General features: G+C 54.0%; 46 protein-coding genes (1 of these 46 only partly in view). 11 read left to right on the top strand and 35 right to left on the bottom strand.

Annotated elements, in window-relative coordinates; all coding sequences use genetic code 11:
• The 4 genes from accC to dsbD form a co-directional block, all read right to left on the bottom strand.
• A protein-coding gene (accC, locus tag LX59_RS11470) for an acetyl-CoA carboxylase biotin carboxylase subunit (protein WP_144572009.1) crosses the window boundary here: on the bottom strand, nucleotides 1–645 show its start. The gene continues 702 nt to the left of window position 1, outside the view; only the first 645 of its 1347 coding nucleotides appear in the window; it begins with the start codon at nucleotides 643–645; the stop codon falls past the left edge of the window.
• Between the two features lie 18 nt (nucleotides 646–663).
• On the bottom strand, nucleotides 664–1119 hold the full coding sequence (accB, locus tag LX59_RS11465) for an acetyl-CoA carboxylase biotin carboxyl carrier protein (protein ID WP_144572008.1): 456 nt from the start codon (nucleotides 1117–1119) through the stop codon (nucleotides 664–666).
• 83 nt (nucleotides 1120–1202) lie between these two features.
• Nucleotides 1203–1646, bottom strand: a complete 444-nt coding sequence (gene aroQ / locus LX59_RS11460) for a type II 3-dehydroquinate dehydratase (protein ID WP_144572007.1) — start codon at nucleotides 1644–1646, stop codon at nucleotides 1203–1205.
• Between the two features lie 75 nt (nucleotides 1647–1721).
• Complete coding sequence (gene dsbD / locus LX59_RS11455) at nucleotides 1722–3539, bottom strand: protein-disulfide reductase DsbD (protein WP_144572006.1); 1818 nt, start codon at nucleotides 3537–3539, stop codon at nucleotides 1722–1724.
• 90 nt (nucleotides 3540–3629) lie between these two features.
• On the opposite strand from dsbD, the gene LX59_RS11450 reads away from it, so the two are divergent.
• Nucleotides 3630–4565, top strand: coding sequence for a ChaN family lipoprotein (locus tag LX59_RS11450; RefSeq protein WP_144572005.1), 936 nt, complete (start codon nucleotides 3630–3632; stop codon nucleotides 4563–4565).
• Between the two features lie 185 nt (nucleotides 4566–4750).
• Here LX59_RS11450 and LX59_RS11445 read toward each other — a convergent pair whose 3' ends face one another.
• Nucleotides 4751–6292 (bottom strand): bifunctional aminoglycoside phosphotransferase/ATP-binding protein, encoded by a 1542-nt coding sequence (locus tag LX59_RS11445; RefSeq protein ID WP_144572004.1) that lies wholly within the window; start codon nucleotides 6290–6292, stop codon nucleotides 4751–4753.
• Nucleotides 6293–6579: 287 nt separating this feature from the next.
• On the opposite strand from LX59_RS11445, the gene mrcB reads away from it, so the two are divergent.
• From mrcB to LX59_RS11430, 3 genes are all read left to right on the top strand, one after another.
• Entirely contained in the window at nucleotides 6580–8913 is a 2334-nt protein-coding gene (mrcB, locus tag LX59_RS11440) for a penicillin-binding protein 1B (protein WP_144572003.1), read from the top strand.
• An 87-nt stretch (nucleotides 8914–9000) separates the two neighbouring features.
• Nucleotides 9001–9732, top strand: coding sequence for a tetratricopeptide repeat protein (locus tag LX59_RS11435; protein WP_144572039.1), 732 nt, complete (start codon nucleotides 9001–9003; stop codon nucleotides 9730–9732).
• Nucleotides 9732–10064, top strand: coding sequence for a YqcC family protein (locus LX59_RS11430; protein WP_144572002.1), 333 nt, complete (start codon nucleotides 9732–9734; stop codon nucleotides 10062–10064). The genes LX59_RS11435 and LX59_RS11430 overlap by 1 nt, the downstream gene beginning before the upstream one ends.
• On the opposite strand, the gene LX59_RS11425 is transcribed toward LX59_RS11430, so the two are convergent.
• Genes LX59_RS11425 through glnL form a run of 3 tightly spaced genes read right to left on the bottom strand, consistent with a single transcriptional unit; the run spans nucleotide 10061 to nucleotide 13419 of the window.
• Entirely contained in the window at nucleotides 10061–10912 is an 852-nt protein-coding gene (locus tag LX59_RS11425) for a universal stress protein (protein WP_144572001.1), read from the bottom strand. The genes LX59_RS11430 and LX59_RS11425 overlap by 4 nt on opposite strands.
• Complete coding sequence (gene ntrC / locus LX59_RS11420) at nucleotides 10884–12329, bottom strand: nitrogen regulation protein NR(I) (RefSeq protein WP_144572000.1); 1446 nt, start codon at nucleotides 12327–12329, stop codon at nucleotides 10884–10886. Before ntrC ends, LX59_RS11425 begins: the two co-directional genes overlap by 29 nt.
• A gap of 13 nt (nucleotides 12330–12342) precedes the next feature.
• Complete coding sequence (gene glnL / locus LX59_RS11415) at nucleotides 12343–13419, bottom strand: nitrogen regulation protein NR(II) (RefSeq protein WP_144571999.1); 1077 nt, start codon at nucleotides 13417–13419, stop codon at nucleotides 12343–12345.
• Between the two features lie 295 nt (nucleotides 13420–13714).
• On the opposite strand from glnL, the gene LX59_RS11410 reads away from it, so the two are divergent.
• A complete protein-coding gene (locus LX59_RS11410; RefSeq protein WP_144571998.1) occupies nucleotides 13715–14626 on the top strand; it encodes a LysR family transcriptional regulator in 912 nt (303 codons plus the stop codon).
• 67 nt (nucleotides 14627–14693) lie between these two features.
• On the opposite strand, the gene LX59_RS11405 is transcribed toward LX59_RS11410, so the two are convergent.
• From LX59_RS11405 to LX59_RS11375, 7 genes are all read right to left on the bottom strand, one after another.
• The gene (locus LX59_RS11405) at nucleotides 14694–16013 is read right to left on the bottom strand and encodes an MFS transporter (RefSeq protein WP_144571997.1); all 1320 of its coding nucleotides are present in this window, start codon (nucleotides 16011–16013) and stop codon (nucleotides 14694–14696) included.
• A 209-nt stretch (nucleotides 16014–16222) separates the two neighbouring features.
• Entirely contained in the window at nucleotides 16223–17557 is a 1335-nt protein-coding gene (locus LX59_RS11400) for a sigma-54-dependent transcriptional regulator (RefSeq protein ID WP_144571996.1), read from the bottom strand.
• 11 nt (nucleotides 17558–17568) lie between these two features.
• Nucleotides 17569–19326 carry an ATP-binding protein gene (locus tag LX59_RS11395; protein WP_246118744.1) on the bottom strand — a complete coding sequence of 586 codons (1758 nt, stop codon included), beginning with the start codon at nucleotides 19324–19326 and terminating at the stop codon, nucleotides 17569–17571.
• A 24-nt stretch (nucleotides 19327–19350) separates the two neighbouring features.
• The gene (locus LX59_RS11390; protein ID WP_144571995.1) at nucleotides 19351–19944 is read right to left on the bottom strand and encodes an ABC-type transport auxiliary lipoprotein family protein; all 594 of its coding nucleotides are present in this window, start codon (nucleotides 19942–19944) and stop codon (nucleotides 19351–19353) included.
• Nucleotides 19941–20876, bottom strand: coding sequence for an MlaD family protein (locus LX59_RS11385; RefSeq protein ID WP_144571994.1), 936 nt, complete (start codon nucleotides 20874–20876; stop codon nucleotides 19941–19943). The genes LX59_RS11390 and LX59_RS11385 overlap by 4 nt, the downstream gene beginning before the upstream one ends.
• Nucleotides 20877–20878: 2 nt before the next feature.
• Nucleotides 20879–21655 carry an ABC transporter ATP-binding protein gene (locus LX59_RS11380; protein WP_144571993.1) on the bottom strand — a complete coding sequence of 259 codons (777 nt, stop codon included), beginning with the start codon at nucleotides 21653–21655 and terminating at the stop codon, nucleotides 20879–20881.
• Entirely contained in the window at nucleotides 21649–22770 is a 1122-nt protein-coding gene (locus tag LX59_RS11375; RefSeq protein ID WP_144571992.1) for an MlaE family ABC transporter permease, read from the bottom strand. Before LX59_RS11375 ends, LX59_RS11380 begins: the two co-directional genes overlap by 7 nt.
• Nucleotides 22771–22963: 193 nt before the next feature.
• Between LX59_RS11375 and LX59_RS11370 the strand changes: the two genes are divergently transcribed.
• The gene (locus LX59_RS11370) at nucleotides 22964–23620 is read left to right on the top strand and encodes a histidinol-phosphatase (protein ID WP_144571991.1); all 657 of its coding nucleotides are present in this window, start codon (nucleotides 22964–22966) and stop codon (nucleotides 23618–23620) included.
• A 10-nt stretch (nucleotides 23621–23630) separates the two neighbouring features.
• Nucleotides 23631–24932 carry an NAD(P)/FAD-dependent oxidoreductase gene (locus LX59_RS11365; protein ID WP_144571990.1) on the top strand — a complete coding sequence of 434 codons (1302 nt, stop codon included), beginning with the start codon at nucleotides 23631–23633 and terminating at the stop codon, nucleotides 24930–24932.
• A gap of 3 nt (nucleotides 24933–24935) precedes the next feature.
• Here the strand turns inward: LX59_RS11365 and pip are convergent, their stop codons facing one another.
• The 4 genes from pip to recB form a co-directional block, all read right to left on the bottom strand.
• Nucleotides 24936–25910, bottom strand: coding sequence for a prolyl aminopeptidase (gene pip / locus LX59_RS11360; protein ID WP_144571989.1), 975 nt, complete (start codon nucleotides 25908–25910; stop codon nucleotides 24936–24938).
• A 75-nt stretch (nucleotides 25911–25985) separates the two neighbouring features.
• On the bottom strand, nucleotides 25986–26318 hold the full coding sequence (gene cyaY, locus LX59_RS11355; protein ID WP_144571988.1) for an iron donor protein CyaY: 333 nt from the start codon (nucleotides 26316–26318) through the stop codon (nucleotides 25986–25988).
• An 81-nt stretch (nucleotides 26319–26399) separates the two neighbouring features.
• Complete coding sequence (recD, locus tag LX59_RS11350) at nucleotides 26400–28199, bottom strand: exodeoxyribonuclease V subunit alpha (protein ID WP_144571987.1); 1800 nt, start codon at nucleotides 28197–28199, stop codon at nucleotides 26400–26402.
• On the bottom strand, nucleotides 28196–31759 hold the full coding sequence (gene recB / locus LX59_RS11345; protein ID WP_144571986.1) for an exodeoxyribonuclease V subunit beta: 3564 nt from the start codon (nucleotides 31757–31759) through the stop codon (nucleotides 28196–28198). Before recB ends, recD begins: the two co-directional genes overlap by 4 nt.
• Before the next feature lie 100 nt (nucleotides 31760–31859).
• Between recB and LX59_RS11340 the strand changes: the two genes are divergently transcribed.
• Nucleotides 31860–32591, top strand: coding sequence for a superoxide dismutase (locus tag LX59_RS11340; protein WP_144571985.1), 732 nt, complete (start codon nucleotides 31860–31862; stop codon nucleotides 32589–32591).
• Between the two features lie 52 nt (nucleotides 32592–32643).
• Here the strand turns inward: LX59_RS11340 and LX59_RS11335 are convergent, their stop codons facing one another.
• From LX59_RS11335 to kdpA, 5 genes are read right to left on the bottom strand one after another with little or no spacing between them, the layout of a single operon-like run.
• Complete coding sequence (locus LX59_RS11335) at nucleotides 32644–33345, bottom strand: response regulator (RefSeq protein WP_144571984.1); 702 nt, start codon at nucleotides 33343–33345, stop codon at nucleotides 32644–32646.
• Between the two features lie 15 nt (nucleotides 33346–33360).
• Nucleotides 33361–36024 carry a sensor histidine kinase gene (locus LX59_RS11330; RefSeq protein ID WP_144571983.1) on the bottom strand — a complete coding sequence of 888 codons (2664 nt, stop codon included), beginning with the start codon at nucleotides 36022–36024 and terminating at the stop codon, nucleotides 33361–33363.
• Nucleotides 36017–36577 carry a potassium-transporting ATPase subunit KdpC gene (kdpC, locus tag LX59_RS11325; protein ID WP_144571982.1) on the bottom strand — a complete coding sequence of 187 codons (561 nt, stop codon included), beginning with the start codon at nucleotides 36575–36577 and terminating at the stop codon, nucleotides 36017–36019. Before kdpC ends, LX59_RS11330 begins: the two co-directional genes overlap by 8 nt.
• 29 nt (nucleotides 36578–36606) lie before the next feature.
• The gene (gene kdpB, locus LX59_RS11320) at nucleotides 36607–38631 is read right to left on the bottom strand and encodes a potassium-transporting ATPase subunit KdpB (protein WP_144571981.1); all 2025 of its coding nucleotides are present in this window, start codon (nucleotides 38629–38631) and stop codon (nucleotides 36607–36609) included.
• A gap of 10 nt (nucleotides 38632–38641) precedes the next feature.
• Nucleotides 38642–40339 (bottom strand): potassium-transporting ATPase subunit KdpA, encoded by a 1698-nt coding sequence (gene kdpA / locus LX59_RS11315; RefSeq protein ID WP_144571980.1) that lies wholly within the window; start codon nucleotides 40337–40339, stop codon nucleotides 38642–38644.
• Nucleotides 40340–40630: 291 nt separating this feature from the next.
• Between kdpA and LX59_RS11310 the strand changes: the two genes are divergently transcribed.
• Both LX59_RS11310 and LX59_RS11305 read left to right on the top strand, forming a co-directional pair.
• Nucleotides 40631–41323 (top strand): TorF family putative porin, encoded by a 693-nt coding sequence (locus tag LX59_RS11310; protein ID WP_144571979.1) that lies wholly within the window; start codon nucleotides 40631–40633, stop codon nucleotides 41321–41323.
• 54 nt (nucleotides 41324–41377) lie between these two features.
• Nucleotides 41378–42238 carry a GNAT family N-acetyltransferase gene (locus tag LX59_RS11305; RefSeq protein WP_144571978.1) on the top strand — a complete coding sequence of 287 codons (861 nt, stop codon included), beginning with the start codon at nucleotides 41378–41380 and terminating at the stop codon, nucleotides 42236–42238.
• A 53-nt stretch (nucleotides 42239–42291) separates the two neighbouring features.
• Here the strand turns inward: LX59_RS11305 and potA are convergent, their stop codons facing one another.
• The 4 genes from potA to LX59_RS11285 all read right to left on the bottom strand — a co-directional run bounded on the left by potA (nucleotide 42292) and on the right by LX59_RS11285 (nucleotide 46888).
• Entirely contained in the window at nucleotides 42292–43443 is a 1152-nt protein-coding gene (potA, locus tag LX59_RS11300) for a polyamine ABC transporter ATP-binding protein (protein WP_144571977.1), read from the bottom strand.
• A 107-nt stretch (nucleotides 43444–43550) separates the two neighbouring features.
• Nucleotides 43551–44648, bottom strand: a complete 1098-nt coding sequence (locus LX59_RS11295) for a polyamine ABC transporter substrate-binding protein (RefSeq protein ID WP_144571976.1) — start codon at nucleotides 44646–44648, stop codon at nucleotides 43551–43553.
• Nucleotides 44649–44768: 120 nt separating this feature from the next.
• Nucleotides 44769–46124: a glutamine synthetase family protein gene (locus LX59_RS11290; RefSeq protein WP_144571975.1), complete on the bottom strand. Its 1356-nt coding sequence runs from the start codon at nucleotides 46122–46124 to the stop codon at nucleotides 44769–44771.
• Complete coding sequence (locus tag LX59_RS11285; protein ID WP_144571974.1) at nucleotides 46121–46888, bottom strand: gamma-glutamyl-gamma-aminobutyrate hydrolase family protein; 768 nt, start codon at nucleotides 46886–46888, stop codon at nucleotides 46121–46123. Before LX59_RS11285 ends, LX59_RS11290 begins: the two co-directional genes overlap by 4 nt.
• A gap of 242 nt (nucleotides 46889–47130) precedes the next feature.
• On the opposite strand from LX59_RS11285, the gene LX59_RS11280 reads away from it, so the two are divergent.
• Nucleotides 47131–48507, top strand: a complete 1377-nt coding sequence (locus LX59_RS11280) for a glutamine synthetase family protein (protein ID WP_144571973.1) — start codon at nucleotides 47131–47133, stop codon at nucleotides 48505–48507.
• Between the two features lie 34 nt (nucleotides 48508–48541).
• Here the strand turns inward: LX59_RS11280 and LX59_RS11275 are convergent, their stop codons facing one another.
• The 7 genes from LX59_RS11275 to LX59_RS11245 all read right to left on the bottom strand — a co-directional run bounded on the left by LX59_RS11275 (nucleotide 48542) and on the right by LX59_RS11245 (nucleotide 57556).
• Nucleotides 48542–48985, bottom strand: coding sequence for an NUDIX domain-containing protein (locus tag LX59_RS11275; protein WP_144571972.1), 444 nt, complete (start codon nucleotides 48983–48985; stop codon nucleotides 48542–48544).
• A 47-nt stretch (nucleotides 48986–49032) separates the two neighbouring features.
• Nucleotides 49033–49371 carry a YggL 50S ribosome-binding family protein gene (locus tag LX59_RS11270; RefSeq protein ID WP_144571971.1) on the bottom strand — a complete coding sequence of 113 codons (339 nt, stop codon included), beginning with the start codon at nucleotides 49369–49371 and terminating at the stop codon, nucleotides 49033–49035.
• Between the two features lie 72 nt (nucleotides 49372–49443).
• Complete coding sequence (locus LX59_RS11265; RefSeq protein ID WP_144571970.1) at nucleotides 49444–50526, bottom strand: endonuclease NucS domain-containing protein; 1083 nt, start codon at nucleotides 50524–50526, stop codon at nucleotides 49444–49446.
• A gap of 14 nt (nucleotides 50527–50540) precedes the next feature.
• Entirely contained in the window at nucleotides 50541–52235 is a 1695-nt protein-coding gene (locus LX59_RS11260; RefSeq protein ID WP_144571969.1) for a restriction endonuclease subunit S, read from the bottom strand.
• Nucleotides 52232–53701, bottom strand: a complete 1470-nt coding sequence (locus LX59_RS11255) for a type I restriction-modification system subunit M (protein WP_144571968.1) — start codon at nucleotides 53699–53701, stop codon at nucleotides 52232–52234. Before LX59_RS11255 ends, LX59_RS11260 begins: the two co-directional genes overlap by 4 nt.
• A gap of 66 nt (nucleotides 53702–53767) precedes the next feature.
• On the bottom strand, nucleotides 53768–56161 hold the full coding sequence (gene hsdR / locus LX59_RS11250; protein WP_144571967.1) for an EcoAI/FtnUII family type I restriction enzme subunit R: 2394 nt from the start codon (nucleotides 56159–56161) through the stop codon (nucleotides 53768–53770).
• A gap of 66 nt (nucleotides 56162–56227) precedes the next feature.
• A complete protein-coding gene (locus LX59_RS11245; protein ID WP_144571966.1) occupies nucleotides 56228–57556 on the bottom strand; it encodes a leucine-rich repeat-containing protein kinase family protein in 1329 nt (442 codons plus the stop codon).
• Between the last annotated feature and the right edge of the window lie 115 nt (nucleotides 57557–57671).

Genomic DNA, 57671 nt, shown 5'->3' with positions numbered 1-57671 from the left:
GAGTACCTGTACTTCCACATGGCGCGGGTTGCCGAGGAATTTCTCCAAATACACCATGGAGTTACCAAAGGCCGCTCCAGCTTCAGTACGGGTTAGCTTGGCGGATTTGATCAGGTCGCGCTCTTCATGCACCACGCGCATCCCACGACCACCGCCGCCGCCCGCCGCTTTGATGATAACGGGATATCCAACTTCACGCGCAATGGCCAAAGCCTTTTGCTCATCTTCCGGCAAGGGGCCATCCGAACCTGGAACGGTAGGGACTCCAGCTTTCTTCATCGCATCCTTAGCCGATACCTTATCCCCCATCAGACGGATGACATCCGCGGTTGGGCCGATAAAGGTAAAGCCGGATTTTTCCACTTGCTCGGCGAAATCTGCGTTTTCTGCCAAAAAGCCATAGCCGGGGTGAATAGCCGTTGCGCCAGTAACTTCCGCCGCCGCAATAATGGACGGAATATGCAGGTAAGAGTTGGTTGCTGGGGCTGGGCCAATGCACACCGACTCATCAGCCAAAGCCAAATGCATCAGGTCGCGGTCAGCGGTAGAGTGCACCGCTACCGTTTTAATCCCCAATTCCTTGCAGGCTCGCAGAACCCGCAGGGCGATCTCGCCCCGGTTTGCGATCAGTACTTTTTCCAACATCGCTGGTTCCTCCAGGAATCAGACGATGGTGAACAGCGGCTGGTCGAATTCGACCGGCTGACCATTCTCCACGAGGATAGAGCCGATGATGCCACTACTTTCTGCTTCAATGTGGTTCATCATTTTCATAGCTTCAACAATGCACAGGATGTCGCCTTTCTTCACGCTCTTACCCACTTCAACAAAGGCGGGAGTGCTAGGAGAGGCCGCGCGGTAGAAGGTTCCTACCATAGGCGAGCGCACGACAGTACCCGTCAGTTGTGGCTGAGCGGCTTCCGCAACGGGAGCAGCGGCCACAGGAGCAGCGGCTACCGGGGCCGGAGCGGGTGCTGCGGCGTAAATAGGCTGCTGGGCAACCACCTGCTTACTGTGACGGCTGATGCGTACCGATTCTTCACCTTCGTGAATCTCCAGCTCATCAATGCCGGACTCTTCCAGTAGTTCGATCAGTTTTTTGACTTTGCGAATATCCATGAAGCGGTGGCTCTCAAAAGTTGAGGTATGTAGTAAAGGCTGCCGGTCGAGATTTATCCAAGCACAAAGGCCGGACAGATACCTCAGGAGGCAGCAAGTTGTTCCAGTGCAGCCTCAAGCGCCAGACGGTAACCACTGGCCCCAAGACCACAGATCACGCCTACAGCAACATCGGAAAAGTAGGAGTGATGACGGAAAGGCTCCCGTTTGTGTACGTTCGATAAATGCACTTCAATAAATGGGATGCTCACAGCCAGCAATGCGTCACGTATTGCAACGCTGGTATGCGTAAATGCCGCAGGATTGATCAAAATAAACTCAACGCCCTCAGTACGGGCCGCATGAATGCGGTCAATCAGGGCGTATTCAGCATTGGATTGGAAGGTATCGAGCTGATGCCCAGCCTTCTGAGCATATTGAACCAATCCTTCATTAATTTGGGCTAAGGTAATCGCCCCATAAATACCGGGCTCACGCAGACCGAGCATATTCAGATTGGGGCCGTGAAGAACAAGCAACTTGGCCATGGCATTCCTTATAATTAAACGAGCATATGCTAATTCGCTGGGCGCACTATGCCGTAGTGCCTTGAACCTGTCCAGTCATAGCGTTATCGCGGTAGATCCCCTCTCGTTAGCTGGAGATATCTGCTGCTCAAAGCGCTCTAGGATGCTAAGGAAGGCCGCTCGATCCACCTCACCCAGCACACGAGCGTCCACAACTTCTTCTCCTTGTTGATTAAAGAACAGAATGGCGGGAGGGCCAAATATTTTGAACTGACTCAAAAGAGCTCTTTGTTCCGGCGTATTGCGGGTAATGTCCAAACGCAGCAGTCGGTAGGCCGCTAGCCGAGGTACAACCGCTTCATGCTGTAACACTTGGCGCTCAATGACCTTACAACTGATGCACCAATCAGCGTACCAATCCAACACAACAGGCTGTTTACGGGAACGAGCGGCGTTCAGCTCTTGAGTCAGTGCCTCGGGCGTATCCAGATGTATCCAATTTTGAGACAGAACCGCTCCATCAGAAGTACGCTCATAGGTTGCTTGAGCCAGCGGACGTAAGGGATCAGATTGGCCTTGCAAAGCCCCCACCCAACAGCTCAGCCCATACACCAACAAACTGAGCCCGATCAATTGCCTCAGCAGTAGCTTAGGAGTTTTAGGCGCAAAGTCTAAAATCCCTAAATACAGCGCTGAACCTACCGCCAAGCTACCCCACAGCCACAGGCTTAAGGAACCCGGCAGGATGCGCTCCAGCATCCACAGAGCAACCGCCAACAACAGGACACCAAACAAATGGCGAACCCCCAACATCCAAGGCCCAGTGCGAGGTAACAGTGTACTGCCACCCAAAGCCAACAGGATGAGCGGAGTTCCCATACCCAAACCCAGCAACCACAACTGAAGCCCTCCGCCCCAAGCATCACCGGAGTGACTGATGTACAACAAAGCCCCCGCCAAGGGCGCTGAGACACAGGGCGACAACAACAGACTGGACAGCACCCCCAAGGCCGCAGCCCCTAACCAAGAACCGCCCTGAATACGCCCTGCTAATTGATCAATGGGGCCGCGTATCCACTGGGGCCACTGCAACTCAAACAAGCCAAATAAAGACAGGGCCAGCAGCACAAAAAAACCCGCGAAAGGCACCAGCAACCAAGGCGATTGCAAACGCGCTTGCAGGTTGAGCTCAGCCCCAAACAAGCCCATGAGCACCCCCAAGGCCGCAAAACACAGGGACATCGACAAGACATAAGCTAAAGCCAGCCCCAAAGATTGCTTTTTGCTCGGTTGTCCCTGCAACAACACCCCAGACAGGATGGGCAACATCGGTAATACGCACGGCGTAAAAGCCAAACCCAAGCCCGCCAGATAGAACAGCAGCAGCCCTGTTAGCGATAAAGACTGAACCTTAGGGGCTAAAACGTCCGGCTTAGAAGCTGAGGGTGAGGCTTTTTGCAGCAGTGGGAATACTTCCTGCTCCGGGGGATAACACAGCCCTTTATCTGCGCATCCCTGATAGTCCACCTTTAATGAAAAAGGTCGTTGTTCGGGATTATCGACCTGAAGCTGTACCTGCAAAATCTGCCGAAAGACTTCAACAGAGCCAAAGTATTCATCCACCTTGGGCTCACCTGCGGGCAAATCCACAACCCGTACCTGAACGCTCGGATCGGTACTGGAAAACTGTAAGCGATGACGGTATAGGTAATAGCCTTCAGCAATCACAAAGCGCACAACTAGCCCTTCGGGTTGTAGCTCCCCAACACTGAGCTGAAAGGCCTGACGTACCGGCAAAAAGTCTGCGCTATTGTTTAACGGAGCCCCCAACACAGGGTTGGGTTTGTTCTCAAATAACCCTGCCTGAGCAAAACTCCCTGCCAGCAGCAAGAATAGAATCAACAAAAGACGCATGGATGACTCCAGCCAAAAACTCTCGGCATCATACCCAAGCCCAGACCTCAGTGGGTCAATAGGGTGTAAACCTTCAATCAGGATTTTTGAATGTTTGTTACTTCATCGCCCATAGTTCAAACCTTTGTAAGACTGTTGCTACTGGGGTTTTTCAGCAGTCTATTAGCCGCTTGCCAAGAGTCCTTACCCCCTATACCCAAATGGCAAAGCCCAGAACAACGCCAACACCCTGATCTAGGGCGTATTGTTGATCTCAAAAATCAGCAAGACCTACAACCCCAACAACTGATTACAAAACTTCAGAGCGCACGCTGGGTATTGGTAGGAGAACGCCACGACAACCCAGACCACCACAGCCTCGAAATCTGGCTGTTGAAAGCTCTAGCCCAGCAGCGACCACAAAACAGTCTATTACTGGAAATGCTCACTCCAGACCAACAAACTCCAATACGTGAAGTACAGCTTGGCTTAGCTAAGGGACGTACCTTTGAGGATTTACCCAAAGCCCTAAATTGGCAACAAGGCTGGGACTGGGCTCAGTACGGGCCACTCATGCAGTATGCCCTACAACAAGCCTACGCCATTCTGCCGGCTAATCTGACTAAGCAAGAGATACGTCAGATCTACCAAAATCCGCCACAGCTCCAAGGCAAATACGCTAATACACCCGCCGTGCAGGAGGCGCTCATCCAGCACATCCGTGATAGCCACTGCCAATTACTGCCAGAGTCTCAGCTCCCAGCAATGCGCGCCGTTCAGCAACAACGGGATCGACGTATGGCCGAGCGATTAGTAAGTGCCCCTCAGCCGGCACTATTAATCGCCGGTGCCTATCATATACGCCGCGACTTGGGCGTGCCCCTGCATTTAGCCGACTTGGGACATACAAAGGACGTTCAGGTATTAATGCTGGCCGAAGCCGGGACTCAGGTTACTGCAGAGCAGGCCGATTGGGTTTGGTTTACCCCTGCACAGCCAGAACAAGATCACTGCGCCGCACTGCGAACCCTCAACAAAACGGATTGATATAGAAAAAACCAGACAAAAAAAACCCAGCCGAAGCTGGGTTTAAAACCGTGATTAGCCTTGATGAGGAGATAACCTGAAACCTTGTGACCTGGGGTCCCAGCTTACCGGCTGATCTCTCGACCAGATGATTAAATAATAATAATTATCATTTGATAAGTCAAGCGCCGGATTTGTTGACTGGATCACAGCCCTGGAAATCGGCGGCGCAGGCTGACAATCAGCTCATCAAAGTGATTACTGTGCTGTGTATCAATCGACAGGCTATAGGGCAACTCCGCAGCCGTTATAGGCTCTCGGTTGGCTTGCTGCGCCTTGATAACATCCAAGGTTGCATCAGAAGGATCAACTCCTTGTGCTTGACGCTCCGCCAACCACTGGGCCACCAAGGCTTCAGGGGCGTGACAGTCCAAAATAACAAAGGGCACACCCGTTCCTTCAGCCACCTCAGCAGCAGCCTGACGTTGGGCCAGTTTCAGATAGGTAGCGTCCAGCACCACAGAAAACCCAGCAGTTAATATCTGTGTGGCCAACTGATGCAAATGTTGATACGTCTGCTCTGTGGTTTGAGCACTGTAGAGTTGTTCTGCGGTTAAAGCGCCAAATACACGCTTGCGCTCTACATCGGAACGCAGGCGAATAGCCCCTAAATCCTCCACGAGCTGCAAAGCCACTGAGCTTTTACCCACAGCGGATATACCACAAGTAATCGCCAAGAAGGGGTATGGAATGCGGCTATAGGACTCGGCTAACTGGGCGTAAGCACGATATTGATTCAAAACCGCCAGCCGCTGTGCCTCGTCCTGCTCTTGGTAGAGGCAAAACAGACTGACTTTGGCGCGCACTAAAGCCCGATAAGCTTTATACAGATTGAGCACCGGCAAGGCAGCATAGTCACCCGTTTGCTCCAACCAAGCGTTGATAAAGCGGTTAGCTTGGACGGTTAAACCACGATCCTCCAAATCCATGACTAAAAAAGCGGCATCGGAAGCGATATCAATAATGCGGAAAGGTTCATTGAATTCGATGCAGTCAAACAAGACCACTCGATCATCCAATAGCACCGCATTACCTAGGTGCAAATCACCATGACAGGCTCGCACCATACCCTGCTGGCAGCGCTGTTCTAGTACCGGCCACAGACGCTGGATGCTGCTTTCAGTCCATTGAGACAGCGCCTCTAACTGCTGTAAATCCTGTGCCTCCTGTAATAGGGGTCGAATTTGCTCAAAGTTTTGGTACATAGGAGCCACAATAGCCTGTGGCCTATTTAGTTCATGCTCTGCGGCCACAGGCGCGAGCGAGTTATGAAAGTGGCTAATTTGCTGCGCCAAAGCGTCAATATGGGCTGCCGTCAAAGCGCCACGCGCCTGTACCTGAGCCAACAATTGCTGTTGAGGAAACTCGCGCATCTTCACCAGATATTCAATGGGCGCTCCCACTCCATCTAAGACGGGATTTTGCTCAGTGCCCGTAACAGGTAACACCGCCAAATAAAGCTCAGGAGCCATACGCTGATTGAGCTGTAACTCCTGTTCACAAAAATAGCGCCGCGCCTCCAAGGTGGTGAAATCCAAAAAGCCGAAATTGACCGGCTTTTTCATCTTATAAGCATAAGGGCCGGTTAGGATGACCCAAGAAATATGAGTTTCGATGATCTGAATGGAGCTGACCGGATGGGGGTAAAAGTCGGGGCGACGCAGAGCATCGAGCAGCACTTGAGTCATGGATCAATCCTAATTAATGGGCAAAGGAGTGCGCGTCTTACGATCGGCAATCGGTAAATTGTTTCATTATGGCGCGCGGTAAAACACCTGCAAATGGATTCACTACGCCTATCAAAACAGCAAAGGGCGTATAATAAAGCCACAAAACGCTTAAACAGATCAGCGCTAAGGATTTGAATCCTGTCATAGCCGCACGGTCATAGTCGGATTAACACTTTGCACTCTGAAAGCCTGCCCCCATCTGAAGGGTTCTAGGTTCTGAAGTAACACGACTTGAGGAGAATGAGGTGACTCATCCTAAACGCCGGACGGGCGGTATTCGCTGGTGGTTAAGCGGGCTTTTTAAACTATTTCTAGTCGCCTTGGTGGCCCTAGGGGCACTGGCAGTCTATCTGGATGAACAGATACAAGAACGCTTCTCTGGGCGACGTTGGGCTATTCCAGCCAAAGTATATGCACGCCCCTTGGAGCTGTTTGCCGGTCAAAAACTGTCTCAACAGGATTTTTTAACCGAGCTGGACGCCCTAGGTTATCGCCGGGAAAAGACCCTTAATGGCCCTGGTGAAGTCGTAATCAACGGCAATCAGGTCGAGCTGCACACCCGTGGATTCCAATTTTTTGAAGGTACAGAGCCCTCTCTACGCCTTAAACTGCGCTTCTCCGGCAATTATCTGAGCCATCTGACCGACCATCAGGGTAAGGATTTGGCTGTAGCGCGTTTAGACCCACTGACCATCGGCGGCATTTATCCGGCCCACAACGAAGACCGCATTTTAATCAATATCGACCAGACCCCCGCCTATCTGATTGAGACACTGGTAGCCGTTGAAGACCGCGATTTCTTCGAGCATTTTGGGGTGTCTCCAAAAGGCATCGTCCGGGCCCTGTGGGTCAATACCTCTTCTGGAAAGCTGGTACAGGGCGGCAGTACCCTGACCCAACAGTTGGTCAAAAACTTCTACCTCAGCAACGAACGTACCCTCAGCCGCAAGCTCACCGAAGCCATGATGGCAGTGCTGTTGGAGGTTCACTACAGCAAGCGCGAAATATTAGAAGGCTACTTCAACGAAGTATTCATGGGGCAAGACGGCAACCGAGCCATTCACGGCTTTGGATTGGCCAGCCACTACTTCTTCAATATTCCATTGGCTGAACTCAAACTGCATCAAATTGCACTGCTGGTGGGGATGGTGAAAGGCCCGACCTACTACAACCCACGGCGTAATCCTGAACGTGCCTTGCAGCGTCGGAATCTGGTGCTGGATCTTCTGGCCGAACAAAAAATCGTTACCCTTGAGCAAGCAGAACAGGCCAAACAACAACCCTTAGGCGTTACCCGCAGCGGTAGTTTAGCCAATACCTCTTTTCCGGCTTTTTTAGACTTGGTCAAACGCCAACTGCGCCAAGACTATCGTGAAGAAGACTTAACCGAAGAGGGTTTACGGGTTTTCACCAGCTTTGATCCTCTGCTGCAAATTAAAGCCGAGCAGTCCGTCACCGAAGTATTAGGACGCTTTAAATGGAAGGGCCATGAGGAGTTGGAAGGCGCTATGGCCGTTACCAACCCAGAAACCGGCGAGGTTTTAGCCCTAGTCGGTGGCCGAGAGGCAGGGTTTGCCGGTTTTAACCGTGCCTTAGATGCAGTGCGTCCCATAGGCTCTTTGGTAAAACCGGCAATCTTCCTAACTGCTTTAGAGCAACCTAACCGCTACAGCCTAACCACCGCGTTGCCAGATCAAGCCTTCTCCATCAAAGACGGCACCGGACAACTCTGGCAACCGCAAAACTATGACCGACGGGAGCACGGCTCAGTTTACCTCTATAAAGCCTTGGCTAACTCCTACAACCTGTCTACCGCCAAAATGGGCTTGGATTTAGGCGTACCCAATGTACTGAAAACCATCAAACGTCTGGGGGTGGATCGCGATTGGCCTGCCTATCCTTCGGTGTTACTGGGGGCTGGAGCCTTAACCCCGATGGAAGTCACCAGTATGTATCAAACCTTGGCCAACGGTGGCTTTAATACCCAACCGCGCGGAATTCGCAGCGTATTAACCGCCCGCAGTGAACCTCTGAAGCGCTACCCCTTCCAAGTAGAACAGCGTTTTGATGCTGGAGCTGTGTATTTAACCCAATACGCAATGCAGCGGGTAATGACGGAGGGAACGGCCCGTGCCGCCTACAACCGCTTACCGCGTAACCTAACCCTTGCTGGAAAAACCGGCACCACCAACGACTCTCGGGATAGCTGGTTTGCAGGCTTTAGTCAGGACTTACTGGCCGTTGTCTGGCTAGGACGGGACGATAACGGCAAAACTCCGCTCACCGGTGGTACGGGCGCACTGCCGGTATGGGTTGAGTTTATGCGCAAGGCCAACCCCCTCCCCCTAAGCACTCCGATGCCCGATAACATTGTAGAAGCTTGGATTGATCCTCAAACAGGACTCAGTACCACAGCGGATTGCCCCAATGCCCAAAAAATCCCTTACATCCGGGGCAGTGAGCCCATGTTTGGAGGCTGTGGGCCGGTCTATGACACGGCACCCTCCACAGCACCCTCAGCCCCCGGAGATGACCCCATTCAAGATTGGCTTAAAGAATGGACGCAACAACAACAGTAAAATCGAATGGCTTAGATAGGAATGAACACGCAAGCTTTAGTGGAACAACAACCAATAGGATGCTGTGGAGGCATTTGGCCCGTGGGTATAAATAAGCAATGGGTACTCTTGGTAGCGGGACTGGCCCTACTACAAGGCTGTGCGAGCACCAACAGGGATGCTATTCCCGTCACAGAAGCCGGTCGCCCTGTTGAAGCCTCAGGACGCATCCCGACTCAGACGACCTCAAACACTACGGCCCAGCCTAAATACACCCAGCCAAGCGCACCCGTACAGGACTCTGGCGTAGTGGTAATGGTGCCGCAAGGCAACAATCCTCCGTTGCAAGTTGGTAGTGCAGCAGCCAACGCAGGCATCAGTGTTAATCCTCCACCGGTTTGGAATACGCCCAGCGCAATCACCACCACACCTACAATCCCTCCCAGTGCCCCCACAATGCCTACAGCACCCGCTCGGCCACTGGATACCGCCAGTGTGTTGGCCGCCGATGAGCAGCTAGACGGCCCGGTATTAGCCTTGCTCACCACCGCCCAGCAATTACAGGGTAACGGCGATTTGAACGGCGCAGCCTCCAGTTTGGAACGCGCCCAACGGATTGCCCCTCGCGAGCCTCAGGTGCTATACCGGCTGGCTCTGATTCGTCTGAATCAAGGAGACGCAGCCCAAGCGGAACAATTGTCACGCCGAGCCTTGAGCTACGCCGCCGGTCGTCCTGCTTTGCAAGCCGGTCTCTGGGATCTGATTGCCCAAGCCCGCGAGAAACAGGGCGATCCAGCCGGTGCCGCCCAAGCACGCCAGCGCGCCAAGGTAAGTCTGTAATGGATCCTCGCTTACCTGCACTAGCTGAACAGTTACTGCTGATTGAGCGCGAATTACGCCTACAGGGAGTATGGGCCACGCAGGCTCCCTCCCCAGAGGCTCTGGCCAGCACAGTGCCCTTTGCGGTAGATACTCTGGGGTTTGAAGAATGGCTGCAATGGATCTTTCTACCACGGATGAAGGAGATCATCGAAAGCAATCAGAACCTGCCTACCGCTTCAGGCATTCTGATGATGGCCGAACTGGTATATGCCCAGCAGCCGCAGTATGCAGGCCTACTACGGGCACTTGAGCAATTTGATCAACTGATTACCCATAAGCTGAGTACTTAATCAATCCAAGGGCAGCACGAGGCGTTCGGAGCCAGCAACACATCGCAAGGTGGCTGGCTTAACAACCACTGCACCATCCCCCCAACCAAAGCCTGACTGAGTAAACCGCGCTCAGAATGCACTCCTAAAGCCACTACCTGAGGTTGGGTTTGTTGGATATATTGCTCTACACATTGGTAGCGCTCACCGTAAGCCACCTGCCCCAACAAACGAATATCCCTAGGGGGCAAACGCTGCTGTATATCCTCAAGTACCTGCTCCAAAAGCCTTTGTTGCCAAGACAACTCATCCGGCTCAGGGCAGGTTAACAGGGTTCCCTCCAATACATTGAGCGCATAAAGCTGACTGTCCTCGGCCAACAAGGGCCACAGGCTGCACAACGCCCGACTGGCACAAGAGGAAAAATCCACCGCCGCCAAAGCGCGCTGATAGGCCTGATCCGCATTCCCTACCACCAGCAACACCGCCACCTCTAACTCTGGCAGCAACTGCTCCAAGGTAGTGCCGCTAAAACCACAGCTACTTTGTGCATGGTGTGCGCCCAAGAGCAGTAAATCCGGTTCTAATCCCTGCACCAGTTGGCTAAGCACTTCTAAGCGACCACCGGAGCGTAGCTGTACATCCGCCTGCGTTACGCCGTAGTGGTCTAAACGGGCCTGCAACTGCTGCCTGATGGAGGTCTCAGATAGAGAAGTAGAGGGCTCACAGACATGGACAAGGCTAAGCCGCGCCCCCCTTAACCCCATGAGCTGCGCGGCGCGCTGTAAAGCCAAATCAGCCTCTGGAGTTAGGTCATGGGCCACCATCAGGTGCTGTGTTTTAAGCTCCGCTGTCGTCGTCCTCGTCATCGCTACCGTCCACCTTCATGTCCAATTCCTTGATTTTGCGCGTCAGGGTGTTACGTCCCCAGCCTAGCAGCAAAGCCGCATCGCGCCGCCGTCCTGCGGTGTGTTTTAAGGCGGTTTCGATCATAGCCCGTTCAAAGGTGGGTACAGCCTCATCCAACAAACTGGTTTGCCCGCGCCCAAGGGCTTGATCGGCCCAGTTGCGTAACGCCTGCTCCCAGTTTTGCCCAACGGTATTGGCGGTAGGCAGATTCAGCAGCTCCGGTGGCAGATCATCCACCAAAACCTCACGCCCGGAAGCCATTACCGTGATCCAGCGGCAGGTGTTTTCTAACTGGCGTACATTGCCCGGCCAAGGCAATTTGCTGAGGTATTCTTCGGTTTCGGTTTTCAGCACCTTGGGATCAACGGCCAGCTCCTGAGCGGCACGGGCCAAAAAATGCCGCGCTAAAGCGGGAATATCCTCACGCCGATCAGAAAGGCGCGGAATATGAATACGGATCACGTTCAGACGATGGAACAAATCCTCGCGAAACTTGCCCGCACTGACCAAGCCTTCCAGATTCTGATGGGTCGCAGCGATGATGCGCACATCCACCTTAATCGGGGTATGGCCTCCGACGCGGTAAAACTCACCATCAGCCAACACCCGCAGCAATCGGGTTTGGGTCTCTGCCGGCATATCGCCGATTTCATCCAAAAACAGGGTGCCGCCATCGGCCTGTTCAAAACGGCCTCGGCGTTGGGCCGCCGCTCCAGTAAAGGCTCCTTTTTCGTGGCCAAACAGCTCAGATTCCATCAAATCCTTAGGAATTGCCGCCATATTTAAGGCAATAAAAGGAGCGGCTTTGCGCGGGCTATGGCGATGCAGGGCATGGGCCACCAGTTCCTTACCCGTGCCGGACTCACCATTGATCAGCACCGTAATGTTGGAGTGGGATAGCCGCCCAATAGCCCGAAATACCTCCTGCATCGCCGGCGCTTCACCGATAATTTCTGGGGTCGGAGGTTGCTCCACCAGAGGCTCAAGCTGGATGCCTTCCTGTTCTTGGGCATGCTGATAGGCACGCTTGACCAAGGAGATGGCCTCATCCACATCAAAAGGCTTGGGCAGGTACTCGAAAGCCCCGCCCTGATAAGCCGCTACCGCGCTGTCGAGGTCGGAATGGGCGGTCATGATGATGACTGGTAGGCGCGGATGCTGATCCCGAATTTGGGCCAACATATCCAGCCCACTGGAACCCGGCATACGGATGTCCGAGATAATCACATTGGGCTGCTGACGTACCAGCCGATTCAGTACCGCTTCCGCATTATCGAAACTTTGAGTCGTAATACCTTCCCGCTGTAAGGCTTTTTCTAACACCCAGCGTATTGAACGGTCATCATCGACAATCCACACGGTTTCACCACGGCTCATGGGGAAGCGCTCCTTATTGTTCAAGCGGCAAATAGATCGAAAAAGTGGTTTGCCCCGGTTGGCTTTCACACTCGATCAAGCCTTGATGTTGGCTGATGATGTTCTGAGTAATAGCAAGCCCCAGCCCTGTACCGTCGGGCCGACCGCTTACCATGGGATAAAAAAGGGTGCTTTGCAGATCCACCGGAATGCCGGGGCCGTTGTCAGTAATCGACAGATGAATCACCAGCCGATGCCGCGTATGCCCAATCACAAACTGGCGCAGGGTGCGAGTACGCAAGGTGATGCGTCCACAGCCCCAAGCTGGACAGTCTTGGCAACTGGCAATGGCTTGGGTAGCGTTACGCACGATATTCAGCACCGCCTGTATCATCTGCTCCCGATCCATTAAGGTCTCCGGAATGCTCGGGTCGTAGTCACGCACCAGCGTGATGCGCCCCTGACTTTCGGCTTCCACCAAACTGGCTACCCGCTCCAGCACTTCGTGAATATTGGTCATAGACAGCACCGGCAGTTTGTTAGACCCCAGCATGCGATCCACCAGATTGCGCAACCGATCAGCCTCTTCAATGATGACTTCGGTGTAATCCTTCAGTTGAGGATCAGGCAATTCACGGGCCAGTAATTGGGCCGCCCCCCGGATTCCCCCTAAGGGATTCTTAATTTCGTGGGCTAAGCCACGCATCAGCATCTTGGAAGTTTCTTGTTTGGAGAGCGGATTGTCTTCCTTGATCAGCCGTAACAGACGCTCACGTGGTAGAACCTCCAGCAATAACATCACCTTATCACCTGCGCGTAGGGGCGTTACCGCATAAGCCACAATCTGGGCATGTCCCTGAGTCGAAGTTAAGGCAACCTCACGTTTGGCGAAGGGTTGCGCCTCTTCGACCGCTTGGCGCAGGGAGGACAAGGCCTCCGGCGATTCGCTGAATAAGTCGCTGATAAAGTGTCCGTAACTGCGTTGACCACTGGTAGCCAAGAGGATTTCTGCGGCTGGATTCATGTAAGCCAGACGTAATTCAGAATCCAACAGGAGGGTGGCTGTGGTCAGATTCTCCAACACCAAGCGTTGCAAGGGTTCATCCAGCATGCTGATACCTTAGGCCAACGGAAGAAAAATGATCTTAAATAGGGCATTTAGTGCACTAATTTTAAGCAGTGTACTGCTCAGCACCCAGTGCTGAAAAGCGAATAAAGCCCGATTTACGCTGCCTAGACAATAGGACACAGGACATTTAGTCACAGGTAAATTTTTAAGCTAGGCCTTGAAGCATAGGTTAAAAACTGCTCTTTTTAGGTGCATTTTGGCCTATTATGGATGACTTCCGCTGCACAGTATCGCCACGCACAATAGAAGCTCTTTAAATCCAATGGGCTCCTCTATCATGGTGCGCTTTGAAGACCTGCATTTATTCCAACGCACCGCCCTGTTAGGCAGTTTTTCCAGCGCTGCTCGCGAAGCCAATCTCTTACCCGGTCAAGTCAGTGCCGCCATTCAGCGACTAGAGCGTGAACTGAAGGTACGCCTGTTTGCCCGCTCCACCCGTAGCCTGCGCCTCACCGCTGAAGGGGAACGCTATTTGCCCTATGCCCAACAGTTGTTAGACATCCAGCAGCAAAGCCAACAAAGCCTGCATTCACAAGCCGATGACTTACAGGGCACGTTGCAATTAGCCGCGCCCTCAGATTTTGGCCGCAACCTACTGCTGCCTCGGCTAAGCGAACTCTGCCGTCAGCACCCCCGATTAAAGCTGCGCTTACAGCTCTCCGATGAGCTGACCGATGTGTTTCGAGATCCGGTAGATATTGCCGTGCGCTATGGGCCGATACAGGATGCCAGCTACATTGCTCTGCCCTTAGCGCCCTATAATCGTCGCGTCTTGGTGGCGGCCCCTGAGTACCTTGCCCAGCATCCAGTCCTTGAAACACCCAAATCCTTGCACCAGCACTCTTGCTTGCTGTATCAACTCAAGGGGCGTGCCTACGACTGCTGGAACTTTGAGCACCAAAGCCAAAAGTATTCGGTACAGGTTGAAGGCCATTTACTCTGTGACGATGCGGATGTGGTCAGGCGCTGGGCTATAGCAGGGGAAGGAATTGCCTATAAGTCGTGGCTGGATGTGGCTGAGCACGTTGCTCAGGGAGCATTACAGGTGGTGCTGCCCGAATGGCGTGGCGAGTCTGTGCCCCTATATCTCATCTGCCCTCACCGTCAGCAATTTTCTCCGGCGGTACAGGCGTTGTACCGGATACTGCAAGGACAGTGTCAGAGGTTGATGAAGTCTATCCCTGCATAAATAAAAACCGCCGCCTCAGTGACTGAGTGCGGCGGTCTGACAGCAGCAAAGGATATGAGAACCCTGCTTACTCCTCGGTAATCCGAGAATGTTTTTGCGTGTCTTTCATGGTCAGGTACACAAACAGAGAACAACCGATACAAGCCGTGACGTACCAGTAGAAACCAGACTCCATGCCAATACTCTTAAACCACAGCGCCACGTATTCAGCAGTACCGCCAAAAATGGAGACGGTTAAAGCATAGGGTAAGCCCACACCCAGCGCACGAATCTCGGTCGGGAACAGCTCGGCTTTAACCACAGCGTTAATCGCGGTATAGCCACTGACGATAATCAGCGCCGCCATGATCAACCCAAAAGCGCCCCACAGGGTTTGCACCGTATGCAGTGAAGACAGAATAGGATAGGTACACAGAGTACCCAGCACGCCAAAGCTGATCAAAATCGGACGGCGGCCAATCTTGTCCGACAGCGCCCCAACGATGGGTTGCAACAGCATGAACAGGAACAACGTCGCCGCCGAAATCATCGTTGAGTCGGACTTACTCATACCCACCGTATTCACCAAATACTTCTGCATGTAAATACTGTAGGTGTAGAAGGCTAGGGTTCCGCCCATGGTCAAGCCAACCACGGTCAAGACTTCTTTCGGGTGGCGTAGCAGAGCCCGCAAGGAGCTTTCGCTTTTAGTCTCGTCTTTTTCCTTTTTCTTAAAGGAGGTAGTTTCCTCCATGCCCCGACGCAGATACAGAGCCGATACCGCACAGGCAGCACCGATCAGGAAGGGAATCCGCCAGCCCCAGCTTTCCAGTTGTTCGGTAGTCAGAACTTGTTGCAGCAGAATCAAAACTGCCAAGGCAATCAACTGACCGGAAATCAGGGTCACATACTGGAAGCTGGAGAAAAATCCGCGCCGCTCTTTAGTGGCCATCTCACTGAGGTAAGTCGCAGAGGTGCCGTATTCGCCCCCTACAGACAAGCCTTGCAGCAAGCGGGCAACCACCAATAAGACGGGCGCGGCCACACCAATGCTTTCATAGCTTGGGGTCAGGGCGATAATCAGCGAGCCGCCGCACATCAGCAGTACCGACACCATCAAGGCCGCTTTACGGCCTTTGCGATCGGCATAAATCCCCATCAACCAACCCCCAATGGGGCGCATTAAAAAGCCTACAGCAAAGATGGCCGCGGTATTTAGCAATTGGGCGGTCATGTCGCCCTGCGGGAAAAACGACTTGGCAAAGTACAAAGAGAAGGCGGCGTACACATACCAGTCGTACCATTCCACCAGATTGCCCACAGAGCCGCTAAAAATAGACTTAAGACGCTGGGAGGTGGTTTTAGGGACAGCGCTGTTAGCCGCTGCTATAGAGGCAGTAGTATCCATGAAGATTCCTCTTGTTGTTGTCGGCGGCGCAAGGCAATGGGGCCGCACAGACTACAGAGCAGGAGGCGTGCCAGCGTTAAAAGCCGCTAAACACAAGGCGTTCAGCCCTATGGATCAGCAAAAATCCGCTTAAATGGCTTTGAGGCGTAAGCAAAAATCCGCCGATCCAGACCTTGGAGTCTGAACCGGCGCTGGGGATGGAAGGTGAATCAGTCATCGGTGACGAGGAAACAGCCCCGCGCCAATCCATAGCGCTGCATTTTTTCGTTTAGAGTCCTTCGGGGCAGTTGCAGCTCATTTAACACCGCTTTGATGTCACCCTTATGACGGCTGAGGGCAGCGCGTAAACACTGAGCCTCAAAGGCATCTACTTGGGCAGCAAGGGATGATCCGATATTAGGTTCAGCACTTGAGCTGTCCAAGTTGAGCAGATGGCGCTCAGCAGCATTGGCTAGTTCCCGCACATTACCCGACCAAGGATGACTGAACAGGCGTACCAACTGGTTATGGGTTAAAGGCCGAGGCGCACAGCCCAATTTTTGGGCGGCCCGTTGGACAAAGTGCTCAAACAGTAGGGGAATATCTTCCCGCCGATCCCGTAACGGCGGTAAATGCAGCTCGGCTACATTGAGGCGATACACCAAATCTTCGCGAAAACGCCCGGCCCGCGCCTCCTCCAGCAAATCTGGCTTAGTAGCAGCCACAATGCGCAAATCCACCGTAATGCTTTGGTTGGAGCCCAGCCGCTCCAAGCGTTGTTCCTGAATCACCCGCAGCAATTTAGCCTGCTGGGCAAGGGGCATGCTTTCGATCTCATCCAAAAACAAGGTGCCGCCGTTGGCATGTTCTAGCTTACCGATGCGCTTGCCCTGAGCTCCGGTAAAGGCTCCACTTTCATGGCCAAACAGCTCGGCCTCAAACAGGGTGTCGGGAATGGCCGCGCAGTTCAGAGCCACAAAGGGCTTGTTACGGCGTGGGCTAAAGTCGTGTAAACAGCGGGCTAACTGCTCTTTACCACTGCCGGTTTCGCCCCGTACCAGCACATTGACCGGCAAAGGGGCCAAGGCCAACACCTGTTGCCGCAAGGCTTGCATGCCGGGAGATACGCCCAGTAAACGACCGGCCAATTGGGTGGCTTGATCGTTGTGCTGCTGCAAACGGCGGTTTTCCAATACCAACCGCCGTTTTTCTAACGCCCGCTTTAAACTGTTGAGTAGGGCTTCGGGGCTAAAGGGTTTTTCTAAAAAATCGTAGGCGCCTTGACGCATGGCCTCCACTGCCATCGCCACATCGCCGTGACCCGTGAGCAAAATCACTGGCAAATCAGAATCGAGCTGTTGCAAACGATCCAGCAGACTCAAGCCGTCCAAACCCGGCATACGCACATCGCTGAGTACCACGCCGGAAAACTCCCGCGATATTTGCGCCAAAGCTGGCTCCGCGCGTGGATGCAGGACGACTTCAAAACCCGATAGCTCCAGCCATTGTTGAATGGCCTCACGGATGCTGGCCTCGTCATCAATCACCATAATGGATTCAGCCATGGGTCTTCTCCTTACACAACGGCGGGTAAAATCAGGCGAAAACAGGCTCCGTGCTCGGTATTTTCAGCGGTCAGCTCACCGCCCAACTCGTGGGCAATGGCGCAGGAAACCGCCAATCCTAATCCAAGTCCCTCCCCCACTGGCTTGGTGGTAAAGAAGGGATCGAACACCTGTGCTAGGTGTTCTGGAGCAATTCCCGTACCGCTGTCAGTAACGGATAAACACCAGCGATCCCCTTGGCGCTCACTGCGAATCTCTAACCACTGCGATGTACAACCCGCTACCGCATCCAAACCATTGCGGATTAGATTGACTAATACCTGTTCCAAACGAATGGGGTCGCCCCAAACCCGCAACGGATGGTCAAGATATTGCCGAATTTCCACCGGCTGTCCGCGCAATCGCGGCTCTAACAGCTCTAGGGCACGCTCTAGGGCAGCGGCTAAATCCACGGCTTCGCGCAGACCTCGGGGGCTTTGGCGGGCGTAAGTTTTCAGGTGGCCGGTGAGCGCCGCCATTCGACTGAGTAAGTCTTCCAGCTTGCCCAAAATACGCCGCGCATCCTCCAGCCGGTTTTGATCCAACAGCAGGCGCAGGCTGGCCAATTGCATACGTTGCGCGGTAAGCGGCTGATTCAGCTCATGGGCCATCGCCGCTGACATTTGCCCCAAGGCCGCCAACTTAGCCGCTTGAATCAAGCCATCCTGCGCGGTACGCAAGGCGGCTGTGCGTTCTTCTACCAGTTGCTCTAGCTCCTGCCTGCGCCGCTGGCGCTCCTGAGCTAAACGTCGGCGCTGCACCAGCAACAACGCAGCAAACCCCAAGGCCAACCAAGCGCCGGCAGCGGCTACACCGGCCATACGTACCGAGCTATCCAAACCATTGCTAGGGCGTAACAGGTGTATGTTCCAGCCCTCAGCAGGCAGAGGCAGGGTATTCCACAGGTAATAACCAACCCGCTCTGGGCCACGGATGCGTACCCAGCGTTGCCCCGGCCCCAAAATTTGCTGGTCTTGATACGCCAACGGCACCAAGGATTGGTTGTAGTACTGACGCTCTGCCTGCAACTCTTGGCGGTCTTGTTCGGTCAGCGGACGCAGCATGCGATAGCGCCACCCCGGTTGGTTGGCTATAAACACCACGCCGCGCTCATCACTGACCAGAATGATGTCCGGGCGCTGGCTCCAACTTTGCTCCAACTCCGGGAACTCCAGCTTAACCACCATGACGCCTAAGAATTGCCCCTGCTCATCCTGAATGGCTCGGGACAGGAAGTAACCCGGAATGCCACTAACCACCCCCACGCCATAAAAACGCCCGCTTCCCGTGACTTTAGCCTGCTGAAAATAAGGCCGAAAGTGGTAATTGTGCCCGACATAGCTGGTGGGGAGTTGCCAATTGCTGGCAGCAACGGCTAACCCTTCAGCGTTCATCACCTCAAGGGTTGAGGAGCGCGTGGCTTCGTTAATGCGCTCTAATTTGAGGTTTAATCGGTGCTGGATTTCCGGGGTTAAGGGGGCTGACAGGGCCTCGCGCAGCTCTGGGTCTAAAGCCAACACTGAAGGCATCACCCGATAGCGCTCAATCAGGGTATGCAGGCTAGTGGCATACAGGCGTAACTGGCTGTCACTGTGCACAGCCGCCTCATGCAAGGCTTGGTACTCGGCACGCTGTACCGCCCAGCGCGCCGCGATAACAGCCCCTAAAACCAACACCAGCGTAATCAGTAATAAACGCCAGAAACGCAGCCCATCCAAGGTACTCGACACAGATCACCTAACGCAGTAAAGGGCTTATCCTCCGTAAGACAGCGTCCAGCCTACCACCTCGGTAGCCAGCTTCCCGGCGGCACTCCCTAAAGCACTGACGGCTCCCTCTACTTGATCCTGACTAAGAGCCTGACGTACTTCAAAACGGCGGTTGGCCAAAATACGCTGATCGGTATTATCGACCAGACGTAGATCCAGACGAATCACCGCCTCAGGCCGGCCTCCAGAATACTCGACTTGAAAGGCCCGTAAATCACCGTCCAGCACCCGATCGGCTTGCAATTGGCTGTCGTCATTACTCAGGGCCATGATGCGTCCATCGCGCAAAAAAGCATCTTGCAATTGCTGGCGCAGCAAAAAGGGGGCAGGACTGCTCCAACGGGCTCCCGCGTAGTTGCTCAGCTGATTTGGCGTAGGTAACACGGCAATACGTGCACTGTTCAACGCCTGACTGGTTTGTGGCTGATTGATACGCAGCGACCAAGAAACCGCCGCCGCCGAACTGCTGGGCAGCTTAGCATCCGGCAGCATATACACCTTCAAAGGCTCGGACTCAGGCAGCACCGAGCAAGCGCTTAAACTAACCCCCAGCAGCAACAGACAAAGCACCCGCGTCATGGCCGAAACTCCTGTGTCTGCCCACCGCCCAAAAAGTATTCACTGGGATTTTCCAGCTTGCGCGAAATCTCCTGCACCCCTTTCAGGGTTTGCCGCAGCTCGCGCAGAGTCGGGCCTAATTCATTCAGACCTTGGACTCCGCGCCCTACAGCACCTCGGTTTTCACTCAGCATCAGCTCAATTTGCTGTCCGCTACGCTCCATGCTGGCCAAAATCTTACTGATGTGGCCCGTGATTTTACTGCCCTGTTGATCCAGCAAACCATTACTGGTGTGCAGCAGCGTTTTTACCTCGGCGATGGCTAAGGTGGCTTGCTCACTGGCGTTACCCATCTGGGCCAAAGCGCGCCCCAAATTTTCGCGTTCGGCGGCGATGGTGGTAGTGGTCAACTGGAGGTTATCCAAAGCCTTGCTGATGGAGGCGGCATTTTCTTCAGACAGCATACGGTTAGCACTGATCAGCAATTGGTTTAGGTTGCTCATCATGTCGCCTCCGTCCGATAACAACTGAGTCAAGGGCGAAGGCTGGGCGATGATTTTCGGGATATTCCCCGGCGCGCTGTATAAACGCGGGCTATCTGGCCGACCACTGCGCAACTGAATGATGGCGCCGCCGGTGATGCCGGTCATGGCCAGTTTAGCTTCGGTATCCTGCCGAATCGGAGTGCTCGCCGCTACTCGGATGCGGGCATGTACTTCGCCGGGATCGTCTTGATCCAAGCGCAGTTGGATCACATCCCCAACCTTAATGCCGCTAAATTGCACCCCACTGCCTTCTGACAATCCGGTTACTGCTTCGCGAAAAATAACGTCGTAATACTGGTAATCACGGTCGCTGCTGGACTTGGCCAACCACAGGGCAAACAGCAGGGCTCCGCTGACGATCAGCACCGTAAACAGGCCAATCAATACGTGATGGGCTCGGGTTTCCATAGTTATTGGCTCCTTGTGGCGGCGGCTTGGGCCGCACGTCCGCGTGGCCCGTGGAAATACTCCTGAATCCAAGGATCAGGGTGTTGTTCGACCACGGGCAGACGGTCAGCAATCAGCACCCTTTTCTGCGACAATACCGCAATACGGTCGCAGATGGTGTACAGGGTATCGAGGTCGTGGGTGACTAAAAACACGCTCAAACCTAGGGCATCGCGCAGGGTAAGAATTAATTGATCAAAGGCCGCTGCCCCAATAGGGTCAAGGCCTGCTGTGGGTTCATCCAAAAACAGAATTTCCGGATCGAGGGCCAAGGCGCGCGCCAAGGCCGCACGTTTAATCATGCCCCCCGAAAGCTGAGAGGGATACTTTTGCGCGGCATTCGGAGGCAAACCGGATAACGCCAGTTTAACCCGCGCCAACGCCTCGGCATCGGGGCGCTTTAAACCGGCATGTTCAATCAGGGGTAAGGCCACGTTTTCACACAGGGTCAAGGAGGAAAATAAAGCACCTTGTTGAAAGAGCACGCCAAAGCGCCGCTCCACTTCAGAACGGCGTTGAGGGTTTAACTCCTGCAAGTTTTCGCCAAACACCCGCACGCTGCCGGCACTGGGCTCGCGCAAGCCAACAATGCTGCGCAACAGCACCGACTTACCCGTACCCGAACCGCCCACCACGCCGAGGACTTCCCCGGCTTGCACGTCTAAATCCAGATGCTCATGCACGGTTTGCGCGCCAAAGCGATTCACCAAATCCCGAACTTCGATAACGGCGGTCACCATCCCATCTCCATAAAAAATAGAGCGGCTAGGGCATCCAACAGGATGACGATAAAAATCGACTGCACGACCGCTGAAGTGGTATGAGCGCCCACCGATTGCGCACTGCCCGCCACCTTAAAGCCCTCTAAACAGCCGATGATGGCGATTAAAAAAGCAAACAGGGGCGCTTTCACCAAGCCAATTATGAAGTGCCGCACCTCAATATCATTTTGCAGAGCCGCCCAATACATGGTGGCGGAGATATCCAAGCTCCACACACAGACCACCGCGCCGCCCAAAATGCCACACAGCATGCCGATAAAGGTCAGCAGGGGTAAGCTAATCAGCAACGCCAAAACGCGCGGTAGCACCAGCAATTCAATGGGATCTAATCCCAGAGTGCGGATGGCATCGACTTCTTCATTGGCTTTCATGGAGCCGATTTGTGCAGTAAAGGCGCTGGCGGTACGCCCGGCCATCAAGATGGCAGTAAGCAGCACGCCAAACTCACGCAAAAAGGAGAAGGCCACCAGATCAATGGTGTAAATACTGGCACCAAAGTTAGCCAGCACCGTAGCGCCTAAAAAAGCCACCACTGCTCCCACCATGAAGGTCAGCAAAGCTACGATGGGCACAGCGTTCAATCCACACTGCTCTATGTGGGAGATCATGGAGGTGATGCGCCAGCGATTGGGCCTAAAGAAAGCACGCACTAAGCTGCTGAGGGTCAGACCCATAAAGCCCAAGAGTGCATAGCCCAGATCCCAAAGGTACTTCAGGGTAATGCCGATGTGTTCCAGCACATCGCCCAAGGCATAGCGGGAAGGCTGCGGTTTTTGAGGGGGCTCGGTTAAGGCAGTGGCTAGGGTTTCCAATAAGGCACGGCGCTCGGCATTCAGGGTGTCGAGCACCGGCTGCAAGCGCTCTGGCCCCAACAATTCCACCAGCACGGAAGCTCCGGCGGTATCCAACTGGCCTAGGTTGCGTAGGTCAATCTCTAATTGCTGGTTTAACTTCGGCTGCCACAGAGCCGCCTGCTGCCTTAGGTGAGCGTAGTGTTTTAGCGTCCAATCCCCCGATAGGCGAAGCTGCTGGCCCTGTAAGAGGATTTGCTGAGTCTTGGCATCCTTCGACATTGAACTCCATCTTCCTTATTTTGGGCGGGGTGTTCTGGGTTAATACGCTGGCCTTGGAACATTAGACAAACAGATTGCCAAAAAATGCGAACCCGAAAGCTAGCACAGATACGAGTCTGCAACAGGCAAAACTGACTGAGCTCACTGGCCACTGGGTTATGCTTAGCCTTTTCAATTCCCCCTGAGGTGTAACGTGCCTTTAGCTTTATTTGATCTGGATAACACCCTGCTGGCCGGCGATAGCGACCACTCGTGGGGCGAGTTTATCTGTCGGCATGGTTTGGTGGATGCGGCCTACTATCAAGCCCGCAACGATGCGTTTTATCAGGACTACAAGGCCGGCCAACTGGATGTCATGGCGTATCAAAACTTTTGTCAGGAGTTATTGGCTCAGCACGATCTGGAGCAGCTTAGCCAATGGCACCAGCAGTTTATGCACGAATGTATTGAGCCTCTGATCCTGCCCAAAGGCGAAGCCCTGATTCGTAGGCACCAAGAAGCGGGCGATCAGGTACTGATCATCACCGCCACTAACCGCTTTATCACCGGCCCCATTGCCACGCGCTTGGGAATTTCTACTCTGTTGGCCACCGAATGCGCGATGCAGGATGGCCGTTATCTGGGCCAAAGTACGGACGTGCCTTGCTTCCAACAGGGTAAGGTGGTTCGCCTAAAGCGTTGGTTAGCCGAACAAGGACTTAATCTGGTGGATAGCTATTTCTACAGCGACTCCCACAACGATCTGCCCTTACTGCAACAAGTCACCCATCCGGTCGCGGTAGATCCTGACCCTCACCTGCGCCAATTGGCTGAGCAGCGTGGTTGGTCGGTGATTTCCTTGCGCGACTGAGGACAAGCCCATGAGCCCCCTGCTCCACGACCCACAGCACGCATCCAACTACTACGCCGCAACAGCGCATCCGGCCCCGAGTTATCCCCGCTTAAATGAGCCCCTACAGGCAGATGTATGCGTGGTCGGAGGCGGTTTTACCGGCATTAACACCGCCCTTGAGTTGGCTCAACGCGGCTTTTCCGTGGTGCTGTTGGAGGCTGAATATTTGGGCTGGGGAGCCAGTGGGCGCAATGGCGGGCAACTGATTCGAGGCATCGGCCACGACCTAGAAGGCTTTCGGCCCCTGTTGGGTGATGAAGGCATCCTCGCCTTACAGCAGATGGGTTTGGCGGCGGTGGAGCTCGTACGCCAGCGTATTCAAGCCTTTAATATCGACTGCGATCTAAAGTGGGGCTTTTGCGATCTGGCCACCAAACCTAAGCACTTGGAAGCGTTGCAGGCTGAGCAAGAATCCCTGCAGCAGCTGGGCTACAAACATGCCCTGAGCTACCTGCCCCAAGACCAGATCCAGCAAGTAATCGGCTCCGAGCGTTATTTAGGCGGACTGCTTGACCAAGGTTCTGGGCACCTGCATCCGCTGAATCTAGTACTGGGGGAAGCGGCAGCGGCCCAAAGCCTTGGCGTGCGTATCTTTGAGCAATCCGCCGCTGTAAAAATCGACTATGAACCCAAGATTTGCGTACATACCGCCCAAGGACAGGTACAGGCCGAATATCTGGTGTTAGCCGGCAATGCCCACTTAGGCGCAGTACAGCCCAAACTAGCGCGCCAAGTGTTACCAGCGGGCAGCTATTTGATTGCCACCGAGTCCTTGTCCGAAGCTTTGTGGCGCAGTCTGTTGCCGCAGGATACGGCAGTGTGTGACCAGCGGGCGATTATGGATTACTTCCGGCTTTCGGCGGATCGTAGGCTGATTTTTGGCGGCGCTTGCCACTATTCAGGACGTGATCCCAAGGACATTGCAGCCTATATGCGGCCTAAAATGCTGCGGGTATTTCCGCAACTGGCTCATACGCGCATTGAGTATCAATGGAGCGGCTTAATTGGCATCAGTGCTAACCGACTGCCGCAAATTGGCCGTCTAGCCGATCACCCTCAGGTATTTTACGCTCAGGCCTATTCAGGGCACGGCCTGAATAACACCCATTTGGCCGGGCATCTGCTGGCACAGGCCATCAGTGGGCAGGCCAGCACTGGTTTCGAGCTGTTTGCCCAAGTGCCACACCGGGCCTTTCCCGGTGGCCGTTACCTACGAGCCCCCTTAGTAGCGCTGGGGATGCTCTGGCATCGGCTCCGGGATTTGGGCTAAGTTCTAGCCGCCGGTCGCCGGAGGCATATTCAGCAGCTCGCGGGCCATGTTATCGGCAGCGCGCACCAAGGCATCCACAATACCGGGCTCAGCAGCGGCATGTCCGGCATCCCGCACGATATGCAGTTCACTGTTGGGCCAAGCCTGATGTACTGCCCAAGCGTTATCCAAGGGGCAAATCACATCGTAACGGCCATGCACAATCACCCCCGGCAAATGGGCGATCTTGGACATATCGCGCACTAGCTGATCGGGCTCAAGGAAGGCATTGTTGACGAAGTAGTGGCACTCAATCCGCGCAATGGACAGCGCTCGATGGGGCTCGGCAAAGCGCTCCACCACCTGAGTATTGGGACGCAAGGTAGCGGTACGACCTTCCCAAATCGACCAGACTTTGGCGGCGTGCATCTGGGCAATTTGATCCGTACCGGTCAAGCGTTTGTAATAAGCGGCCATCAAATCGCCGCGCTCGGCTTGGGGAATGGGCGCTAAATAATCCTGCCAGTAGTCGGGGAATAAGCGGCTAGCGCCTTCCTGATAAAACCAGGAGAAATCCTGCGGGCGGCAGAGGAAAATCCCGCGCAGCAGCAAACCCAATACCCGCTCAGGATGGGTTTGAGCATAGGCTAAAGCCAGAGTCGAACCCCAAGAGCCGCCAAACAACACCCACTGATCAATTTTCAGGTGCTCACGGATTTTTTGCATATCCGCGATCAGATGGGCGGTGGTGTTGTGCTCCAAGCTGGCATGGGGCGTAGAACGTCCACAACCACGCTGATCAAAGGTCACGATGCGGTACAGAGCCGGATCAAAAAAGCGGCGGCTGGAGCTGTCACAACCGGCCCCCGGCCCGCCGTGAATAAAGACCACCGGCAAACCGTCTGGCGAACCGCTTTCATCAACGTAGAGTACGTGCCCATCGCCTACCGATAATTCGTGGCGCGCATAGGGTTTAATTTCAGGATACAGGGTGTGCATGAAGAGGGCTCCAGAGCAAAACCAGGTTATCTTTTACTCAGACTGAGGGCCAATGTTCCACAGATCAGAGAGAGACTAGAGTGACTGAAAATCCAGTGATTCGCCGCTTTGCTCACGGGTAACGCGCTCTAATAATGCGCCTAAGGTTTCTCCGGTGGCGGGGCACACCCAGCGCTGCTGGGCTGGATCATACTGGCAATGAAAACCACCCGAGCGGGCGGCAATCCACAACTCCTTGAGCGCCGGCTGGCGGCTTAGGATGACTTGGCTGGCATTGGGCAAACGGATCGTCAACAAACCTCCGCTGTTTTCTAAGTCGGTATCCAAATCGGAAGCATCAAAACAGTCTTCTACCTGTTGCAACAGCTCATCGACCTGCTGGTGAAACTCTCGTTCGCTCAATGGCATAGGGTCATCCTGAACAGCGGTATAAAAACAGTATCGCATCGCATCATAGCGACTCTGAGTGAAGGCTGTAATCTTTCCGCGCTATGGACTGAGTTCGGTGGCTAACCTCAAACGTGCCGCTAAACCGGCGGCTCGCTCGGTTTTGAGTTTAATTGCTTCGCTAAGCCGCTCTATTCTGGCCCACAGCTCCACCTGATGGCGGGCGCGGGTGATTCCGGTGTACAGCAAGGCACGATTGAGTAAGGGACTGGGCTGATCGGGAAGCACCAGCAGTACGCGGTCAAACTCAGAACCTTGGCTTTTATGCACCGTCATCGCCAAAGCCGTGTCGTGGGCAGGCAAGCGCGCTGGAGCAAAGGAACGATAGCCTTGTTCGGCCTCAAAAAACACCCGCAACCCTTGGTCACTGGGCAAACAGATACCGATGTCGCCATTAAACAGGCCCAAGGCGTAATCGTTTTGACGCACCATAATGGCTCGCCCGGCATACCAGCGTTCATGGGCCGGACGACCTAAACGGCGTTTGCAACGGTTTTCCAGTTCAGTATTGAGTTCAACCAAGCCTAAGGGCCCCTCGCGCACGGCGGTTAAGGCCCGAAACTGGCTAAAGGCTTCAAAAGCCTCAGCAGGTTCAACCTCAGGTAACGCACAGACTGCCCAATAGGGCGCGTAGGCTTGAGCTAGACGCTCTAGCAAGGCTTTTTGCTGCGGTTTGGGCTGCCAGCTCAGATCAGGGCGCGACTCTTTGAGTAGCTTTAGTGCCGAGTCCGTTGCCCCCTGATTAACGTAGCGGGCCAGCTCACCGATGCCACTATCCCCAGCAAAGCGGTGGCTGTGGGTTAACAGCACTACCGCCTCGCCTAATTGAGACTCAGGCGGGGAGCCGGATACCGCTTGGCCGGTGATCTGCTGCAACTGCCGTGTGGTTTCAGGACTCCAGCCCGCGCCCTCGCACAGCTCAGCAAACACGGCTCCGGCTTCCACGGCCGAGAGCTGGTCTTTATCCCCCAGCAGAATTAAACGCGCTTTTGCGGGCAAAGCAGCCACTAATTTGGCCATCAAGGCCAAATCCACCATTGAAGCCTCGTCCACCACCAACACATCCAAGGCCAAAGGATGACCGGCGTGGTAACGCACTTGGGGCGTATCCCCTCGGCTACCCAGCAGGCGGTGCAAGGTACAGGCTTCGTCCGGTAGCTTGGCTTTGAGTTCATCGCTGATCGGCAGCTTGGCTTTGGCTAAGCGGATTGCCTCGGCCATGCGCGCGGCGGCTTTGCCAGTAGGAGCAGCCAAGCCAATGCTTAAGGTGCTGCCGTTGGGTTGTTCTAACAGCGCGGCTAACAAACGCACCACAGTAGTAGTTTTGCCCGTACCCGGCCCACCGGAAATAATCGCCAGAGGACAACGTACCGCCTGTACAGCAGCCAACCTCTGCCAATCCGGTGTTTGGGTATTGGCGGCAAATAAGCGCTGCACGCTCTGGGCTAACTGGGGCTCATCGTAGCTGAGGGGTTTGTCCATGCGCCGCTGTAAATCTTCCGCCAGCGCCTGCTCGTAAGCTTGATAGCGGGCGAGGTAGAGGCGCTGATCCTCCAATATCAAGGGCTTGTAATCACCGGGTGCACCTACGAGAGGCGCTTGCTGTAAGGCTTCTAACCAAGTATCTAAATCCGGCAGTAACTCCAAGTGCTCAGGCCAAGGTTGTTTGCCTGCCCAAGCCTCTAGCAACAGACACACATCGCCTCGGCTGAGGGCTTGGCAGCACAGGGCGGCGGCTAATAACACTGAGCGCGGTGTTTGTGGCTCCAAGCGCTGCAACATGGCCACGAAGGCGCGCTCTAAAGGCCCCAAAGGCAGGGATAACATAGTGGGCGGGCTCATAGCACCCCCTGCATAAAGAGCTGATCCAAGGCATCCAGCAAGGCATCAGTAGGGCGGGCAAAGTACACACCGGCTTCTGGCATACCGCGCAAAAATAGGTAGTAAGCACCGCCTAAATCTTCGTTGCTAAAGTCTGGCAAACGCACCCGTAAAAAACGCCGCAACGCCACCAAGTAAATCAGGTATTGCAGGTAATAGTGCTCGGAAGCCAAAGCCTGTAGCAGTTGATCCGGGTGATAGTAACTGCTGTCCGGGCCAAGCCAGTTGGACTTGTAATCGAGGATGTACCAGCGCCCTTGGTACTCGAAGGTAAGGTCGATAAAGCCCTTGAGAAAGCCTTGCAGGCTGTCGAATTTAAGATGCGCCGCCGCCTGACGTAAGGGCTCAGGCAAGCCCATGGCCGGATCGGTCAACAGGGCGCGCAATCGGGTGATCTCCAGATGCTGCACCGGAAAGGTAAAGCCCAACTCCGGCAAACAGCGCTCAGCGGGCAACTCAGAGAGGCGCAAGGCTTCCCCATCCAGCGGACAATCCAACACCTGTTGTAAGTGGGCGGTCACTAACTCGGCTTGATCCTCTGGGAAACCATGATCGCGCAATGCCTCCAAACTCAGCTCATGCAGCGCGCCTTTGCCCAGCGCCCAATGTTCCAAGATGGCATGCAAGCAGGTTCCGGCCCGTGCTCCGCGGGCAAAGCCGTGAAAACCCTGCCCCGAATCCTGAGTGTCTAACGGACTGAAGGCATCATAGTCGGGGGCTTCTTTGTGCATCCCCGCCGCTAACCCGGAAAAGCTACCGATACGCCACGCGCTGTACAGAGGGCGATTCAGCAGGCTGAGGTGCAGTTCGACAGCGGCTCGCTGTTCTCCCTGTCCTTGAGCGGGTTGCTGATCCAACGCCAAAAGCTGCATTGAGTCTTGGCTACCGCTAATGAGTTTCTGGAGTTCTGTCTCAAGGTCAGCCGCAGAACAGCCTTGCAGATGTTCGGCCAAGCGCTGCAATACCGGAGGCTGTTGCTGATCACGACCGTGAATCAGCCAGGCCAAGGCGCTGCTGTGCAATCCCTCTTTCGGCAGCTTGCCCTCTTTGGCGATTAACACCGGCCCCCAGTGAATCCACAGCCGCTCACGCGGGCGCGTCAGAGCTACATAGATCAAGCGCAGTTGCTCGGCATACCGCTCTTGGCGCGCGCACTCCAAATGCTGCTCTAGGTCGGGGCCGCCTAAGTCCAGCAGCGATTGACCTTCGGGTGTATGACAGCGAGCGCTGTCCTGATGCTGTCCCAGCAAACGGCCATCCCAGAGGAAGGGACAAAACACCAAGGGATATTCCAAGCCCTTACTGGTGTGAATGGTGACGATCTGCACCCGCTCGGCATCGCTTTCCAAACGCAGCAGAGCATCATCACCGCCGCCTTCGCCCTGACGTTGTTCGGCAAACCAGCGCAATAAAGGCTCCATACCTGGCCGCCGTTCTTGTTGGGCCTCCAACAATTCGCCCAGATGCAGCAGATTGGTTAAACGCCGCTCACCCTCAGGGTAGGCCAACAGACGTTCTGCCACGCCTTGCTCGTCCAACCACAGGCGAAAAGCGCGCAAAAAGCCGTGTTCTTGCCAGAGTTGGTGATAACGCTCGGCGGTTTCCCGTTCCTTATCCCAGAGGCTTTGCTGGACTTGAGCTTCGGCCAACCAGTGCGCGCTGCGGCCCAGTAAACGGGTGGACAAGGCGTACCCTAACCAACCTTCCTGCGCGGGTTCGGCGTAGGCGGTGAGGACGGCGGCTAAATCCTCGGCTTCCTCAGAGTGCCACACGCTGTCCCGACCTTTGCGCACACTAGGCACCGCATGGCGGCTCAAAGCTTTGGCAATCAAGGCCGCTTGGCGATGGTTAGCCACCAAGACCGCAATGTCTCCGCCCTGTATGGGCTTTGGCTCTGGCTCCATCGTGAAACCCGCTTGGCCCTTAGCAGCGGCTGACAAAATACGGGCAATACGCAAAGCCGTATCTTCGGCGGCTAGGGCTTCAGCTTGGCCTTTGGTCAAAGGCTCATCACCCAACCAAACCCAAGACAGAGGTGCATTGCCTTCCGCTTCCGGCAGATGCAGTTGGGGCCGCTGTTTATCCGGCGCAGACACCGGCTCATAGGCCAAGCACTGCTCAGAAAAGGCTAAAGGTCGGGCAAACAGGTGATTTAATGCGCACAGCAGCGCTGGAGCGGAACGATAGTTGGTACTCAGGCTGTAGCGATGTTTGGCCGCAATCTGCTCACGGGCCTGTAGATAGGTGTCTAAATCCGCGCCTCGGAAGGCATAGATGGCCTGTTTGGGATCGCCGACAAAACACAAATCCACCGCAGGCTGAGTATCTTGCTGGTAGATGCGTTGAAAAATGGCGTACTGGATCGGGTCGGTATCCTGAAACTCGTCGATCAAGGCGAGGGGGTATTGCTCGCGCAGGATTTCAGCCAATCGGGTTCCTTTGTGCGCATCTTCCAAGGCCTGATGCAGTTGATTCAACAGATCATCAAAAGCTTGCAGACGTTGGGCGGCTTTGCGTTTGGGCAATTCGCGGTTCAACTGCTCCAGCAAACGAGATTGCAACACCGCCAACCGCTGCTGATAGCCGTCTTGAACCTGCTCCAAAGCTTGGCTGAGCTGATCCAAGAGGTCTGGAATTGGGCTGTCGGGCAGGCTATGGCCTTTTTTGCAGGCTTTATCTAAGGCGGCACGGCCAAATTTGGTTAATGCCTCGGTACTCTGGAACACCCGCGCAAAATCGCTGAAGTAGCTGTCGAGAGCGTACTGCCAGCCGCCGAATTTTTCAGTTTTATGGGTGGTTTTATTCAAACCCTCATGGGCAGATAAAACCTCCACCCAAGCGGCACTATCCTGTTGCCAACACTGAGCCGCTTGCTGCCACAGCGGATGCAGGTCTGGCAACAGCGGCCACGGGGTTTGGGCATCGGGTACGACCTGCAAATAGGGTTTGCCCAGATGGCTTTGCAAACGCTGGCGCAGCCACAGCGGGGTAATCTGGCGCTGCATTAAAAAACCAGCCCACAGCGGCTCAGCTTGGGCTAACTCGGTGCGCCACGCATCCACCAGCACCGCATCCACCAGTTCCCGATCATCCGGGGTCAGCTCATTGTCAAAATCGCCACCGGCTTCAAAGGCTGCTTCTTGCAAAGCGCGCTGGCAAAAGCCGTGGATGGTAAAGATCGCCGCCTCGTCAAAACCGTGTACGGCTAACAGGATGCGTCTACGGGCGGCCGCATCTTCGGCATAACGCGCGTAGAGGTCTTGGCAGAACGAGTCTTCCTCAGCCAAGGGTTTGCCTTCAAACAGGGCCAGCAGCACCGACAGGCGCTCGCGAATCCGCTCCCGTAGCTCGGCGGTGGCCGCTTGGGTGTAGGTCACCACCAAAATTTGGCGCACGGACAGTTGCCGCTCCAGCAACAAACGGGCGTAGAGTGCGGTCAAAGTCCAGGTTTTACCCGTTCCGGCACTGGCTTCGATCAGGGACAGGCCCCGAAAGGAATCATCAAGAAGGTTGAGGCTCATCCGGCATCCTGCGGGGATAACAAATATCGAAACACGCGTTGAACAGCATCTTCACCGATTCGGGGTTAGTCTGTTAAGTACCTCTCCCAAGGAGTTCCCCATGAACCCAACCATAATTGAGGATTCATCCATGCGCTTGGATCGCCGTGATTTTCTTCTGGCTGCGGGTACTACAGCAGCGGCCTTGGCTTTGTCTTCATTACCTCAACTCGCCAGCGCGGCGGAAACCACCCAAGCCGCGCCTTATTCGTTACCGCCCCTACCCTACGCTGATAATGCTTTAGCTCCGGTACTCAGCAGTGAAACCCTAGGCTATCACTACGGCAAGCACCATAAGAGTTATGTGGATAACCTCAATCGTTTGGTGCAAGGCACGGACTGGGCTGGGCAATCGCTGGAGCAGATCATCCAAGGCACAGCCGGTCATGCCGATAAAGCTGCTCTGTTTAACAACGCAGCGCAAATCTGGAACCACAACTTCTATTGGAACAGCTTAACGCCTAAAGGAGGTGGCACGCCTCCGGCCGCCCTTAAAGCGCGGATTGAAGAGTCTTTTGGCTCAGTAGAAGCCTGTAAACAAGCCTTGGCTAAGGCTGCTAACACTCAATTTGGCAGCGGCTGGGCTTGGCTGGTGCTGGACGGCAAGCAGCTTAAGGTAGTCAGCACCAGCAATGCCGAGTTGCCGTTAACGGCCAACTTAAAACCCTTACTCACTATTGATGTCTGGGAACACGCCTATTACATCGACTACCGCAATCGCCGCGCTGACTACAGCACCGCTTTGTTGGATAAGCTGATTAACTGGGAATTTGCCCTGCAAAACCTAGGCTAAATCCGCGACTCAGCACCTGTAGGCGATGGCATGCAGGTGTTGAGTAGCCTTACTAGGTACTGGGTATGTTCAAGCGGTAGCCCACACCCGACTCGGTGCGAATAAACCGAGGATTGGCCGCATCTTCCTGCAACTTCTGGCGCAAATGCCGGATCACGATGCGTAGGTAATGGCTGTCCTGCTCATGGTTTGGGCCCCAGATGTCTTTCAGGAGCTGCTTTTGGGTAATCACTCGCCCCGGATGCTGCGCCAATAGGGCCAGCACCGAATACTCTTTGCGGGTTAGGCTGATCTCCTGCTCATCCAAATAGACCTTGCGATAGGCAAAATCAATGCGCAGCGCGCCTGCCTGTAGGTGAGGGACTTCCAGTTGATTATGGGCACTGCCTTGGCGCAATAAGGCCCGAATCCGAGCTAAAAACTCCTGAATACTGAAGGGCTTGGTCACATAGTCATTGGCTCCGTTATCCAGAGCCTTAACCTTTTCAGAGTCTGTATCCCGTGCCGAGAGCACCAGCACGGGCACCGAAGACCAAGTACGCAAATCAACTAAGAGCTGCTGCCCATCGGCATCGGGCAAGCCCAAATCCAAAACTACGATGTCTGGGCGTTGCAGGGCGGCTTGATTCAATCCTTCTTGAGCGCTGGCCGCCTCAAGGACGGCATAGCCCTGAGCCACTAAGCTGATGCGCAATAACTTACGGATCTGCGGTTCGTCGTCAATCACCAAAATATTGGCATGGGCTTGGGTCACGTTTTCAATCTCAGCTTAAATCAAAGAGTCCACCGCATCGGGCTCGGGTTGGGGATGCAGAGGGAGATGGATGATCATGGTAGTACCTACGCCCTCCACGCCCTCGGTAACGCTGATACGCCCCTGATGCGCCCCCAAAATACCTTGGCAAATCGCCAGTCCTAACCCAGTGCCCTGCCCACCTCGGTCGCCGCGTTTAACGCTGTAGAACATATCGAAGATTTTTTCCCGCTCAGCCTCGGGAATGCCCGGCCCTTGATCGGTCAGGCTAAAGCGCAACTCTTGGGTATCCGCTTCTAGGGTCAACCAGAGCATGCCTTGGGGCGGTGAAAAACGGGCGGCGTTTTCCAACACATTCACCAGCACCTGCTCAATCAAAGCCCCATGCACATACAATAGAGGCAGAGAATCTGGGATAGCCAGATGCACCCTGAAGTGCTCCAGCACAAAACGCAGCCGATGCAGAGCTCCCGCGACGATATCGGCAGGAGCCACCCAATCACGCTCTAACTTTAACTCGCCGCTTCCCAAACGGGTCATGTCCAATAAATTCTGGATATAGCGCTCAAGGCGGCTGGCTTCATCACGGGTGCTTTCCAATAACGCCCGCCGATCTTCAGGGGGAATTTGCTCCCCCAACACCAACAGACTATCAATAGAGCCGCGCAGGGCGGTTAAGGGAGTTTTTAGATCGTGAGACACCGAGGCCAAGAGCGCGGTGCGCAGTTGGTCGGTTTCGGCACTCAAGTGGGCTTGCTCTAAAGCTTGGGTCAGGTAGGCGCGCTCCAAAGCTTGGGCGATGGCGTGGGTCAAGGCCAAGATTAAGCGTTTACGCTCCAAAGTTAAGGCAGCGCCCTCATCTGGACTAACACCTAATAAAATCAGCGGCCCTTGTTCGCCACACAGCGGATACCACCACCAACGACTGCTGGACAGGGTATCAGTGCCCAAACCGGCTGCTTGGTCATGTTGCCAAGCCCAATCTGCTGCTGCGCGTTCGGGCTCATTTAATAGGCGCTGACTACCGGCTTCAACACGCCAAATGCCCTCCGCATTGCGCGCAATAAAGGAGATTTTCATCTCCGGCCAGCGACTAAGCTGCTGTACGGCCACCTCTAAAACCGCCTTCCGATCCGTGGCGGCGGTTAATTTACGCGACAGTTCCAGCAGGGCGGCGGTTTCGGCTTGGGTCTGGCGCAGGGCGCGTAACTGTTGTTGCTGACGGGATGCCAAATTTCCGGTTAGCCCGGCCATGATCAGGAAAAAGATTAGGGTCAGTACATCCTGATGGCGGGCGGCATGTAGGGTTAATACAGGCTCAATAAACAAGAAGTTATAGGCGATAAAGGATAATAAACTGCAAAACAGCGCCGGCCCCAAGCTGCTGCGTACCGCCACGCTGAGCACGGCCATTAAGAACACGAGGGAAATATTGGGTAGATCCAACAGCTTATACAAAACCTCTGCAACCCCAGCCGCCATCAGCGTGGCAACCAAAGCCCACACATAGCCTTGAGGGTGAAGCACACCTCTAAACGCAGAGCGGGGATAGTCCTGAGTCCGTTGTTTTCTGCGCGCATCCAGCACCGAAATTTCTAGGCCGTGACTGTGCTCTAAAAGCTGCTCGCCCAAGGTACGCTTGAACCTAAACCGCTTGCGCACGGATTGACCGATCAGAAGCAAACTGGCCTGACGTTCATAGGCGTGATCCAACAGCGTTCGGGAGGCATCGCCTGAACGCAGGGTGACGATCTCGCCACCTAAACGCTCGGCCAAATGCTGGGCACCTTGCAGATGGCCTAAATAGGATTCGGTGCGCTGATAGCCGGTATCCACATGCACCACCGACCAAGGTAAGTTGCGCCGCTCCGCCACCCGACAGGCATGGCGCACTAAGGATTCGGCCTGAATATCACCGGCAATCCCCACCAACAAACGCCCCTGAACCCTTGGAGTCTCTCGTCCTAGCAAGCGATAGCGCTGCTTTAAGTCCGCATCCACACGGGCAGCGGCGGTTTGCATCGCCAACTCACGCAAGGCTGTCAGGTTGATTTGGGTGAAGAAGGCTTCCGTAGCCGCCTTAGCCTGCTCAGGCACATAGACTTTGCCCTCTCGCAGACGCTCCAGCAGCTCACGGGGGGGCAAGTCGATCAGTAAAATTTCAAAGGCTTCCTGCAATACCCAATCCGGCACCGTTTCGCGGACGCGGATACCGGTAATGTCCTGCACCTGATCGTTGAGACTTTCCAGATGCTGCACGTTGACCGTGGTATAGACATCAATCCCTGCCACCAACAGCTCTTGGACATCCTGCCAGCGTTTGGCGTGGCGACTGCCGGGTACGTTGCTGTGGGCCAGCTCATCCACCAATACCAGCTCGGGTGGATCTTTGAGCAGGGCATCCAAATCCATTTCCGGCAGCGCTAACCCCCGATACTCCAGATAACGCAGGGGTTGGAAGGGCAAGCCCTCCACTAAGGATTGAGTTTCAGAGCGGTTGTGAGTTTCCACCACACCTACCCGCAGCGCAACTCCCTGCCGATACTGCTGGTGGGCTGCCTGCAACATGGCGTAGGTCTTACCCACACCGGGAGCGGCTCCTAGAAAGACTTTTAATCGCCCGCGCCCACTGGCAGGCAAGTCTGCCAGTAGGGTATCGGCCTGTAACCTATCACTCACGCGTGACCCCAATCATCTGCAAAGCTTGATTCAAGGCTAATACATTCACTACGGCTGGGCCAATGAAAGGACGCTCAGTATGTACCTCGATCAATTGCATCAGTGCCTCAGAACTGAGCTGACGCGCTTGAGCCACCCGATGAACCTGATACAACACGGCCCCAACTGGAAGATGAGGATCAACACCGCTGCCCGAAGTAGTGACCAAAGCCATAGGTACAGGCTGCTCTGAATCGGGGGCTAATGCGGAGATACGCTGCCGCACCTGCACTGCTAACTCAGGATTACTCGGTGCTAAATTACTGGCACCACTGGGTAGGGTGGCAAAATCCACGGCTGAGGGCCTGGAATGGAACCAAGCCGCCCCCGTAAAGGACTGGCCCAGTAAATGACTCCCTCGAACCTGACCTTGGGCATCTCGTATCAAGCTACCCTTGGCCTGTTCTGGAAATAAAACCTGCGTCAATCCGGTAATCAGCAGCGGATAGAGCACTCCCGTCAGCAGGCTGACGCATAACAACATGCCTATTGCGGTACGAAATTCTTTAAACATTCGTGCGTCCTCACAGACTAAAGCGGCCATCACACCACCCCCATAGCGACTAACAGCTCATCCAGCAGTTTGATGCCCACAAAGGGCGTTATCAGCCCGCCTAAGCCATAGATCAGCAGGTTACGCCGCAACAGTTGCACCGCATCCAAGGCCGACAGGCGAATACCGCGCAAAGCCAAGGGGATTAGCGCGATGATGATTAAGGCATTAAAAATGATGGCTGAGAGAATGGCGCTTTGTGGACTGTGCAACTGCATCAAGTTCAAAGCGCCCAAAGCGGGATACAGGCCACTGAACAGCGCAGGCAGAATGGCAAAGTACTTGGCCACGTCATTGGCCACCGAGAAGGTGGTCAGAGCCCCGCGCGTCATCAGCAGCTCTTTACCCACCTGCACCACATCCAGCAGCTTGGTGGGATCGGAGCCCAAATCCACCAGATTAGCGGCCTCACGGGCGGCTTGAGTGCCATCGTTCATGGCCAAGCCCACATCGGCTTGCGCCAAAGCCGGAGCATCGTTAGCTCCATCGCCACACATGGCCACCAGCTTGCCTTCGGCTTGCTCGGCACGGATGCGGTGCAATTTTTTCTCCGGCGTGGCCTCGGCCAGCACATCATCGACACCTGCTTCAGCGGCGATGGCAGCAGCAGTGAGCGGATTATCGCCAGTCACCATCACAGTGCGAATACCCATCTGCCTGAGCAGGGCAAAGCGCTCACGAATCCCCGGCTTCACCACGTCCTTAAGTTGAATCGCGCCTAAGAGTTGATCGTCCATCGAAACCAGCAGCGGCGTACCGCCACTTTGGGCGATGCGCTCCACCTCACGGGCCAAGGGAGCCGGCATCTGTTCGGGCGTGAGGGACAGAAAACGCAACACCGCATCCACCGCGCCCTTACGGTAACGATGCCCCTGCCAATCCGCACCCGACAGCCGCGTTTCTGCGCTAAAGGCAATGGCCTCAACCTCGTGGCGCTGGGGAAGCTTTGAGGTGTTCTGTTGCTGTAAGAATTCGACGATGGAGCGACCTTCTGGCGTATCGTCGGCTAAGGAAGACAGCAAAGCCGCTTCACTTAAGACGTGCAGACTGACATTGGGGGCTTTATGCACCGCCGCGCAACGCCGATTGCCAAAGGTGATGGTGCCGGTTTTATCCAACAGCAGTACATGCACGTCTCCCGCCGCCTCCACCGCGCGCCCGGATTTGGCGATCACATTCAAACGCATCAGCCGATCCATCCCCGCAATGCCGATGGCCGACAACAGACCGCCAATGGTGGTGGGGATCAGCGTGACCAAGAGCGCGGTTAAGTAGATCAGCGGCAATTCCCCGCCAGCAAAACGGGCAAAGGGCTGTAGAGTCAGTACCACCAACAAGAAGATCAGCGTTAAACCGATCAGCAGGGTATCTAAGGCGATTTCGTTGGGAGTCTTTTGGCGCTGGGCTCCCTCCACCAAAGCAATCATGCGATCTAAAGTGGATTCACCGGGGTTGCTGGTAATGCGTACCAGCAGCCAATCCGATACTACGCGGGTATTGCCCGTCACAGCGGAGCGATCACCGCCCGACTCGCGGATCACCGGCGCAGACTCGCCCGTAATGGCCGCCTCGTTGACGGCTGCAATGCCCTCAATTACCTCGCCGTCGCTAGGAATCAGTTCCCCTGCCTCAACGCGTACCACATCGCCTTTGCGCAAATTACCTGCGGCTACGGGTTCAAAACCTCCCTCAGCCGTTTGTTTGCGGGCTATCAGCCCCTGTGTACCGGCTTTTAGGCTGTCGGCACAGGCTTTACCGCGCCCCTCGGCCAAGGCTTCGGCAAAGTTAGCAAACAGCAGGGTGAACCACAGCCACAGGCTGATTTGGATGGAAAACCCAAGGGATACGCCCTCTTGTGGCCAAAAACACAACAGAGTGGTCAGCACCGCTGCTAGCTCAACCACCAGCATCACGGGCGAGCGTAGTAAAAGACGTGGGTCTAGTTTGATCACCGACTGCCACAGCGCGGCACGCCAAGCCGGAGCCTGAGCGGATACTCTTTGCTTTGTTTCCATGATCAGCCCCTTAACCCACAGAAATCAGATGTTCGGCCAGCGGGCCTAAAACCAGAGCAGGCAGGAAGGTCAGCCCACTCACCACCAAAATGCTCAGCGTCAACAGCACTACGAACAGCGGGCTGTGGGTCGGAAAGCGGCTATTGCTATCAGGAGGCGCACAGCGTTTCGCACCCAGACTGCCCGCAATAGCTAACACCGGCAGGATGTAGCCCAAGCGCCCCAGCAACATGGCCAGCGCCAGCAGCAGATTATGAAAAGGAGTGTTTGCTGAGAGCCCCGCAAAGGCGGAACCGTTATTGGCCGTAGCCGAGGTGTAGGCATAGAGGATTTGGCTAAAACCGTGGGGGCCGGGATTGCTGATGGCACTGGCAGGGCCCTCTAAGCTCACCGCTAAGGCGGTAAACACCAACACGCCCACCGGCATCACTAATAGACTGGCCACTAACCAGCGGATTTCCACCGCCTCTAATTTTTTACCGAGGTATTCTGGGGTACGCCCAATCATCAAACCGGCTAAAAACACCGCAATCATCACACACAGCAGCATGCCGTATAGACCTGCGCCCACGCCGCCAAAAATCACCTCGCCCAGCATCATATTGACCAATAACCCCAAGCCGCCCAAGGCGCTGAAGCTATCGTGCATGGCATTGACGGAACCACTGGAAGCCGTAGTGGTGGCCACCGCCCACAAAGCCGATCCTGTAACGCCAAAGCGGCTTTCTTTACCCTCTAGGGAGCCTGTTTGCTCCACAGGTAAGCCGACCAAGGCAGGATTAGGTCGGTGTTCGGCATACAGGGTTAAGCCTAAGCTGGCGATAAACAGCACCAACATACAGGCCAACAGCGCCCAACTTTGCCGGCGATCGCGCACGTAATCACCAAAGGTGAACACCAAAGCCGCCGGAATCAGCAAAATAGCTGCTAACTCCAGCAGATTGCTCCATGCACTGGGGTTTTCAAAAGGATGGGCTGAGTTAACGCCAAAAAAGCCACCGCCGTTGGTTCCTAATTGCTTAATCGCCACTTGGCTGGCGACAGGGCCGAGGGGGATGTGCTGCTCCTGCCCTTGCAAGGTTAGGGCAGTGGCATAAGAGTCCAGAGTCTGAGGTACGCCCAGCCACACCAGAACAGGGGCTAGAAGTAAGCAGGCGGGCAGTAAGATGTACAAAATTACGCGCCATAGATCCACCCAAAAGTTGCCTAAAGCTTGGGTAGTTTTACGCGCTAATCCCCGACACAGTACTGCCAGCACCGCAATGCCGATGGCCGGGCTGATAAAATTCTGTACCGTCAACCCCAGCATCTGACTGAAGTAGGATAGATTCGCCTCACCGCTGTAGGCTTGCCAGTTGGTATTGGTGACAAAACTCACAGCAGTATTCAGCGCCAGAGTCCACTCCAGACCCGATACCTGCTGTGGATTAAGGGGTAAATGCCCTTGGCTCACCAAAACCCCAAACAGAACAAGGATGTTGAGTAGGGTAAAACCCAACAAAGCCTTGGCGTAGGCACGCCAGCTCTGTTCCGTTTCAGCCTCAACGCCCAAGACTCGATAACCGAGGCGCTCAACCGGCGCTAGGTGGCTGGATAACCACAAAGGCTGTCGCTCCATCACCCGGAACATATAACGCCCCAAAAAAGGCGCAGGCAGCAATACACAGGCTAAAAAGCCCAGCAATAGCCCATAGTCTTCAAGTTCCATGATACAAATGCTCTATTAAGTGGATAAACCAAAGCATAGCTATTATTAGAATTCAGCTTGTAAATAAACGAGTCAACAACTCACAATAGCCCGTAAAAATTGCGTAAAAATAAAATTTCTGTATAAATTAAAAACAAGCTAAGTCTCTAATAGGGCATTTTTTATTTTTAATTTACGCTTGGGGATATTTAACAACTAGAAAGTTTAGGGGATACTCTATAAAAATTTGCATACCACAAGCATCCAACTAGCCTAAATAACAACACTACACTTTGCTCTGGATAACAGACTATGTATGCATTAAACAAAACACTATTATGGCTTAGCTCAGCAATTAGCCTGACTCTTGCCGCCGAAGCTTGGGCCCTGAGTGTAAACGGCAGTGCCGCGCTCACGAGCGATTACGTCTGGCGGGGCACCTCACAAACACGGGGTGATCCCGCCGTACAGGGCAGCCTTAAACTAAGCACCGACTCGGGTTGGTATGCCTCGGTTTGGGGTTCTAACGTGGAGTTTGATGGCGCTGACGCTAATACAGAATGGGATATTACGGCGGGTTGGTCGGGTGCCCTAAACCCAGATTGGAGCCTTGACCTTAATAGTATTTATTATCGCTACCCATCCACCAGCCCTCATTTAAATTGGATTGAATTCGGGGGAACTGTTACTTGGAAGCAAAACTACTGGTTATCGGCTTGGTGGTCAGATGATGTTATGGCTTCTGATGAAAATGGGGCTTATTTACAACTAGGCGGACGTACCTATTTTAATTCACTCTGGCGCTTTGAGGGGCTGTTAGGTTATTACTGGTTAGATCACTCCTACGCCAATAGTTATGGCCACGCCCAACTAAGCCTTATTCGCAGTATTACGCCGAACTTGGAATGGCGTACTAGTTTCCATACCACAGACTCCACCGCAAAAAGCTTATTTCCAGACCAAGGAGGGGAGCGTTTAGAAGTGGCCTTACAATTTAGCTTTTAATACCACACGAAATATTCACACTAACTATAAATATATTGAAGGGAGTATCAAACTATGGATCGGACGAACAGCTCAGACTATAAAATGTCCGTTATGTCCCAAGATGAGCTAAACATAGCCATTCAATGGGCCAAACAGGAAGGCTGGAACCCCGGTTTACAAGATGCCACCGCCTTCTATGCCGCTGACCCTAGGGGCTTTTTAATCGGTACTCTCGGATCGACGCCCATAGCCACTATTTCGGCGGTTAAATATGGCAGCTCTTTTGGCTTTATTGGGCTTTATATCGTCAAAGAAGAATTTAGAGGCCAAGGGTACGGCCTTAAACTCTGGCAAGAGGCAATGCAATCGCTTAAGGGAAGAAATATTGGCTTAGATGGCGTTGTGGCCCAGCAAGAGAACTATAAAAAGTCAGGCTTTAACTTAGCCCACCGCAATATAAGATTTGCCGGACGCTCCACCCAATCGCCAGCCCCTGCGGCGCATATTCGCTCCATTAAAGAAGTTGAATTCTCCCATTTGGAGGAATACGACCATCCCTTCTTTCCTGAGCGTCGATCGGCTTTTCTAAAGCACTGGGTTAACCAAGAACATACGCATACCTTGGTCATCTTAGACGGGGCAAAGATTGTAGGCTACGGCTGCATTCGAGCCTGCGTTCAAGGCTTTAAAATCGGCCCTTTGAATGCGGAACACCCTGATTTGGCCCTTGAGCTTTTTACGGCACTCACCCATAACCTGCCCGAGGGTTCTGATATCTTTTTGGATATCCCCGAGGTGAATATTCAAGCGCTGGATATGGCCAAAAAACTGGGGATGTCGCCGTCTTTTGAAACAGCGCGCATGTATACCTCAGCCGTTCCGCCCATGCCTTTGCACAAGATTTTCGGCATTACATCCTTTGAACTGGGTTAATTGACTCAGATACGCCCCGCCTTTACTTGCGTGAACGACGGGGCAATCCTCCGCTAAGAATGCAGCACTATTCCGCTGTCACTCAGCCAAGATAAATACACCTGATCCTCCCAAGTCGGCCTTTGTACATGACGCTCAGCGTTGGCTAAAAAAGCCTGCACCACCACGCCCGATGCCAAACGCACGTAATACACCGAATGCCCACCCAAATAGGCAATGTCCTGTACTACGCCGGTGGTCCAGTTGTAGTCCGGATACTCCAAGGCGGGAGCTTCTAAGCTCATCAGCAGTTTTTCAGGGCGTAGGGCGTAGGTGACGTGCTTTTCCTCCGCGCGGGTGCTGATGCCATGTCCTACATAGATCGGGCGCTCCAGTTGCGGACACTGGATGATGGCGTGATCCTGTAGATCCTCAATCAGCTCACCCTCAAACAGATTGACGTTGCCGATGAATTCACACACCAAGCGGTTAGCCGGTGTTTCGTAAATATCCATCGGGCTGCCCACTTGGGCGATGCTGCCTTGGTTCATGATGGCCAAGCGCGCGGCCATAGTCATGGCTTCTTCTTGATCGTGAGTCACCATCACGCAGGTCACACCCACGCGCTCGATGATTTGCACCAGCTCCAGTTGCATCTGGGAGCGCAGCTTTTTATCCAAAGCGCCCATCGGCTCATCCAGTAACAGGAGTTTGGGGCGTTTGGCTAAGGAGCGCGCTAAAGCCACTCGTTGCCGCTGTCCGCCCGATAACTGATGAGGTTTGCGCTGGGCATAGGCCTCCATGTGCACCAGCTTGAGCATTTCCGCCACCCGTGCGGCGATTTCGGCTCTAGGCAAGCGATCCTGTTTCAAACCAAAGGCAATGTTTTGCTCCACCGTCATGTGGGGAAACAGCGCGTAGGACTGAAACATCATATTGATGGGCCGCTCATAGGGCGGCAGATCGGTAATGTCTTGGCCGTCCAGAAAAATACGCCCCTGAGTCGGCTGTTCAAAGCCCGCCAACATACGCAACAGGGTGGACTTACCCGAGCCCGATCCGCCCAACAGAGCAAAAATCTCACCCTGATGAATCTCCAGGGAGATGTCCTGTACCGCCACCACCTCAGCGTATTGTTTGGTGATGTGCTGAATATTCAACAAAACCTGCCGGTCTTGGCTTTCGCCGGTCAGGGCTTTTTTATAGGCGCTGGAGGCAACAGCCATGCGCAGACTCCCAAAGATGTGGTCAGATTGAGCGGGTGTTTAGGGTAAAAAATCCCAGAATGCAAGAGGAGCAGTTAGCGATGGCCGTCACTGCTCCTTAACGCGCATTAACGGCCGGATTTGATCTTCGTCCAGCTACGGGTCATGGCACGTTGGGTCTTAGCATCTAAATCAGGGAAGGTGTAGAGCTTGGCTAAGACTTCAGCAGGTGGATACACACCAGGATCGCTGCTGATGCTTTTATCCACCAAAGCGATGGAGGCTTGGTTGGCATTGGGGAAATGCACGCTGTCAGTGATTTCGGCAATGACTTCCGGCTTGAGCAGGTAGTTAATAAAGGCGTGGGCCTCAGCTAGGTTTTTGGCATCGGCGGGAATAGCCAGCATATCGAAGAAGCTGCCCGCGCCCTCTTTAGGAATGCGGTAGGCGATCTTAACCCCGTTGCTGGCTTCTTCCGCCCGTGCCTTGGCTTGGTACAGATCTCCGGAATAACCCACCGCCACGCAAATATCGCCGTTGGCTAAATCGGAAATGTATTTAGAAGAATGGAAATACGCCACCGAGGGACGAATCTGTAGGAACAGCTCTTCGGCTTTCTTCAGCTCATCGGCTTTAGTGGTATCGGGCTTAAAACCCAGATAATTCAAAGCAGCGGGCAGCATTTCGGTAGGGGAATCTAAAAAGGCCAGACCGCAGCTTTTTAGTTTTTCTGCGTATTCGGGCTTAAACACCAGATCCCAAGAATTCACCGGGGCTTGGTCGCCTAAAACGGCTTTTACTTTGTCTTGGTTGTAGCCAATACCTACGGTTCCCCACAGATAGGGGGCCGCATACTGATTACCCGGATCGCTGGGCTCCAAGGCTTTGAGCAGGGTTTTATCCAGATTACTCCAAGCACTGAGCTGGGCTTTATCCAGCTTTTGGAACACGCCGGCCTTGATTTGCTTGGCTAAAAAGGGGTTGGAAGGCACCACCACGTCATAGCCCGACTTACCGGCTAACAGCTTGGCCTCTAGGACTTCGTTGCTGTCAAACACATCGTAAATCACCTTGATGCCGGTTTCTTTAGTGAAATTAGCCAGCGTCTCCGGCCCGATGTAGTCCGACCAGTTGTACACATGCACGACTTTTTCCTGCGCCTGCGCCGTACTCAGGGCACAGCCTGCCAAGGTCATGGCCAGCAGGGTTTTGGCAATGGGGGTCATCCGTAGAGCTCCTGTTGTTGTTAAAGGCGTGAGGGCCAGAAAATCCTGAAATATAGGATGCGCAGTCTGGCAACTTCCATAGCCCTTTTTCAATCATCCAAACACCGGGAGCACCACTCCTTACACGGACAACATCAGGAACTCCCGTTCCCAAGAGCTGATGATTCGGTGGTAGTTTTCCTGCTCTGCCCGCTTCACCGCGACATAGCCGGTAATGAATTTAGCGCCTAAATAGGGCACTAAGGCCGCGCATTGCTCCATGCGCTCCAAAGCATCCCTAAGAGATAGGGGCAAACGCAGATTGCGTTGCTCATGGCCACGCCCCTGCACCGGCGCTTTGGGCTCCAAGCCTTCTACCATGCCGATATAGCCACACAACAGACTGGCGGCAATGGCTAAATAGGGGTTGGCATCGGCACCGGGCAGACGGTTTTCCACCCGCCGGTTTTGCGGATCCGATGAGGGAACCCGCAGGCCGACAGTACGATTTTCCTCGCCCCACTCCACATTGACCGGCGCAGAAGTTCCCGGCTGAAAGCGGCGAAAGGAGTTCACATTGGGCGCAAACAGCGGCAGCAACTCAGGGATGTATTTCTGCAAGCCACCGATGTGGTGCAAAAATAGGGCACTCATGCTGCCGTCAGGATTGGAGAAAATACTCTGCCCTTCGTGATCCAACACGCTTTGGTGCAGGTGCATAGCGCTACCGGGCTCGCCGGTCATGGGTTTGGCCATAAAGGTGGCGGCTACGTTGTGCTTGAGTGCTGCTTCGCGCATGGTGCGCTTAAACACCAAAATCTGATCCGCCAGATGCAGCGGGTTGCCGTGCCGGAAGTTAATTTCCATCTGCGCGGTGCCTTCCTCATGGATCAGGGTATCCAAATCCAAGCCTTGGGCTTCGCACCAGTCGTACATATCCTCAAACAGAGGATCGAATTCATTGGCCGCATCAATGGAGAAGGATTGCCGCCCCGTCTCCTGCCGCCCGGAACGGCCCACAGGCGCGCGCAGGGGCAAGTCAGGGTCTTCACAGCGGCAGGTCAGATAAAACTCCATCTCCGGCGCGACCACCGGCTGCCAGCCTTTTTGCTCGTATAAATCCAGCACCCGTTTGAGCAGATTGCGCGGCGACAGCTCCATCGGCTGACCGGCTTTATCGTAGGTATCGTGGATCACCAAGGCGGTGGGCTCTACGGCCCAAGGCACGGTATACACGGCATTAGGATCAGGGCGGCAGAACATATCCACATCAGCCGGATTGATCAACTGATCATAGAGTTCTTCCTCAACGTAGTCGCCGGTCACGGTTTGCAGCAACACGCTTTCCGGCAGCCGCATGCCGCGTTCCAGCACAAACTTGGTGGTGGGGGAAATTTTGCCCCGTGCAATGCCGGTTAAATCGCTGATCGCGCACTCCACTTCGGTGATGCGATGCTCCTTCAGCCACAACGCAAGCTGTTCAAAATGGGCGCTCATATCCGACTCCCTGTAGCGATACGCCGTTGTTCCACCCGCCGCTGTGCTGCGCGGGCAAAGGCCTGAAAAATGACCTGATAGTGAGGATTGCTCTGTACCTGCCACTCAGGATGCCACTGCACGCCGAGGGCAAAACGATCGGCTCGGTCGAGGCTAAAGGCTTCGATCAAAGCATCGGGGGCGCGGGCTTCAACCCGTAATCCAGCACCCAGACGATCCACGCCTTGCCCGTGCAAGGAGTTCACCCTGATCTGCTCGGGCAAGCCAATGCGCTCCAACAGGCCACCGGGCTCAATCTGTACCTCGTGACTGGGGCCGTATTGCACTTCTAAAGTCTCGTCGGGTTCTTCTCGATGGTCTTGATAGGGGCCAGCTTCATGGACTTTCTGGTGCAAACTGCCGCCAAAGGCTACATTCATTTCTTGAAAGCCTCGGCAAATACCCAAAATAGGTACACCCAAAGCCACAGCAGCGCGAATTAGGGCTAGGCTGGTATGGTCACGAGCCGGATCATGAGGGCCAACGCCCGGTTGAGCGCCTTGGTAATGCGAGGGGTCTACATTGGATGGAGAGCCGGTAAAAAGCACGGCATCCAGATGCGCCAATAAATCCTCTACCTCCAAATGGGTGCCCAGGGCTGGAATGATCACCGGCCATCCGGCCAATGCAGCAGCCTGTAGGTATTTATCGCCTGCAATGTGAAACAGATGTTTCCCGACTAGGGAGGTGCATGCAGAGACACCAATCAGTGGCAGATGTGACATAGCTTAGGGCTCTCATTGCCATGGAGATATCAGGAGGCTAGACCTGTTCAATTTTTCTTACAACCCTCTAACAGCTTGATTGGGTTTGGAATAATCCCCATCCTCCATTAAAGCCTATATTCCCGACCTATTCGCTACTCTGGGAGAGAAATTCGCGCTATTGACAGCCCAACCGCTTTCCGATTGACTGCCTAAAGACCATGAATTGATTAAAATTTTCAACAAGACCCAAGGTGTTCACCATGTCAGCCCATCCCCGCGTCGTCCAGCTCAATGAGGCGAACGACTTCCTCAGGGCGCACCCGGAAGTCCAATTCATCGACCTGCTGATCGCCGATATGAATGGCGTAGTGCGTGGCAAGCGCATCGAGCGCAACAGTTTGCACAAGGTTTATGAAAAGGGTATTAACCTGCCCGCCTCCTTATTCGCCCTTAATATCAATGGCATCACGGTGGAAAGCTCCGGTTTGGGCTTAGACATCGGTGACTCTGACCGCATCTGCTTACCCATCGCCGACACCCTAAGCAAAGAGCCGTGGCAAAAACGCCCCACCGCGCAATTGCTGATGACCATGCACGAGCGCGATGGCGCGCCCTTCTTTGCCGACCCGCGCGAAGTATTACGCCAAGTGGTGAACCGCTTTAGTGAACTGGGGCTAACCCTATGTGCCGCCTTTGAACTGGAGTTCTACCTGATTGATCAGGAAAACGTGAATGGCCGCCCACAGCCACCGCGCTCACCTATTTCCGGCAAGCGTCCGCATTCGACACAGGTGTATCTGATTGATGATCTGGACGAGTACGTGGACTGCCTGCAAGACATCCTAGAAGGCGCGCGGGAACAGGGTATTCCAGCGGATGCCATCGTTAAGGAAAGTGCTCCGGCCCAGTTTGAGGTCAATCTGCACCACGTTGAAGATGCCATTAAAGCCTGTGACTATGCGGTGCTGCTCAAGCGGCTGGTGAAAAACATCGCCTACGACCACGAGATGGACACCACCTTTATGGCCAAACCCTATCCGGGTCAGGCGGGGAATGGGCTGCATCTGCATATTTCCATCTTGGATCACAACGGCCAGAACATCTTTTCCTCCGAAGACCCTGAACATCACGCCACCCTGCGCCACGCCATTGGTGGACTGCAACAGACGATGGCCGCTTCGATGGCCTTTTTATGCCCGAACGTGAACTCCTACCGCCGCTTTGGGGCTCAGTTTTATGTACCTAACGCGCCCTGCTGGGGCTTAGATAACCGCACCGTAGCCTTGCGCGTGCCCACCGATAGCGCGGAAGCCATTCGCATTGAGCACCGCGTCGCGGGAGCCGATGCCAACCCCTATTTGATGATGGCCGCCGTACTCGCCGGTATTCATCACGGCCTTACCAACCAAATCGAACCCACAGAGCCGATTCAAGGTAATTCCTACGAACAAGTAGAACCCAGCCTGCCCAGTAACCTAAGGGATGCCGTGCGCTTACTGGATGACAGCGAAATTATGGCCCAATACATCAGCCCCGATTACATTGATGTGTTTGTGGCTTGTAAAGAAAGTGAGTTAGCCGAGTTTGAACACTCTATTTCCGATCTGGAATACAACTGGTACTTACACACGGTTTAACTATAAGGTGGGTAATCAGGCCCACCTAATTTGACTAATTAATATCGCCCCAATAACACTCATCGTACTGATTAATTAAACGCTCTAATAACACCTTGGGATAAATACGAGCTTGCGAGTGCTCATCCAAGAGTATCCATTCCAACCCACTTTGCCCCGGATCTTGATTCGTAGCTTTAGTTAAGTCGGGCTCGCCCAATAACTCACAGTCAAACATAAACTCTACTTGATGCACGTCCTGTTTGAACTCGTGGTTTAGCCCAATATATTCCCTAATATATTTTAATTGGTTTACTTTTATAGATACGCCCAGCTCCTCTAAACACTCTCTCTGTACTGTTTGAACAAAATTTTCATGCCGCTCTTGGCCACCACCGGGTAATACATAATAAAAGCCCTCGGCATCCTGTTTGCGAATACAGAGTAATTGATTATCTCGAATGATAATGGCTTTAACGGAGTTACGGACGGGGTACATATCGTCTCTTTTTTAAATAACTACAGATCGTAATTTGAGCAAAAAGCTTAGAGTGATTCGGGATACCAAGCATCCATCAATGGCCCAATATTAACTGAGAAAACCTCTAATCTTGCCTTAAGCCAAGTTTGAACTCGTTGCTGATGTTCTGGCGTAGCAGAAACAGATCCCATTGGAACTACAAACCCCGTTTCACTTCCAGCAAAGAGCAGTTGGTTGGCTTCAATAGCTTCCAGAATAAACTCATCCCAAAAGTTATCTTCTTGGGCATCCGTCATACCGGGACGTAGCTTAAATTCGATTCTAAATCCCAGTTGCTGAAATTCGTCTATATGAAGTTTCTTTCTGAGTCGTCGGCTTCTGGGTTTAGATACAGGTTTTAACATACGCTGAGTTCATAACCTTTAATTAATATCTCGTTATTCTGTTTTAGGTAATCTCCAAACTTATGCTACCCATCACCCCATAAACCCAAAGCGCTCTTTAAGCCGCTCCACCGTCCAGCGCCATTTGGGCTTGGTTGGGCGGCACAGGGTATTTTGATTACCGAACAGGCCCACCTCTTTCACCGCTTCCTTGAGTGGTCTGCTGTGCAGCCATTCAACAGGCACAAAGTATTCGCAGCGCTCAGGGTCGTCGATCAGGGCGCGGTGGTAATCGGCTTTGAGGAGGGCTAAGGCCGGTTGCTCTTGGCCTTGGTGCATCAGTTGGAACTCCTTGGCGGGCGTTGCATGGCCGGTAACTTTGGCCACGCCCACATAGCCTGCCCCCGGCACATTAACCCACACCCGATCACCGGGGCTGACCATTTTTAGGCTGTTGCTGTACCAAGTACCGCCCCCGCCGCAAATAAAGCCGTACTGACGCGCTTCGGCCCAATCCCGTGCCGCTCCATGTCCAAAGGAGCCATAAAACTCGCCGTTCCAAGGTTCTTTAGCGTCTCCGGTGCTATGGGCGCTGCTGGCCTGAGGGGCATCGGTAGGATCTAACAACCACGCACGGCTAATCAGTTGTTGCTCACCGAATTGGAACACCTGAAAGCACAGCACGTTAATGGCAATGTCCCGCTCACTCAGATAAGCCACTATGCGCTCGCTGCTGGCATCCAGTTCAGCGGCAACGATGACGATCTGATGGCTTTGGTTCAGAGATTCGGCCTCCAACGGAGCACCAAAACACGCTTGAAAGTCTGTTGCCAAATGGCCCTTGGGTTTAAAGCGTTGGTAGATGGCCTCAATATCGTTGGCCTGTAAGTGCTCGACCCACGCCGCATAGTCCAAGGCTTGCGCTACTACTTCACGCGGGGTGCGCTCGCGTTTGAGTTCGATCAGCACCAAAGAGGCATCGGGGGCAAGGGCTAACAGATCAATGCGCCCGCTTTGGTCGGTGCTTTCTTGGCGACCGATCAGCATCCAGTCTTCCGACAGTAGCGCGGGGGCGGCAACGATCATGTCCTCCAACAACTGCTCCGAAGCTAAGGCGGTGTTTTTGAGCAGTTGCGGCTGTGGGCCAACGCTCCAGATTTGGGTACGAATAGGCATCCCTACGTGCTCCTTTAGGCCACGGCCTGCTCGACCAAGGCATCCGCTAAATGCGTTTGCAGCTGACGGGCTTGGCTGAGTTGAGCTTTTAGTTGGTCACACAAAGCCATGAGTTGATCGACTTTGGCGACGATGCGATGTTGTTCCGCTATTGGAGGTAAAGCCATGACAATGCCTCTGAGAGTACCTAATCCAACAAATGGCTGAGCTCCACCTACAGCGACTTTCTGGAGGAAAAGTGCGAGATTTTCTGTGATTAACTTAATAAAAAATGGCTCTGTACATTTTTTATTATAGTATTTAAATAAAGCTACGTTTTTTATTCCGAATTTTTTATCTGTATTTACAATTACCTGATTTCCTATATTCCCCCCTATCATAGAAAAAAGAATATCAAACCGCTCTACACATGAACGTTTTGATATTTCAATATAATCATATTCTGAAATATTTTTTGAAGTTTTAAAGTTTATTTCTCCATGTTGGAAGTCTTTACTTGTCACTAGCGGATATGTATTTGCCCCTGTTGCTTCTTTCGGTGAGTCGTGGGTTCCATCTCTAACATCAATTGCGGAATGTAATCTCACCCACTCCCACCCCTCCGGCAATTCAAACGGCTTTTCCTCGTCCTTAATCTCGGCCAGTGGTTTTTGCTTTTTGATTTTGCCTTCGGCCACTAAGCGCGCTTTTTCCTCGGCAATGCGTTTTAACAACTCACTGGCCGGTTCGTCGTTGGGGTCTTGGGGGACTAACTTGCCCATCACCGCCAGTTGCAGCAGGCTTTGCTTTAGGGCGTCGATGCTGGATTCGGTGGTGAACAGGCTGTGAAAGTGTTCGGCCAGCCGTTGCCAATGGGCGGCAAAGTCGCGGGCATCTTGGGCTTGGGTGAGGCTGTCGAGTAGGGTTTTTACCAGCTGGGTGTGGGCGCTTTCGGCATCGGCTTGGCGGGCTTCGAGCCGGTCGCATAGGGCCATCAGTTCATCGACTTTGGCGACAATGCGGTGTTGTTCGGGGAGGGGGGGAAGTGCAATTGAGATTGCATTTATTTGCTCTGTGCTCAAATTTGGTATTGCACTACCAAATGATTTATTTAAGTTGGCAACAATTTTTGTTGAAAGATCAATATGGACAAACTGGCTATTTATAATAATAGGAACAATTTTTCCAACACGCTGGTTTATATAATAAACCTCATCTGATGTGTTAAAACCCAGTTTTCCTGTTGTAGCTCCAGACATTGCAATTACAAGATCGCCACTTTCAACTCTTAATTTATCATCAAGTGTCTCAATAACTGATTTATCTACGCGAGACATAGTTTCTGGGGTTAGCCTGTTATTTTTAATATCTCCTATTTTTACAACGCCAATGCCATCAGAACCAAAATCTGAGCTTGAAAAGGCAAAACCGTTTACAAAATCTATTATTTGCCCAAGTCGTACCCACTCCCACCCATCCGGCAATTCAAATGGTTTTTCCTCGTCCTTGATCTCTGCCAGCAGTTTTTGCTTTTTGATTTTTCCTTCGGCCACTAGGCGCGCTTTTTCCTCAGCAATCCGCTTGAGTAGCTCACTGGCCGGTTCGTCGTTGGGGTCTTGGGGCACTAATTTGCCGCGCACGGCCAGCTCCAAAATCAGTTCACGCAGCTTTTGCACGCCCTTGGGGCTGTCGGCCAACAGGGGCAGGTGTTGGGTCACGAGGCTGTTCATGGGCGGCGCTCCAAGGCTTCGGCCAGTAGGGCTTTGAGTTGGTCGCGTAGGGTGCTGATTTCGTCTTGCCGCTCGGCGTAGTCGCGCAGCAGTTCGTCGGGGTCGTGGCTGACTTGCTCGCCCACATGGGGGTTTTTGCAGTCGAGGTTCCAGTTACGGGCCTTGAGTTCGTCGAAGCTGACTTTCCACGCAAATTCGTGTTCCTGCCGTGTGGCAAAGCCCTCGGCTTCTGTGCCCCACCAGTCTTGCTCGGCGGCAAATTCTTCAATCCGCATGGGTTTGGTTTTGGAGTAGCTTTTGTAGCCTGCGGGGTACTGGTGTTCATAGAACCAAACGTGCTGGGTCGGTGTGCCCTTGGTGAAGAACAGCAGGTTGGTTTTGATGCCGGTGTAGGGGTTGAACACGCCGTTGGGCAGCCGCACGACGGTGTGCAGGTTGCACTCGGTGAGCAGTTTTTCTTTGATGCGGCTTTTGATGCCTTCGCCAAACAGGAAGCCATCGGGCAGCACCACAGCGGCGCGGCCTCCGTCTTTGAGCAGGTGCATGATCAGCACCAAGAACAGGTCGGCGGTTTCACGGGTGCGGAAAGCAGCGGGGAAGTTGGTTTCGATGCCGTCTTCTTCCATGCCACCAAAGGGTGGGTTGGCAACGATGCAGTCCACCCGCTCCTTGGGCTCCCAGCTGATCAGGGGGCGGCTGAGGGTGTTGTCGTGCTTGATCTGGCTCGGGACTTCAATGCCGTGCAGGATCAGGTTGGTGGTGGCTAAGAGGTGCGGCAGGGGCTTTTTTTCCACCCCAAAGACGCTGGCTTGCAGGGTGCGCTCGTCCTCAGGGGTTTTGACGTAGTGTTTGCGCTTGTGTTCGATGGTGCAGGTGAGAAAGCCACCCGTGCCGCAAGCCGGGTCCATCACCTTTTCGTCCAGCTTGGGGTCAACCATGCGCACCATAAATTCGGTGACGGGGCGCGGGGTGTAGAACTCGCCCGCATTGCCCGCGCTTTGCAGGTCGCGCAGCAGTTGTTCGTAGAGGTTGCCGAACTCGTGGCGCTCTTGGGCTTTGTTGAAGTCGACACCTTCTTGAATTTTGTTGACCACTTGGCGGATCAACTGGCCGGACTTCATGTAGTTGTAGGCATCGGTAAAGACGTCGCGCACCACATAGGCCATCGGGGTGGTGCTGTATTCATGCAGGTTTTGCAGTTGTGGGAACAGGTTGCTGTCGATGAAACTTTTCAAGTCATCGCCGGTAATGCCTTCAGGATTGGCGGCCCATGTGCGCCAACGACAACTGTTAGGCAGTGGAGAGCGGTAGTCGTCGTCGAACAGTTCCCACTCTTGCTCACGGTCGTCGAGGATTTTTAAGAACAGCATCCACACCAACTGGCCGATGCGCTGGGCGTCCCCATCGACGCCAACGTCTTTACGCATGATGTCTTGAATAGATTTGATGGTGCTGCTGATGGACATGGGGATTCCTTAGGTCAGGCTCAAGCTGCAAGGGCAGCCCTTGGAAAAGGGGTATTTCTGAGGGTTTCAAGCTGCCCCACTGGGCTGATACAGCGCGGTTTCTAAGTCTTGTAAGGCTTGGTGATAACCGGCTTTCCCCCCAAAAGCTTTGATTAACTCAATGGGCGCACCCATTTGGCTAAAGGGGGCCAATTGTAAGATTTTGAGGTCTTCAATGTGCTCTACGCCGGTGTCGGCGTATTTATCGAGTAGGGCTTCCAGCACCTGACGGGCCGCGCCGGAGTATTGGGCGAAGTAGTTGCGCTTTTTCACCTGTTCGGCGCGCTCTTTGCGGGTCAAAGGGGGCTGGTCGAAGGCCACATGGCAGATCAGGTCGAAGGGATCGACGGCAGGGCCGCGTTTGGCTTCCACTTCTTCGGCTAGAGCTTCCCAGAATACGCCTTGGGCGGCCAGCTCTTCGATGATGGCTTTTTTCTGCTCGGCACGGCTCCAACGGCGCAAAAAGTCGTCCAGCGAGGCAAAGTGCTTGTGAACACAGCTGCGGGTGTAGTCGCGTAGGGATTCGGTAATCAGTTTTCCATCGGGGCCAAGGTACTGCACCCGCTCAGCCAGTACGAATACAGGCACATTGTCGACCACATACTTGAGGCGCTTTTGGCCTTCTTCCGCCTCCGGTAGTTCGATTTCTGTCGAGGGGTCAGAAAAAACACCCTCTTCACCCGCGTGGCTTTGGTTACCTCCCTCCAGATCATCCGGCGGCACGGGGGATTCATCGCCCTTGGGGCTGTAAACCACCACGGGGTCGCCATCAAAGCTGGGATCGGCAAACAGCTCGGTGGCTTTCTTAAAGTCCATGATGGTGAACCACTGCTTGCCGTAATCCTCATTGATCCGTGTGCCACGCCCAATGATTTGCTTAAACTCGGTCATGGATTGGATGCGCTGATCCAACACCACCAACTTGCAGGTCTGAGCATCCACGCCAGTGGTCATCAGTTTGCTGGTGGTGGCAATCACCGGATAGCGGGCTTCTGGGTTGATAAAGTTGTCCAGCTCGGCCTTGCCTTCCTGATCGTCACCGGTAATCCGCATGACGTATTTGCGGTTCTCCGCCACCCGCTCGGGGTTCAGATTGACTAAGGCCTGGCGCATCCGCTCAGCGTGGTCGATGTCGTCGCAAAAGACGATGGTCTTCTGGTAGGGATCGCCACTGGCTTGCAAAAACTCAGTGACCTTTTGGGCTACGAGTTGGGTACGGGCCTCCAGTACCAAATAACGATCCATATCTTTTAGGTCGTACACCCGATCTTCAATCAGCTCGCCGTTTTTATCGCGCATGCCCTTGGGGGGCCGCCAGCCTAACAGGTCTTTATCGAAGTCGATGCGCACCACCTTGTAGGGCGCTAAAAATCCGTCCTCGATGCCTTGTTTGAGGCTGTAGCTGTACACCGGCTCGCCAAAGTAAGTGATGCTGGAGACTTCTTTAGTTTCCTTAGGTGTCGCAGTAAGGCCAATGTGGGTGGCGTTGCTGAAGTAGTCGAGAATCTCACGCCATGCGGAATCCTCTGACGCGCTGCCGCGATGGCATTCGTCGATCACCACCAGATCGAAGAAATCAGGCGTGAATTGCTTGTAGATGTTTTTATCTTCATCTTGGCCAGTCACCGCTTGGTAGAGCGACAGGTAAATCTCATAGGATTTTTCGATCTGCCGTTTGGTGATTTTGGTCATCGCCTGACCAAAGGGCTTGAAGTCATTGTTCTTGGTTTGATCGACCAAGATATTGCGGTCGGCCAAAAACAGGATGCGTTTCTTCTGCTTGGACTTCCACAAGCGCCAGATGATCTGAAAGGCCGTGTAGGTTTTGCCGGTTCCGGTTGCCATCACCAGCAAAATACGCTTTTGCCCCTGTGCCACGGCCTCTACGGTGCGGTTAATGGCGTTGATCTGGTAGTAACGGGGCATGCGCCCTGAGCCGTCGTCGTAATAAGAGGCTTCGATGTTGTGCTGTGTGCTGGGCTCTTGTAAGCCTTTCCAGCGGCAATAGCGCTGCCAAAGCTCATGGGGGCTGGGGAATTGATCGAGGCTCAGCTCGGTTTCCACCTGTGCACCTGTTCCCGTGTCGTCATGGAACAAAAAGCCATCGCCGTTGCTAGAAAAAACAAAGGGCACTTCTAAGGCCTCAGCATAGCCAAGGGCTTGCTGCATACCAGAGCCTAAGGAGTGTTTGTTGTCCTTAGCTTCAATCACGGCTAGCGGCAGATTGGGCTGATGGTAGAGCACATAGTCAGCGCGGCGCGATTCGCCACGGCTGTGCAGCTTACCCCGGACGACGATGCGTCCTTTGGTAAAGCTGACCTCCTCGCGGATTTGTTTATGCAGATCCCAACCGGCTTGGGTGATAGCGGGCGTAATGTATTTGCTGCAAATATCACGCTCGGAAAGCGACTTCTTGTCCATGTTCTAATCCTAAAACACTCAATACCGTTCTCTACTGTGGCTGGAGTAGCCTAAACAGCGAGTCCACTACTTTACGAAATTACGGAGGTTTAATAGCCGCACTTTAATATCGCTCCACAGGGGTCGGCTTTGAATATCATCAGCTAAACAGTCCCCTTTCAGTGCCTGCAGCCCCTCCCAAACCTCAACCTGATCAGCAGGCTCACAGCACTCCAGCAGCTCCTCCAATAAACAGCCAAAAGCGCGTACCTCCAAAGACGGCAAAGCAGCGCCTAAAACAGGATCGGCAGGATCATAAAAAGAGGCCGCGCCAAAATCCCCCAGCAATGCCTGCCCTTGCCCATCGTGCAGCATATTGTGGGCGTAAAAGTCGCCGTGCAGGATGCCTTGTTGATGCAGATGATGGGCTACAGAAGCCATATTCCCTGCCATGTGCAACACCTGCTCCAGACTAAAACGGGTTTCAGGCGCATACACATCCCGCGTGCAAGACTCCAGACTGGGTGGGCTGGCTAAATTACGAAACTCTGTACCCACCAAACGCATCACCAAGCCTTGAACCTCTTCAGGATGCTGTGTGATGCGGCCTAAGACTGGAATCAGGCTATCGTGGGTTTCGGCTTGGAGACAGGCGGCCATTTCACACTGGGGCAGTCCATCGCTGGTCACTGCACCCTTAAACAGCTTGACGGCCACGGCTTTATCTTCAGTTTCCGTGGCGCTCCAACGCCCCTGATAAATAACGCCTGAAGCGCCCTCGCCTAATTTTTGCTCTAACTGAAGCGCCGTCCACGGAATAGCATGGGCCGCGTGCTGGATGGCTTGGACTTCTAAGGCGTGGGTAAAGGGGTTGCCGGCATAGGCCAGCCAAGTCAAACGCGGCAGTTGGAACAACCAAGCGGGCAAATGCGTCAACTGATTGGCCGCAACGCGGATTAACTCCAAGCGCGTACAGGCGGCCAAATTCGGCAAAGCCCTCAGACGATTACCGGCCAGCATCAGTTTTTGTAAGTACAGGCAGTTGCCTAATTCATCCGGCAATGCCTCAAGGGCGTTATCAGTCAGAATCAGCCAGCGCAGTTTAGGCGGCAGTGCCTTGGCCGACACCCGACGAATCCGATTTGCCTTAAAGCCCAGCATGCTTAGATTCGGGCATTGCCCTAATACTTCCGGCAACTCGGTAAACTGGTTCTCCGAGCAAAATAGAATTCGGAGCTTGTGCAGTCGGGTCAAATCCTCCGGCAGTGAGGACAGGGCATTTCCGGTTAGATCAAGGATTTCCAATGAATCAGCCAGACTGTAGATTTCCTTGGGAAACTCCGTCAGCCCGCAGGCCAACTTTAAACGCTGAATACCCACCAATTGCCCCGCACGCAGCTGCTCAATGCTATGCACTTATGCTCCTCAGATACCGCTTAAGCTGGAATTTAAAAGCGGCCATTCTGGACACAACAAAAATATCCAGCAAGCTCCTCTAGCCTCTAGCCTCTAGCCTCTAGCCTCTAGCCTC

It is taken from the genome of Azomonas agilis (assembly GCF_007830255.1).
GTDB classification, from domain to species: Bacteria; Pseudomonadota; Gammaproteobacteria; order Pseudomonadales; family Pseudomonadaceae; genus Azomonas; species Azomonas agilis.
Note: the sequence above shows the minus strand (reverse complement) of the source record. Positions and strands in the feature narration are given on the sequence as shown.

Bases quoted from the DNA above. Each gene is read 5' to 3' on its own strand.
- LX59_RS11405 (WP_144571997.1), bottom strand. From the start codon at position 16,013: ATGGATACTACTGCCTCTATAGCAGCGGCTAACAGCGCTGTCCCTAAA.
- LX59_RS11385 (WP_144571994.1), bottom strand. From the start codon at position 20,876: ATGGAAACCCGAGCCCATCACGTATTGATTGGCCTGTTTACGGTGCTG.
- LX59_RS11450 (WP_144572005.1), top strand. From the start codon at position 3,630: ATGTTTGTTACTTCATCGCCCATAGTTCAAACCTTTGTAAGACTGTTG.
- LX59_RS11280 (WP_144571973.1), top strand. From the start codon at position 47,131: ATGTCAGCCCATCCCCGCGTCGTCCAGCTCAATGAGGCGAACGACTTC.
- kdpC (WP_144571982.1), bottom strand. From the start codon at position 36,577: ATGTTTAAAGAATTTCGTACCGCAATAGGCATGTTGTTATGCGTCAGC.
- LX59_RS11305 (WP_144571978.1), top strand. From the start codon at position 41,378: ATGGATCGGACGAACAGCTCAGACTATAAAATGTCCGTTATGTCCCAA.
- LX59_RS11365 (WP_144571990.1), top strand. From the start codon at position 23,631: ATGAGCCCCCTGCTCCACGACCCACAGCACGCATCCAACTACTACGCC.
- ntrC (WP_144572000.1), bottom strand. From the start codon at position 12,329: ATGAGCCGTGGTGAAACCGTGTGGATTGTCGATGATGACCGTTCAATA.
- pip (WP_144571989.1), bottom strand. From the start codon at position 25,910: ATGCACACCCTGTATCCTGAAATTAAACCCTATGCGCGCCACGAATTA.
- LX59_RS11265 (WP_144571970.1), bottom strand. From the start codon at position 50,526: ATGCCTATTCGTACCCAAATCTGGAGCGTTGGCCCACAGCCGCAACTG.
- LX59_RS11430 (WP_144572002.1), top strand. From the start codon at position 9,732: ATGGATCCTCGCTTACCTGCACTAGCTGAACAGTTACTGCTGATTGAG.
- recD (WP_144571987.1), bottom strand. From the start codon at position 28,199: ATGAGCCCGCCCACTATGTTATCCCTGCCTTTGGGGCCTTTAGAGCGC.
- LX59_RS11410 (WP_144571998.1), top strand. From the start codon at position 13,715: ATGGTGCGCTTTGAAGACCTGCATTTATTCCAACGCACCGCCCTGTTA.
- LX59_RS11400 (WP_144571996.1), bottom strand. From the start codon at position 17,557: ATGGCTGAATCCATTATGGTGATTGATGACGAGGCCAGCATCCGTGAG.
- recB (WP_144571986.1), bottom strand. From the start codon at position 31,759: ATGAGCCTCAACCTTCTTGATGATTCCTTTCGGGGCCTGTCCCTGATC.
- accB (WP_144572008.1), bottom strand. From the start codon at position 1,119: ATGGATATTCGCAAAGTCAAAAAACTGATCGAACTACTGGAAGAGTCC.
- LX59_RS11425 (WP_144572001.1), bottom strand. From the start codon at position 10,912: ATGACGAGGACGACGACAGCGGAGCTTAAAACACAGCACCTGATGGTG.
- cyaY (WP_144571988.1), bottom strand. From the start codon at position 26,318: ATGCCATTGAGCGAACGAGAGTTTCACCAGCAGGTCGATGAGCTGTTG.
- LX59_RS11310 (WP_144571979.1), top strand. From the start codon at position 40,631: ATGTATGCATTAAACAAAACACTATTATGGCTTAGCTCAGCAATTAGC.
- LX59_RS11255 (WP_144571968.1), bottom strand. From the start codon at position 53,701: ATGTCCATCAGCAGCACCATCAAATCTATTCAAGACATCATGCGTAAA.
- hsdR (WP_144571967.1), bottom strand. From the start codon at position 56,161: ATGGACAAGAAGTCGCTTTCCGAGCGTGATATTTGCAGCAAATACATT.
- LX59_RS11445 (WP_144572004.1), bottom strand. From the start codon at position 6,292: ATGACTCAAGTGCTGCTCGATGCTCTGCGTCGCCCCGACTTTTACCCC.
- aroQ (WP_144572007.1), bottom strand. From the start codon at position 1,646: ATGGCCAAGTTGCTTGTTCTTCACGGCCCCAATCTGAATATGCTCGGT.
- LX59_RS11270 (WP_144571971.1), bottom strand. From the start codon at position 49,371: ATGTTAAAACCTGTATCTAAACCCAGAAGCCGACGACTCAGAAAGAAA.
- LX59_RS11285 (WP_144571974.1), bottom strand. From the start codon at position 46,888: ATGTCACATCTGCCACTGATTGGTGTCTCTGCATGCACCTCCCTAGTC.
- LX59_RS11275 (WP_144571972.1), bottom strand. From the start codon at position 48,985: ATGTACCCCGTCCGTAACTCCGTTAAAGCCATTATCATTCGAGATAAT.
- LX59_RS11340 (WP_144571985.1), top strand. From the start codon at position 31,860: ATGAACCCAACCATAATTGAGGATTCATCCATGCGCTTGGATCGCCGT.
- glnL (WP_144571999.1), bottom strand. From the start codon at position 13,419: ATGCTGGATGAACCCTTGCAACGCTTGGTGTTGGAGAATCTGACCACA.
- LX59_RS11295 (WP_144571976.1), bottom strand. From the start codon at position 44,648: ATGACCCCCATTGCCAAAACCCTGCTGGCCATGACCTTGGCAGGCTGT.
- kdpA (WP_144571980.1), bottom strand. From the start codon at position 40,339: ATGGAACTTGAAGACTATGGGCTATTGCTGGGCTTTTTAGCCTGTGTA.
- LX59_RS11375 (WP_144571992.1), bottom strand. From the start codon at position 22,770: ATGTCGAAGGATGCCAAGACTCAGCAAATCCTCTTACAGGGCCAGCAG.
- LX59_RS11390 (WP_144571995.1), bottom strand. From the start codon at position 19,944: ATGACGCGGGTGCTTTGTCTGTTGCTGCTGGGGGTTAGTTTAAGCGCT.
- LX59_RS11290 (WP_144571975.1), bottom strand. From the start codon at position 46,124: ATGAGCGCCCATTTTGAACAGCTTGCGTTGTGGCTGAAGGAGCATCGC.
- LX59_RS11260 (WP_144571969.1), bottom strand. From the start codon at position 52,235: ATGAACAGCCTCGTGACCCAACACCTGCCCCTGTTGGCCGACAGCCCC.
- dsbD (WP_144572006.1), bottom strand. From the start codon at position 3,539: ATGCGTCTTTTGTTGATTCTATTCTTGCTGCTGGCAGGGAGTTTTGCT.
- LX59_RS11380 (WP_144571993.1), bottom strand. From the start codon at position 21,655: ATGGTGACCGCCGTTATCGAAGTTCGGGATTTGGTGAATCGCTTTGGC.
- potA (WP_144571977.1), bottom strand. From the start codon at position 43,443: ATGGCTGTTGCCTCCAGCGCCTATAAAAAAGCCCTGACCGGCGAAAGC.
- kdpB (WP_144571981.1), bottom strand. From the start codon at position 38,631: ATGGAAACAAAGCAAAGAGTATCCGCTCAGGCTCCGGCTTGGCGTGCC.